This window comes from Pseudomonas sp. OIL-1 (genome assembly GCF_010669185.1).
In the GTDB taxonomy this organism is placed as follows: Bacteria; Pseudomonadota; Gammaproteobacteria; order Pseudomonadales; family Pseudomonadaceae; genus Halopseudomonas; species Halopseudomonas profundi.
The window spans coordinates 2,294,233-2,350,931 of sequence record NZ_CP048629.1 but is presented as its reverse complement, the minus strand read 5'-3'; the positions used below and the strand labels follow the sequence as shown (position 1 = coordinate 2,350,931).

The 56,699-nt window shown below is 56.9% G+C and carries 56 protein-coding genes and 2 pseudogenes (2 of these 58 only partly in view); 18 read left to right on the top strand and 40 right to left on the bottom strand.

Features of this window, described 5'->3' with window-relative positions; translation table 11 throughout:
* The 6 genes from G3M63_RS10995 to G3M63_RS10970 all read left to right on the top strand — a co-directional run.
* On the top strand, window positions 1–252 hold the end of the coding sequence (locus tag G3M63_RS10995) for a restriction endonuclease (protein WP_163983062.1). It extends 927 nt beyond the left edge of the window; only the last 252 of its 1,179 coding nucleotides appear in the window; the start codon falls outside the window, past its left edge; it ends in the stop codon at window positions 250–252.
* 12 nt (window positions 253–264) lie between these two features.
* Window positions 265–1,734, top strand: a complete 1,470-nt coding sequence (locus G3M63_RS10990) for a class I SAM-dependent DNA methyltransferase (RefSeq protein WP_163983059.1) — start codon at window positions 265–267, stop codon at window positions 1,732–1,734.
* Window positions 1,731–3,437 carry a restriction endonuclease subunit S gene (locus G3M63_RS10985; RefSeq protein WP_163983057.1) on the top strand — a complete coding sequence of 569 codons (1,707 nt, stop codon included), beginning with the start codon at window positions 1,731–1,733 and terminating at the stop codon, window positions 3,435–3,437. Before G3M63_RS10990 ends, G3M63_RS10985 begins: the two co-directional genes overlap by 4 nt.
* Entirely contained in the window at window positions 3,437–4,432 is a 996-nt protein-coding gene (locus G3M63_RS10980; RefSeq protein ID WP_163983056.1) for an Abi family protein, read from the top strand. Before G3M63_RS10985 ends, G3M63_RS10980 begins: the two co-directional genes overlap by 1 nt.
* Window positions 4,433–4,664: 232 nt before the next feature.
* A complete protein-coding gene (locus G3M63_RS10975; protein WP_163983054.1) occupies window positions 4,665–6,263 on the top strand; it encodes a hypothetical protein in 1,599 nt (532 codons plus the stop codon).
* Between the two features lie 167 nt (window positions 6,264–6,430).
* On the top strand, window positions 6,431–8,050 hold the full coding sequence (locus tag G3M63_RS10970) for an MBL fold metallo-hydrolase (protein ID WP_163983052.1): 1,620 nt from the start codon (window positions 6,431–6,433) through the stop codon (window positions 8,048–8,050).
* 255 nt (window positions 8,051–8,305) lie between these two features.
* Here the strand turns inward: G3M63_RS10970 and G3M63_RS10965 are convergent, their stop codons facing one another.
* From G3M63_RS10965 to G3M63_RS10950, 4 genes are all read right to left on the bottom strand, one after another.
* Entirely contained in the window at window positions 8,306–8,476 is a 171-nt protein-coding gene (locus G3M63_RS10965; protein ID WP_163983050.1) for an AlpA family transcriptional regulator, read from the bottom strand.
* Between the two features lie 592 nt (window positions 8,477–9,068).
* Entirely contained in the window at window positions 9,069–9,590 is a 522-nt protein-coding gene (locus tag G3M63_RS10960) for a hypothetical protein (RefSeq protein ID WP_163983048.1), read from the bottom strand.
* Window positions 9,591–9,599: 9 nt separating this feature from the next.
* Window positions 9,600–9,893, bottom strand: coding sequence for a BPSL0761 family protein (locus G3M63_RS10955; RefSeq protein ID WP_163983046.1), 294 nt, complete (start codon window positions 9,891–9,893; stop codon window positions 9,600–9,602).
* 15 nt (window positions 9,894–9,908) lie between these two features.
* On the bottom strand, window positions 9,909–10,394 hold the full coding sequence (locus G3M63_RS10950) for a hypothetical protein (RefSeq protein WP_163983044.1): 486 nt from the start codon (window positions 10,392–10,394) through the stop codon (window positions 9,909–9,911).
* A gap of 133 nt (window positions 10,395–10,527) precedes the next feature.
* Here G3M63_RS10950 and G3M63_RS10945 point away from each other — a divergent pair, with 133 nt between their 5' ends.
* Together G3M63_RS10945 and G3M63_RS10940 are read left to right on the top strand one after the other, a co-directional pair.
* A complete protein-coding gene (locus G3M63_RS10945) occupies window positions 10,528–10,815 on the top strand; it encodes a helix-turn-helix domain-containing protein (RefSeq protein ID WP_163983042.1) in 288 nt (95 codons plus the stop codon).
* Between the two features lie 211 nt (window positions 10,816–11,026).
* On the top strand, window positions 11,027–12,331 hold the full coding sequence (locus G3M63_RS10940; RefSeq protein ID WP_163983040.1) for a site-specific integrase: 1,305 nt from the start codon (window positions 11,027–11,029) through the stop codon (window positions 12,329–12,331).
* Window positions 12,332–12,353: 22 nt separating this feature from the next.
* Here the strand turns inward: G3M63_RS10940 and G3M63_RS10935 are convergent, their stop codons facing one another.
* Entirely contained in the window at window positions 12,354–12,674 is a 321-nt protein-coding gene (locus G3M63_RS10935) for a hypothetical protein (protein ID WP_163983038.1), read from the bottom strand.
* Between the two features lie 208 nt (window positions 12,675–12,882).
* A complete protein-coding gene (locus tag G3M63_RS10930) occupies window positions 12,883–13,188 on the bottom strand; it encodes an integrase domain-containing protein (RefSeq protein ID WP_256670019.1) in 306 nt (101 codons plus the stop codon).
* A 156-nt stretch (window positions 13,189–13,344) separates the two neighbouring features.
* Here G3M63_RS10930 and G3M63_RS10925 point away from each other — a divergent pair.
* A pseudogene (locus G3M63_RS10925) lies at window positions 13,345–13,808 on the top strand (IS3 family transposase); the annotation flags it as partial.
* Window positions 13,809–13,845: 37 nt separating this feature from the next.
* On the opposite strand, the pseudogene G3M63_RS10920 reads toward G3M63_RS10925, so the two are convergent.
* Window positions 13,846–14,231 (bottom strand): annotated as a pseudogene (locus G3M63_RS10920) (transposase); the annotation flags it as partial.
* A 264-nt stretch (window positions 14,232–14,495) separates the two neighbouring features.
* On the opposite strand from G3M63_RS10920, the gene G3M63_RS10915 reads away from it, so the two are divergent.
* A complete protein-coding gene (locus tag G3M63_RS10915) occupies window positions 14,496–15,326 on the top strand; it encodes an SDR family NAD(P)-dependent oxidoreductase (RefSeq protein ID WP_163983034.1) in 831 nt (276 codons plus the stop codon).
* 22 nt (window positions 15,327–15,348) lie between these two features.
* Here the strand turns inward: G3M63_RS10915 and folE are convergent, their stop codons facing one another.
* The 16 genes from folE to G3M63_RS10835 all read right to left on the bottom strand — a co-directional run bounded on the left by folE (window position 15,349) and on the right by G3M63_RS10835 (window position 31,107).
* Window positions 15,349–15,909 carry a GTP cyclohydrolase I FolE gene (gene folE, locus G3M63_RS10910; RefSeq protein WP_150300462.1) on the bottom strand — a complete coding sequence of 187 codons (561 nt, stop codon included), beginning with the start codon at window positions 15,907–15,909 and terminating at the stop codon, window positions 15,349–15,351.
* 9 nt (window positions 15,910–15,918) lie between these two features.
* Window positions 15,919–16,641 carry a dihydromonapterin reductase gene (gene folM / locus G3M63_RS10905; RefSeq protein ID WP_150300463.1) on the bottom strand — a complete coding sequence of 241 codons (723 nt, stop codon included), beginning with the start codon at window positions 16,639–16,641 and terminating at the stop codon, window positions 15,919–15,921.
* 13 nt (window positions 16,642–16,654) lie between these two features.
* A complete protein-coding gene (locus G3M63_RS10900) occupies window positions 16,655–17,521 on the bottom strand; it encodes a cache domain-containing protein (RefSeq protein ID WP_223825010.1) in 867 nt (288 codons plus the stop codon).
* A 54-nt stretch (window positions 17,522–17,575) separates the two neighbouring features.
* Window positions 17,576–18,700, bottom strand: coding sequence for an acyl-CoA dehydrogenase family protein (locus G3M63_RS10895; RefSeq protein WP_150300464.1), 1,125 nt, complete (start codon window positions 18,698–18,700; stop codon window positions 17,576–17,578).
* A gap of 27 nt (window positions 18,701–18,727) precedes the next feature.
* Complete coding sequence (locus G3M63_RS10890) at window positions 18,728–19,528, bottom strand: crotonase/enoyl-CoA hydratase family protein (protein WP_150300465.1); 801 nt, start codon at window positions 19,526–19,528, stop codon at window positions 18,728–18,730.
* Window positions 19,525–20,598, bottom strand: a complete 1,074-nt coding sequence (locus G3M63_RS10885) for an acyl-CoA dehydrogenase family protein (RefSeq protein WP_150300466.1) — start codon at window positions 20,596–20,598, stop codon at window positions 19,525–19,527. The genes G3M63_RS10890 and G3M63_RS10885 overlap by 4 nt, the downstream gene beginning before the upstream one ends.
* On the bottom strand, window positions 20,598–21,749 hold the full coding sequence (locus G3M63_RS10880) for an acyl-CoA dehydrogenase family protein (protein WP_150300467.1): 1,152 nt from the start codon (window positions 21,747–21,749) through the stop codon (window positions 20,598–20,600). The genes G3M63_RS10885 and G3M63_RS10880 overlap by 1 nt, the downstream gene beginning before the upstream one ends.
* 110 nt (window positions 21,750–21,859) lie before the next feature.
* Complete coding sequence (locus G3M63_RS10875; RefSeq protein WP_150300468.1) at window positions 21,860–23,170, bottom strand: amidohydrolase family protein; 1,311 nt, start codon at window positions 23,168–23,170, stop codon at window positions 21,860–21,862.
* Window positions 23,171–23,389: 219 nt separating this feature from the next.
* Window positions 23,390–24,664, bottom strand: a complete 1,275-nt coding sequence (locus tag G3M63_RS10870) for a cytochrome P450 (protein WP_150300469.1) — start codon at window positions 24,662–24,664, stop codon at window positions 23,390–23,392.
* A 98-nt stretch (window positions 24,665–24,762) separates the two neighbouring features.
* Window positions 24,763–25,308, bottom strand: a complete 546-nt coding sequence (locus G3M63_RS10865; protein WP_150300470.1) for a glutathione peroxidase — start codon at window positions 25,306–25,308, stop codon at window positions 24,763–24,765.
* A gap of 2 nt (window positions 25,309–25,310) precedes the next feature.
* Window positions 25,311–25,820 (bottom strand): carboxymuconolactone decarboxylase family protein, encoded by a 510-nt coding sequence (locus G3M63_RS10860; RefSeq protein ID WP_150300471.1) that lies wholly within the window; start codon window positions 25,818–25,820, stop codon window positions 25,311–25,313.
* Between the two features lie 40 nt (window positions 25,821–25,860).
* Window positions 25,861–27,036, bottom strand: a complete 1,176-nt coding sequence (locus tag G3M63_RS10855; protein WP_150300472.1) for a thiolase family protein — start codon at window positions 27,034–27,036, stop codon at window positions 25,861–25,863.
* Complete coding sequence (locus G3M63_RS10850) at window positions 27,033–27,938, bottom strand: 3-hydroxyacyl-CoA dehydrogenase (RefSeq protein ID WP_150300473.1); 906 nt, start codon at window positions 27,936–27,938, stop codon at window positions 27,033–27,035. The genes G3M63_RS10855 and G3M63_RS10850 overlap by 4 nt, the downstream gene beginning before the upstream one ends.
* A gap of 13 nt (window positions 27,939–27,951) precedes the next feature.
* A complete protein-coding gene (locus tag G3M63_RS10845) occupies window positions 27,952–28,803 on the bottom strand; it encodes a fumarylacetoacetate hydrolase family protein (RefSeq protein ID WP_150300474.1) in 852 nt (283 codons plus the stop codon).
* Window positions 28,803–29,909 (bottom strand): amidohydrolase family protein, encoded by a 1,107-nt coding sequence (locus G3M63_RS10840; protein WP_150300475.1) that lies wholly within the window; start codon window positions 29,907–29,909, stop codon window positions 28,803–28,805. The genes G3M63_RS10845 and G3M63_RS10840 overlap by 1 nt, the downstream gene beginning before the upstream one ends.
* Before the next feature lie 454 nt (window positions 29,910–30,363).
* On the bottom strand, window positions 30,364–31,107 hold the full coding sequence (locus tag G3M63_RS10835; RefSeq protein WP_150300476.1) for a TetR/AcrR family transcriptional regulator: 744 nt from the start codon (window positions 31,105–31,107) through the stop codon (window positions 30,364–30,366).
* Between the two features lie 178 nt (window positions 31,108–31,285).
* On the opposite strand from G3M63_RS10835, the gene G3M63_RS10830 reads away from it, so the two are divergent.
* Window positions 31,286–32,917: an ATP-dependent acyl-CoA ligase gene (locus tag G3M63_RS10830; protein ID WP_150300477.1), complete on the top strand. Its 1,632-nt coding sequence runs from the start codon at window positions 31,286–31,288 to the stop codon at window positions 32,915–32,917.
* A gap of 168 nt (window positions 32,918–33,085) precedes the next feature.
* Here the strand turns inward: G3M63_RS10830 and G3M63_RS10825 are convergent, their stop codons facing one another.
* Entirely contained in the window at window positions 33,086–33,886 is an 801-nt protein-coding gene (locus tag G3M63_RS10825; RefSeq protein WP_150300478.1) for an SDR family NAD(P)-dependent oxidoreductase, read from the bottom strand.
* 96 nt (window positions 33,887–33,982) lie between these two features.
* Here G3M63_RS10825 and G3M63_RS10820 point away from each other — a divergent pair, with 96 nt between their 5' ends.
* Entirely contained in the window at window positions 33,983–34,735 is a 753-nt protein-coding gene (locus tag G3M63_RS10820; protein ID WP_150300479.1) for a DUF2889 domain-containing protein, read from the top strand.
* A gap of 118 nt (window positions 34,736–34,853) precedes the next feature.
* Here G3M63_RS10820 and G3M63_RS10815 read toward each other — a convergent pair whose 3' ends face one another.
* From G3M63_RS10815 to G3M63_RS10800, 4 genes are all read right to left on the bottom strand, one after another.
* Window positions 34,854–35,414 (bottom strand): 3-phenylpropionate/cinnamic acid dioxygenase subunit beta, encoded by a 561-nt coding sequence (locus G3M63_RS10815; RefSeq protein ID WP_150300480.1) that lies wholly within the window; start codon window positions 35,412–35,414, stop codon window positions 34,854–34,856.
* Window positions 35,415–35,448: 34 nt separating this feature from the next.
* Window positions 35,449–36,855, bottom strand: a complete 1,407-nt coding sequence (locus G3M63_RS10810; RefSeq protein ID WP_150300481.1) for an aromatic ring-hydroxylating dioxygenase subunit alpha — start codon at window positions 36,853–36,855, stop codon at window positions 35,449–35,451.
* Between the two features lie 172 nt (window positions 36,856–37,027).
* On the bottom strand, window positions 37,028–38,026 hold the full coding sequence (locus G3M63_RS10805) for a fumarylacetoacetate hydrolase family protein (protein WP_150300482.1): 999 nt from the start codon (window positions 38,024–38,026) through the stop codon (window positions 37,028–37,030).
* A gap of 28 nt (window positions 38,027–38,054) precedes the next feature.
* On the bottom strand, window positions 38,055–38,756 hold the full coding sequence (locus G3M63_RS10800; protein WP_150300483.1) for an SDR family NAD(P)-dependent oxidoreductase: 702 nt from the start codon (window positions 38,754–38,756) through the stop codon (window positions 38,055–38,057).
* 137 nt (window positions 38,757–38,893) lie between these two features.
* Here G3M63_RS10800 and G3M63_RS10795 point away from each other — a divergent pair, with 137 nt between their 5' ends.
* Both G3M63_RS10795 and G3M63_RS10790 read left to right on the top strand, forming a co-directional pair.
* Complete coding sequence (locus tag G3M63_RS10795) at window positions 38,894–39,289, top strand: Zn-ribbon domain-containing OB-fold protein (RefSeq protein ID WP_150300484.1); 396 nt, start codon at window positions 38,894–38,896, stop codon at window positions 39,287–39,289.
* 2 nt (window positions 39,290–39,291) lie between these two features.
* Window positions 39,292–40,482, top strand: a complete 1,191-nt coding sequence (locus G3M63_RS10790) for a thiolase family protein (protein WP_150300485.1) — start codon at window positions 39,292–39,294, stop codon at window positions 40,480–40,482.
* 3 nt (window positions 40,483–40,485) lie between these two features.
* Here G3M63_RS10790 and G3M63_RS10785 read toward each other — a convergent pair whose 3' ends face one another.
* The 11 genes from G3M63_RS10785 to G3M63_RS10735 form a co-directional block, all read right to left on the bottom strand.
* Window positions 40,486–41,277 (bottom strand): IclR family transcriptional regulator, encoded by a 792-nt coding sequence (locus tag G3M63_RS10785; protein ID WP_150300486.1) that lies wholly within the window; start codon window positions 41,275–41,277, stop codon window positions 40,486–40,488.
* 107 nt (window positions 41,278–41,384) lie between these two features.
* Window positions 41,385–42,977: an MFS transporter gene (locus G3M63_RS10780; protein ID WP_150300487.1), complete on the bottom strand. Its 1,593-nt coding sequence runs from the start codon at window positions 42,975–42,977 to the stop codon at window positions 41,385–41,387.
* Between the two features lie 33 nt (window positions 42,978–43,010).
* A complete protein-coding gene (locus tag G3M63_RS10775) occupies window positions 43,011–43,895 on the bottom strand; it encodes a fumarylacetoacetate hydrolase family protein (protein WP_150300488.1) in 885 nt (294 codons plus the stop codon).
* Between the two features lie 2 nt (window positions 43,896–43,897).
* Window positions 43,898–44,839: a VOC family protein gene (locus G3M63_RS10770; RefSeq protein WP_150300489.1), complete on the bottom strand. Its 942-nt coding sequence runs from the start codon at window positions 44,837–44,839 to the stop codon at window positions 43,898–43,900.
* A gap of 37 nt (window positions 44,840–44,876) precedes the next feature.
* Window positions 44,877–45,635: an SDR family NAD(P)-dependent oxidoreductase gene (locus G3M63_RS10765; protein WP_150300490.1), complete on the bottom strand. Its 759-nt coding sequence runs from the start codon at window positions 45,633–45,635 to the stop codon at window positions 44,877–44,879.
* Between the two features lie 51 nt (window positions 45,636–45,686).
* Window positions 45,687–45,908: a ferredoxin gene (locus tag G3M63_RS10760; RefSeq protein WP_150300491.1), complete on the bottom strand. Its 222-nt coding sequence runs from the start codon at window positions 45,906–45,908 to the stop codon at window positions 45,687–45,689.
* Window positions 45,909–46,144: 236 nt separating this feature from the next.
* On the bottom strand, window positions 46,145–47,602 hold the full coding sequence (locus G3M63_RS10755; RefSeq protein WP_218573597.1) for an alpha/beta hydrolase domain-containing protein: 1,458 nt from the start codon (window positions 47,600–47,602) through the stop codon (window positions 46,145–46,147).
* Window positions 47,603–47,734: 132 nt separating this feature from the next.
* Window positions 47,735–49,225, bottom strand: coding sequence for an aldehyde dehydrogenase family protein (locus G3M63_RS10750; protein WP_150300492.1), 1,491 nt, complete (start codon window positions 49,223–49,225; stop codon window positions 47,735–47,737).
* Window positions 49,222–50,850, bottom strand: coding sequence for a GMC family oxidoreductase (locus tag G3M63_RS10745; RefSeq protein WP_223825011.1), 1,629 nt, complete (start codon window positions 50,848–50,850; stop codon window positions 49,222–49,224). The genes G3M63_RS10750 and G3M63_RS10745 overlap by 4 nt, the downstream gene beginning before the upstream one ends.
* A complete protein-coding gene (locus tag G3M63_RS10740) occupies window positions 50,847–51,086 on the bottom strand; it encodes a ferredoxin (RefSeq protein WP_150300493.1) in 240 nt (79 codons plus the stop codon). Before G3M63_RS10740 ends, G3M63_RS10745 begins: the two co-directional genes overlap by 4 nt.
* Complete coding sequence (locus G3M63_RS10735) at window positions 51,083–52,327, bottom strand: cytochrome P450 (protein WP_150300494.1); 1,245 nt, start codon at window positions 52,325–52,327, stop codon at window positions 51,083–51,085. Before G3M63_RS10735 ends, G3M63_RS10740 begins: the two co-directional genes overlap by 4 nt.
* A 210-nt stretch (window positions 52,328–52,537) precedes the next feature.
* Here G3M63_RS10735 and G3M63_RS10730 point away from each other — a divergent pair, with 210 nt between their 5' ends.
* The 4 genes from G3M63_RS10730 (at window position 52,538) to G3M63_RS10715 (ending at window position 56,530) form a co-directional block, all read left to right on the top strand.
* A complete protein-coding gene (locus G3M63_RS10730) occupies window positions 52,538–53,155 on the top strand; it encodes a TetR/AcrR family transcriptional regulator (protein ID WP_223825012.1) in 618 nt (205 codons plus the stop codon).
* 236 nt (window positions 53,156–53,391) lie between these two features.
* Window positions 53,392–55,014: a methyl-accepting chemotaxis protein gene (locus G3M63_RS10725; protein WP_150300495.1), complete on the top strand. Its 1,623-nt coding sequence runs from the start codon at window positions 53,392–53,394 to the stop codon at window positions 55,012–55,014.
* Between the two features lie 26 nt (window positions 55,015–55,040).
* Entirely contained in the window at window positions 55,041–56,111 is a 1,071-nt protein-coding gene (locus G3M63_RS10720) for a porin (protein WP_150300496.1), read from the top strand.
* 11 nt (window positions 56,112–56,122) lie between these two features.
* Window positions 56,123–56,530: a phosphate ABC transporter substrate-binding protein gene (locus G3M63_RS10715; protein ID WP_150300497.1), complete on the top strand. Its 408-nt coding sequence runs from the start codon at window positions 56,123–56,125 to the stop codon at window positions 56,528–56,530.
* A 168-nt stretch (window positions 56,531–56,698) separates the two neighbouring features.
* On the opposite strand, the gene G3M63_RS10710 is transcribed toward G3M63_RS10715, so the two are convergent.
* Window position 56,699 carries a 1-nt sliver of a methyl-accepting chemotaxis protein gene (locus G3M63_RS10710; protein ID WP_150300498.1) on the bottom strand. It continues 1,649 nt past the right edge of the window, so only 1 of the gene's 1,650 nt is visible here; the start codon falls outside the window, past its right edge; the stop codon is cut by the window's right edge — 1 of its three bases falls inside, at window position 56,699.

Here is a 56,699-nt window from a genome sequence, read left to right as displayed (position 1 = left end):
GACCAGCTACGCGGCGCGCTTCCTCTGCATGGCGCACTGCGCGGAACCATCATCACCATCGGCGGGTTTGCCAAAGGGTGCAAAGATGTCGCGCTGTTTCCCGGCGCAGCCCCCATCACCCTGATCGACGGCGACAAGCTGATCGAACTGCTGGTCAAGCACAGCGTCGCCGTTAAGCAAAAAAAGCTGACGCTAATTGAAATTGACGACAGCTATTTTCTGGATGAACCGGAAACCAGCATCACCGAGTAAGGAAAGCAGTACATGTCAATCAGCTCCACCATCAAATCCATCCAGGACATCATGCGCAAAGATGTTGGCGTCGATGGCGACGCGCAGCGTATCGGCCAGCTTGTGTGGTTACTGTTTTTAAAAATCTTCGACGACCGTGAGCTGGAGTGGGAGCTAATGGATGACAGCTACCGCTCACCAATCCCCGAGCGCTGCCGCTGGCGCAATTGGGCTGCCGACCCGGAGGGCATGACCGGTGATGAGCTGAAGGACTTCCTTGATCGCCAGCTGTTCCCTACCCTGCAGAGCCTCCACGAGTTCAGCACCACACCGGCTGCATACGTGGTACGCGGCGTCTTTGCAGACGCCTACAACTACATGAAGTCAGGCCAACTGATCCGTCAGGTAGTCAATAAGATTCAGGAAGGCGTGGACTTCAATAAGGCGCAGGAACGCCACGAGTTTGGCAACCTTTACGAGCAACTGCTGCGCGACCTGCAGAACGCTGGCAATGCCGGAGAGTTCTATACGCCTCGCCCGGTCACTGAATTCATGGTGCGCATGGTCGATCCCAAGCTGGATGAAAAGGTCATGGACCCGGCCTGCGGCACCGGCGGCTTTCTGACCTGCACCATCGAACACAAGCGCAGCCGCTATGTAAAAACGGCGGACGATGAGCGCACCCTGCAGGCGAGCATCTTTGGCGTAGAGAAAAAGCCGCTGCCGCACCTGCTGGCTACCACCAACATGATCCTTCACGGTATCGAGGTGCCCAGCCAGATCCGCCATGACAATACCCTGGCCAAGCCCCTGATCAGCTGGGGACCAAAAGATCGGGTGCATTGCATCGTCGCCAACCCGCCCTTTGGCGGCATGGAAGAAGACGGCATCGAAACCAACTTTCCTGCCACCTTCCGCACCCGCGAGACTGCCGACCTCTTTCTGGTGCTGATCATGCAGCTGCTGAAAGACGGAGGCCGCGCCGCGGTAGTACTGCCCGATGGGTTTCTGTTTGGTGAAGGCATCAAGAGCCGCATCAAGGAAAAGCTGCTTACCGAGTGCAACCTGCACACCATCGTTCGCCTGCCCAACGGCGTATTCAACCCCTACACCGGCATCAAGACCAACCTGCTGTTCTTCACCAAGGGCACACCAACCAAGGATGTGTGGTTCTATGAGCACCAATACCCAAAAGGGGTTAAGAACTACAACAAGACGCGCCCCATGCGAATCGAGGAATTCGATGTGGAGGCAGCCTGGTGGGGCAGCGAAGCCGACGGCTTTGCCGCACGGGTGGAAAACGAGTTTACCTGGAAGATCAGTGTCGAAGAGCTGCAGGCGCGCAACTGGAACCTGGACTGTAAAAACCCTCATATCGGTGAGCAGATCAGCCATGACCCGGACGAACTCCTGCGTAACTACGCCACGCTGCAAGGTGAAATCAGCGATCTGCGCGACCAGCTTAAGGCGGTGCTGGCCGAAGCCCTGGAGCGTCAGGTATGACGGCGTTGCTCACCGAAAGCTTGCCACTGCTGGCCGGCGCACCCAATGGCATCAAGAAACTGCGAGAGTTGATTCTGGAGCTCGCGGTGCGTGGCAAGCTGGTGCCGCAGGACCCGGATGATGAGCCGGCCAGTCACTTGCTAAAGCGGATTTTCGAGGAAAAGGCGCGGTTGGTGGCTGAGGGGAAGATCAAGAAGCAGAAGGCGCTGGCGGAGATTGGAAAAAAGGAAAAACCGTTTGTCATACCCCCTGATTGGGAGTGGGTGCGACTTGGTTCCTTGCTGAAGAAAATTGGGGCCGGTAGCACTCCATTAGGCGGGAAAAAGGCTTATGTTGCTGATGGGATCAAATTCCTTCGATCTCAGAACGTTTGGAATGAAGGGCTTCGCCTCAATGACGTTGCTTTCATACCTGAAGAAACACATCAAAGAATGTCAGGAACACATGTTGAAGCAGGTGATCTGCTTTTCAATATTACAGGCGCGTCCATTGGACGCTGTGCCGCAGTCCCTTCAGATTTTGATACAGGTAACGTTAGTCAGCACGTAACTATTATTCGGCCGCTTTCTGGCGACACTCAGCCGTTCCTTCATGTAGTGCTGGTCTCGCAACTGATTCAGCAGACCGTCATGGATGTGCAAGTAGGGGTTTCGCGTGAAGGACTCAGCATTGGGAAGCTATCTCAATTCTTAATACCTTTCCCACCCGAAGCCGAACAACTCCGCATCATCACCAAAGTCGATGAACTGATGGCCCTGTGCGACCGCCTGGAAGCCCAGCAGTCAGACGCCGAAAGCGCCCACGCCCAACTGGTTCAGGCGCTGCTCGGCAGCCTGACCCAGACCAGCGACGCCACCGGCTTCGCCGCCAACTGGCAGCGCCTGGCCGAACACTTCCACACCCTGTTCACCACCGAACCCAGCATCGACGCCCTCAAACAAACCCTGCTGCAACTGGCCGTGATGGGCAAGCTGGTGCCGCAAGATCCCAATGATGAACCAACTAGCGAGCTGCTTCAGCGGATTGAGGAAGAAAAGGCCCGGTTGGTGGTTGAGGGCAAAATTAAGAAGCAGAAATCATTGCAAGCGATCGACGAAGAGGAAAAGCCGTATGCGTTGCCCTCGAACTGGAAATGGGTGCGCTTCGATTCAATCTCAAATACCCGTCTTGGAAAGATGCTTGACAAAGCCAAGAACAAAGGCGACCTGCGGCCGTATCTTCGCAACACCAATGTTCAGTGGTTTAACTTTGAGATCGACGATCTCAAAAGCATGCGATTCGAAGAGCATGAGCTCGATGAATATCGGGTCATCCCAGGCGACCTAGTGATTTGCGAAGGAGGAGAACCTGGACGATGTGCTGTCTGGCAGGGCGATATTGAGCATATGTTCATCCAGAAAGCCCTACATCGGGCTCGTCCCTGGCTGGATATTTCGCCTTTTTTTCTTCAGTTCTGTCTAAAAACGGCAGCTCACACAGGTTTTCTGAATCAATTTTTCACCGGTGCCACAATTAAGCATTTCTCAGGCGAAAAACTAGCTAAGTATCCGGTTCCACTTCCGCCTCTTGCCGAACAGCACCGCATCGTCGAAAAAGTCGATGAACTGACAGCCCTCTGCGACCAGCTCAAAACCCGCCTTACACAGGCCCGCCAACTCAACGAACAACTGGCCAGCACCCTGGTAGAGCAGGCGGTGGCCTGATGGCATACAACAGGCCATGGAAGTCCTTTGCTGAGCAACTGGAATTACTCAAATCGCGCGGAATGGTGGTCACCGACGAAGCGGCCGCGCTCAGGTACCTGGAGCGTATAGGCTATTACCGGCTGACGGCTTACTGGTATCCCTTCCGCGTTTTCCGATTGGAGCAGGACCCGGTGAGCAAAGCCATACGAACCGTGCGCACCGATCAGTTCGAAGACGACACCCGGTTCGTCGATGCCGTCGAGCTTTACCTGTTCGACAAGAAATTGCGCCTGCTGGTGATGGACGCCTTGGAGCGTATCGAGATTGCCCTGCGCGTCGACATCGCCTACTTGCTGGGCCAGCGCAACACCTTCGCGCACCTGGATGCAAAGGAGCTACACCCTTCGTTTGCCGGAAGAGTCAACAGGCGCACAGGGATGACTACCTTCGACGCTTGGAAGGATAAATACAACGGTCTCTTGCAGCGCTCCAAGGAAGACTTTGTAAAACATTACCGTGCCCAGCACGGCCCCGACTTGCCACTGTGGGTGGCGGTCGAGGTCTGGGACTTTGGCGCGGTTTCCCAGCTGCTGGCTATGATGAAAGTAGCTGATCAACAACGCATCGCCGCCAAGTATGGCGTGAAGGATTGGAAGGTTTTCCAGAGCTGGGTTCGCTCGCTCAGTTACCTGCGCAATCTCGCCGCCCACCATAGCCGTGTATGGAATCGTAACGTGACGGACCAACCCAGCCTGCCTAGCCAAGGAAAAATCGCTTGGTGCGATGACTTTATCGGCAAAGCGGATCTGATTGCCAAGCCCTTCCTGCTGTTGGCCATCGCCCGGCACATGGTAAAAGTCATTTGTCCACGGACCGAATGGCACGTACGCCTGATGCAGCATTTGCAGAAATTTCCACCACAGCGTTCGCGTCGCAAGCTGTCCATCGCGGACATGGGGGCACCGGCCGGGTGGGAAAGCTGGTGGGTCGAGGAGTTCCAAGCCGGAAAATAAAAAACCCCCGCGTAAGCTCACTAGGAACCAAGAGGCGGGGGCCGTGTTAAGGAAAATAATAGGCGTCTAGCGCAGAGCAAGCAAGCATTAATGTCTTCTGTTCCCGATTACCAACCCCAATCGCCCGAATTCGGGTCCGGGTCCGGCTATTGGCCCCTATCGCGATTTTGATACTTAGTGAGAATTCGTCATTTCCCTAGGATGGCCACGACATCACTGAGAGGAAGCAAACATGCTGCCAACTAGCAATCAGATGCCGACACTAGGGTTCCTGCACAAAGTCGTGTGCGACTGCCTGGGACTATGGACCAGCGACAACCAAGACGTCACCTTTAAGGTAGGCGCCACTGAGAAAGAGCGACGCACTGCGTTGCGGCAGGCTTTCGAGTCGATAAAAAGAGACGATGGCATGTACGGCTCTTTCGACGACCTGATCGCGGTGACTGTCCAGCTTGCCCCCAAGGATACGCAGAAGGTCAAAAAAGGCAGAACAATCCAGGCATACGTCGATCACCTGTCAAAAACCGACTTTGAATCCATCGATGAATACATCGAGTTGCGTCAATACATTCAGGCGCTGATCACTGAGCGTTTCTCTCGGTGGGGCTTATCCGAACTAGCCGTAAATTTTTACCTTTCGGCGCTTGCCCACTACAGGGAGTTCGTCAGAGAACACGCCTGCAGCGAGCAAAGTCAGGAGTACAGCTATCAGTATTTTATTAGCCGAAACCTTCGCTTTCTGACGGCCACACTTGCCAGCGCATTGTTACCAGACGATACCTGGCCAGCTGCCGGGCCGGATGAGCAGTGGCCTTTAAGATGGTTCGCTGACACTGCATGCAGGATCACCGGTATTTCACTGCACAAACTGCACCAGTACCATGAGTTTCAGCGGCAGGAGCCACTAGGCGAGCAAGCCTGGAATCATGACTTCACCTCCCAGTTGGTCAATACTCGCTCGAAACAGGTGATCGACCGGCTACGTAAGCACGGCCGGATGAAGTGGAAAACCTTTTATCCGACCCTTCAACCGCTGGCCTACCACCTGCCGAAGACCATTAGTGAACAGGCATATGCGACTCACGCTTTTGTGGCCATGATCACCCACAATCTCAATGTCCACGTGGCTGATTGCGGGCCATTCGAGTTCCCCACACCAAGCCACCTCACGCCCGGCAAGGTTAAGTCCAGCCACTCGATACCCAGCAGCGACCTGCTTGACCTGTTGTTCAACAACTATCCCATCGGCCATGAAGCTTTCGCTCAGGAGGCGCCCCAGCGCTATCGATCTCTGCTCGATGAAATTAGGACCTTACCTGCCTCACTGAACCTCGCTGCAGACATCCCGAATAGCCTGGAGCTTGCTTACAAAACTGAATATGCGCGGTTCATCGAAGATACCTGGCACGTAACGTTAATGAACAGCCCAAGCTGGCTCAACGAATGGGTCCGCGCGCGAGATGCCATGTTTGCCAGTGACGGCCCGATGGCGCTCACGCACTTCAAGACAGCACTCGATCAGGCAAAGTACGTGGCGGGACCATTATTTATACCGTTCTACGTTCAAGTTTGCGCGTTCTGCAAAGCGCAGTTCCAGCTGCTTTCAAAGCGAAAAGAGGAGGAGCTATTCGAGCGGTTCTACGCCGGTCTGGGCAGCGATGTTATGAAATATGCAAAATTGGTGGGCTTTATCCCGCATTTCCTGCGAAATCCTGAGACTTTGATGCCTCACAGTACGCTACCTGTGAGGACTAGGCTAATTCTCAGTGAGACCGACGCTCTGGCTAGCGTCCTGGCACAGGTCTTTGATGCGAGCGGCGCGCCGTCTTAGATTCACATCACCACGGGGTAACGCTGCACCCTGCGAAAACCCGGGGTCTGGTGAACATACCCTGACGCTCAGCGCAGTTGCTCCACACTCAAACAAACGCAATTCAGACAGCTCGGCTCATTGCCTAGGGGCAAGGACCGCTGTTGCCCGAAAAAAAGGAAACGATCATGTTGAAAATTAAATTTGTAGGCGCCATCGAAGGTGTCAGTGGCTCTTGCACGTGGCTGCATCACACCGACTCTGACACTCAGTTCTTGGTGGACTGTGGCATGCATCAGGGGACGGAGCGCGAGGAATGGGCCAATAGCCAGGCGTTTCCCTTCCAGGCTGCGCGCCTCAAATATGTGCTGCTGACTCACGCCCATATAGATCATTGCGGATTGCTGCCCCGGTTGGTTCGCGAAGGTTTTACGGGGATGGTTTACGCCACCCGTGCCACCCGTGAACTCACCGAACTGATGCTGCTGGACGCAGCACGGGTAAGCGGCATGTTTACTGAACAAGAGGTGAAGCAGATTCGCTGGAGCGTTCTGGATGATGACCTCGGTTTCAAGTGGGGCCGCAGCATCCGCCTAGCCGAAGGCGTATGGATGGCCTACCTGCGCAGTAGCCATATCCTGGGTGCCTGCTTGAGCAGTATTGGCTGGAAGGTAAATGAAGATAACCGTTCCATCTGCTTCAGCGGTGATGTTGGCTGCCAGACAGACGAGAACGCCTATCTGCCGCTGATGAAGAGTGGCCAACAACCCTTTGCCGACACGGACTACATTGTAGTCGAGTCGACTTATGGCGGCCGCGTCCGAGCGCAAGAGCATCAAGACTATCAGTTACGCCTGGCGCATCTGGCCGAAGTGATCAGCCATACCCTGTTCGTTAAAGGCGGCAAGGTTTTGATGCCCGCCTTTTCGCTACACCGTGCTCAGGAGTTGCTAATGGACGTCCTGCACTGGATGAAAGTTAATCTGCCCGTGAGCAGGAACGCACCTGGGCATAGCGGCGATGCTCGGACAATCACTGCCAATGTCCACGCACCACTGGGTCGAGCGGTGACTCAGGTATATGCGAAACATCTTTGCAGCAAGTCGCCTAATGGCAAGTTTAAATACCTGAATGCGGAGCTGTCTGAGTCGCTTGTGATGCATGCGGACGAGATTCAAGCCATGCTGCAGCGCTTGGTAGATCATGGCAGTTTTAAGGCCGGTGACGGTTATTACATGAGCATGACCAAACCCAAGCAGCCATCGAATTTCGAGGCCGATATCGTGATCGCCAGCTCCGGCATGTGCGACAACGGTCCGGTGGTCAGTTATCTGGAACGCTGGGGTAACGACCCGCGCAACACCGTGATACTCACGGGCTATCAAGCTGCCGGCAGTATAGGAGCAGAGCTGATGCAGCGTGCGACGGCATCCACTACATATGTTGAGAGCCTTTCTCCTGGCCAGGCAGAGGTGATTGATATGTCGCCATACTACTCAGCCCACGCCGATCAACAGATGCTGCTGGATTTTCTGTTCCGTACCGATGGTTTTGTCGGTAACAAGCCCGCGACGCTGCTGATCAATCATGGCAATCCTGAAAGCAAGTACGCACTGCGTGAAGCCGTTGAGATGCGCGCAGGCAGCCGCAAAGAGAACGACCGTGCAATCAAAGAAGTGAGAATTGCCGATGCCCGCTGGCTCAATTTGGATACTGGCGAAGTTATTGAGCAAAGTCACAACGAGCAAGCAATGCTCGAAGAGCTTGAGGCTTTAAGGCGGCAGGTGGAGCTCCTCACTTGCCACTGAGTACCATCTCCGCTGCTACACATACTTGAGTGCGGCAGGCCCTGCCTGGCGCACTTTCAGACACAAGAGGTGTTTATCAATCGAAATGATTTTACCTGCTCTCGAAAAACACGGGAGAGATGAACACCGGCGAGGATCGGGTGGGCCCGGATATTTATACCTAGCCGCAATCGATCCACGGATCTGGGAAGCGATCATCTAACCATGTCGCAAGTAGAGGCGTTCGTCCCGTAGACCTTTTAGATGCCGATGACGTCACCTCGTATCCTCCAAGGCCTCGTCGTAGGCCTCTAACATCTTCTCGGTCCAACGCGTGACACCTTCAATCTTTTTCGGCTTCGGGAACTTATCCTTCCTTTGCCAACGCCAGATCGTCGATGCATTGACCTTGTACCGCTCTGCTACCTCTTTCACCGTGAAGAACATGATCTTCTCCTGCTGTTGATTTGTCAGCGGAGCTTGACGGATCACTGCGCACCCTAGGGTTGCCTAATTCAGCAAATCCAGCGTTTGAAGCTGCGGCGGGAGGGGGCGGCTGGGATCTCGGCCTAAGAAGCTGACGATCAGCGTTTGGAGGGCGAGATCCTTTGGGATTGGCGAACGGATGGTCTTCGAATGACGATAATCGACAGCGCCTACAGGTGTCGGGACGGGAGGCATGCGATCGACAAGCGGATAGGGCATGTCGACACCTAACTAACTAATTGCCGACATGCCCTATGTCGTCAATAGTGAACGTGTTTCCGAAAAAATGGCGCATATCGTCAATCATATGATTGACGATATGCCTCTACTTTTGAGCGGAAGCGTTTTGGATCAGACGTGTCCATAGCAATTGCCGAGATGCTCCCGATGTCGTCAATTATCTGATTGACGACACGCCCCCTCTCTCGTGCTCCAGCGCCGCATGAAAAAGGTCGCTATGCTCTTCCACGTCATACTGGAATGTGGCCGTTAGGCACCTGTGGGAGTTTGGCAACGTTTACGCCAAATACAGGCTGCCTCTATGGTCAGCTAATCAGCAAGGCTTCGGCTTGCTCGCGCTCACCCATCGATCACGGACCTCTTGAGCAGCAGCAAGCGCTTCATCCATTCCGTCGTACTTGTACGCTGGGAAGTATTGCTGGTTGAGCTTTCCAAGCACGACTTTCCGGACGAGATAGCCTCCAGGTACATACTTGATGTAGCGCATGTCGATCTCGGCGGGTTCTGTGGCGGTGGGAGCGCCCATGAGGCCCGTCGCGACGCATTCGTTAACGATGTTCTCCTCTGCTTCCATCGGCGAAGCCTCGTCGTCCTCTCCCGTCGCTCGGGCCGCGTCGTCGAGCTTGCGCTTCTCGATCCATGAGCGTGCGATACGATCCATCACCTCGGATGGAATAGCGACGGTCACGCTCTGCTTTTGATTTTCCCAGCACCTGTCAAAGGAGATCCCTGTTGGTTCTTCGATCTTGAGAAACACCTCTGTGTCGTCCTGGGAGAAGAGTTCTTCATATAGATGAAATGCGGGGCCGGCCGCGATGGAGATTTTCGTGCTCATCAAATATTCCTACAGTATTTCGGGACGGGGATTTACAGGTATTGGCTGATCCATGCGATCCGGGTCTTCGAATACGGGCCCGCTCATCAAAAGCAGCGCCGAGCTTTGGTCATCAAGCGCTACTGAACTCAACTTCGCATATACCTTCGCCACGGACGATAAATGGCGCCGTTCGGGGTAATGGCGCAAAAGAGCCTTCGCAATGCGCCGGATCTCGTCCGGCAAAGTTGTGTTTTGCGTCAGGCGCAACAGGAAGTCTCGTGTTTCCAGCACGGCTCTGGTTCGCTCATCCGGCATCGTCATTAGCCAGTTCCCCAATCACTCAGCATCGTCGTCTACAACAGTTACCGGCTTCGGCTTGGTATTTAGATAGGTGGTTCTGCGAGTTAATGAGGCTGCTTCCTCGTCAGTCCCCTGGAAGGTATGGCCCGGGTCCATGTATCGCTTACCTCCTGAGCAGGTAAACAACCGTGAAACCCTACCGTCCTCGGTTTTGCCTTCCTCGACTCGCTCAATGAACCCGAGCTCCATGTCATAACTAGCGGACGCCTGCCTGGGTAGCAGGATGCTTATCGCATGGCTCGCCACGCCGGGTTCAACCAGTCTGAGCGCGTCGTCGAACTGGCTCACGAGAAACCGCTGCCAATTCGCTTCACCTTCCTCTACATCGTAAAGAATCTCGACTATGTAGATTGGGATGTTCAGGCCCAGCTCGACCATTGCGTAAAACCGCTCGCCCAGCGGAAGCACGCCCTTTTCAAAAAAACTATTGATCAGCCAGCTGGCGTGGGTGGTGAAGATCATCGTGCTGTCCTCTTTTCGAATTTTTGAAGCTGGACGAGGCCATATCTGCCCATGCGCCCAACTTTTGCACACTATAGCTTGTAGCCCTATAGTGTGCAACGAGGCTTCATGCTTCCTTTTACGGAGCAATCGTATGGAAGATCATGAAGCGTTCGGAACCGTCCTCAAGCGATTCAGGAAACAGCGCAAATTGGCCCAAGAAGACTTTGATACGATCAGTAGCAGGACTTACCTCAGCGCCCTGGAACGGGGCCTAAAAAACCCGACCATAGACAAGGTTGGACAACTAGCTTCGGTGCTGGACGTGCACCCGCTTTCGCTGCTTGCGGCTACATACCTTGAAAAAGACAGTACGCTCAGCCTCGAAGATCTGCTGCGCCAGGTGCGCGAGGAAATTGAAGCGTTGGATGGACAGCGATAGCTGCAATGTGCAGCGCCGGTCAACCAGTCCGCTAAACGAAGCTAATTCGAAATTAGACCGCCCCCCGCCCCTGCCACCTCACCGTACGCTTCCCATCCTGGGGTTCGCTTGCTGCTCTGACGTTTGTTGAGAGAATCCCCTGGTACACGGTTGCTAGGCCTGACGAAACGGAACTTGGCGACTCATGCTTAACCTGCCGGTTTCCTGATTGATGCCTCGTATCACCAAAGAACTATCTGCCGCCGAAGTGAGACGACTAACTTCTTCGGGTCTCTACGCCGTCGGAGGCGTGCCTGGATTATTTCTCCAGGTCGGCTCCGGACAATCACGCTCCTGGATTCTGCGCACCATGATCGGAACTCGACGCCGAGACATTGGGCTGGGTGGGTATCCCGCTGTGACGCTAGCTGATGCGCGACTCACCGCGCGCGAAATGCGAGAGTCGATCCGTTCCGGCATCGATCCCGTCGAGGCGCGCAAGCAGGCCAAGGCCGCGCTTGTGGCCAGTCAGGCCCAAAGGCGAACCTTTTCCGAGCTGGCACGTGAGGTGTACGCGGTCAAACAGCTGGAGTTCAAGAACGCAAAGCACTCGGCTCAGTGGATAAACACGCTCGAAACCTATGCTTTCCCTCACTTCGGTGATCGCCCCATTGCGGAAATTACGGCTGATGATGTCCTTGGCGCCCTTCGCGATCTTTGGTTGACTAAGAACGAAACCGCAACGCGCGTCCGTCAACGAATGGACAATGTGTTCACGTACGCTATCCAGAACCGTTACTGCAGCGGCCCGAGCCCGGCGTCCTGGGCGGAGTCGTTGAAGGGCCGGCTTCCGGACCCGTCCAAGTTGGCCAAGAAAGCCGGGGGAAAGAAACACCACCCACGTGTGTCGATCGAGGCGGTGCCAGGCTTCATGAATGACCTGATGGCACGAGAATCTGTCAGCGCACGCGCCCTCGCCTTCGCCATTCTGACCGCGGCACGATCAGGCGAAATCCGACGCGCCGCCTGGGACGAGATCGACCTTGAAAGTCGTGTCTGGACCGTGCCAGCTGAGCGGATGAAGTCGGGGCGGCTGCATCGAGTGCCGCTATCGAGCGAGGCTGTTCGTCTGCTCGAAACCTGCTCTCGCACACGCGGTTCGACGCTGATATTCCCCGGCAAGAGCGGCAACCCGTTGTCAGATAACACGCTCTCAAAACTGATCAAGGACATGCATGAGCAGGCGGTGAACAAGGGCGGTAAGGGATATATCGATAAGCAGCAGGAACGCATCGCCACGCCGCATGGCACGGCTCGTAGTACGTTCAAGGACTGGGCCCGGAAAAACACCAGCTACCGTTTACCTAGCGGGGATCTGAGTAGCTTCCCAGATGAATGGACCGAATTGGCACTAGCACACGTCAACGATGATGCCACCCGCGCGGCCTACGCTCGGGATGAGTTGCTCGAAGAACGGCGCATCCTGATGCAGGCTTGGGCTGATTATTTGATTTCTGGCCAGGGGCAGCGGCGCTGAAGTCAGGCTCGCCTCTGACTGATTACGACTGGGAGCGTTGCTCACGCTCCGCCTTCATGAACGGCTTCGGCGGCGTTCCGGGCTTTCCACACAGCTCCCACAAAATGACCAGTGCGTAGTGATGGTTCTCCAACGTTTTGTCCGCCAGCCGCATCATCCGTTCGGTGCGCCAATAGCGAATCACCTGCCTGGCGCCGATTTGCTGAGGCGAATTGAGATCCTCCGATGCGCAAAATTGTGCAAACTTGATCATTCTCGCGTGCTGCTGCCTACGGTTGTTTTTGCCGCCCTTCTTGCGATAGCCCCTGGTAATTTGATGAGTTGCTTCGACTAGCGGGTGCATCGAAGGCCTCCCACATACGCGGCTACAACGCTGATTCGGTTATGGCCTAACTCACGGGAAATGATGCTTCGTGCCTCACGGTCGGTCTGCCGATCCACGATCCGGCCTGAAATTACCGGCGCCGGATGACCCGTCAGCTCCTCGTATCGTCGACAGGCATAGGCAGCACGCAGGTCATGGTATTTGTTAATACGATGCGCCTTTAGCGTTAGCCGCGCTGTCTTGAGCTTCCCTTTTTGAACTCTTTCCAGTCGAGATCCGACGGTATAACTGCTCGTCCCTGACCTTGGATGGCCGCCGCTGCTTGCAGGGCGGCGAACTGGTCTGCACGGATAACGGGAACAGTCCCAAATCTGCCGCCTTTGGTGCCATCGGTCGCTCCGATCACCCCCTCGACATGCGCCTGCTTCAATGCTTTAACGGCATCAAGCAGCGAACCTTCGTTGAGTCGCAGCCCAAGGCTTTTGGCAAGGAGCGTTACTGCAGCTGCTTCGCTTTGCCCTTTGCTTCGCATGTTCTCGACCGCTGCTTGCACATCTGAATGATCCATTCCGGACGGAGCATCTTTGCGTACAGCGACTCGCCTAGTAATTCCGCAGTCGGCCACAGGCTTGACCGTGCGCCAGGATCTGTTGGCCAAACGCATTACCGTGTTGACTGCGCTGACCGGCTCTATGTAGCCTTCGTTATTGATGTCTTCGCTCGACGAATCGTTGGCTGGCTTGTGAGCAGCAACATGAAAACAGACTTCGTCCTGGATGCCCTGGAACAAGCCCTGTACGCCCGACAGCCAGGCCAAATGGACGGTCTGGTTCACCACATAGCGACAGGGGTAGCCAATACGTCTCCATCCGTTATACAGAACGTCTCGCTGAAGCCGGAATAGAGCCCTCTGTTGGCAGAAAAGGCGACAGCTACGACAACGCCTTGGCTGAAACCATCAACGGCTTGTATAAAGCCGAGCTGATTTACCGGCAATCCTGGCGGAGCCGCGAAGTCGTGGAAATCGCCACCGTGAAATGGGTTCACTGGTTCAACCACCAGCGCCTACTGGATTCGATCGGGTATATACCGCCGGCAGAAGCTGAGGCAAACTTCTACCAGCAACACACCAGTCAGGTCATGGCGGCCTGACTTAAATGGAACGGCCTCAATAAAACCCGGTGTGATTCATCGACCAGCCGACGACTTGGCGAGAGAACAGGTCGATAACCGCGGACAAATACAGCCAGCCTTCATAGGTGCGGATGTAAGTTATATCTGTCACCCAGGCAACATTGGGCGTCGACACTTCAAATTGGCGATGGTGGCCTTTTTTAATATATCCCGCTCTTCCGATACGCGCTTGAGCTCAGCTTTCAGCCGCCGATTCTCGGCTTGGAGCTCATCGTCATGCTGACGTTGGTTCGTCGGATTATCGTATCGCTTGATCCACTGATACAGACTGTGTGCTGACACGCCCAGCCGAGCCGCGACTTCGGCGACAGAATGACCTCGGTCAGCCACCTGCTTGACGGCCTCGATTTTGAATTCTTCGGTGTAGCGAGAGTTGCTCATTGGACCTCCTGGGTGCCTTGATTATAAGGCCTGGAGGTATCTACGAAACTAGGGGAAATTCACCCTGATGCTTGCTTCGAGCCACACCTAAATGGTTTCTGGGACATTCAAAACGCGATGTCGGATATTTCTAGGGCGATGTAATCTCGCAAGCGTTCGCCTCACACTTCACGGCCTGCGGCACCACTAAATTGACACTTTTTTCGTTTGTGTATAATTTATTGAATCAAGACACTTAAAAATTGCCAACTTCGAGGATAATAAATGCGTACATGGCTAATCACAGGCGCAAATAGAGGCATTGGCTGGCACATAGCCAATGCCGCCATTTCGGCCGGTGACAATGTAGTGGTAACCGGAAGGACATTAGCGAAGATCAGCGAAGCGTTTCGCGGCTACGACGCAAATAAAGTCCTAACGCTTGCACTTGATGTCACATCAATGGATCAGAGCCACAAGACAGTGGAATCTACTGTAGCCACTTTCGGTAAGATCGATATTTTGGTAAACAACGCAGGCTATGGCCAGTTGGGCCCGTTTGAAAACAATAGCATTGCCGATGTTGAGCATCAGTTCGCCACCAACGTGTTTGGCTTGTTCAACATGTGCAGAATGGTGTTACCTGTGATGCGTAAAGAACGCTCTGGGCATATTTTCAATATTGCATCGATCGCTGGCCTTGTCGGAATGCCGGGTGCTAGCGTGTATAGCGCCTCCAAATTTGCCGTCGCTGGTTTTTCAGAATCCTTGGCGCAGGAAGTTGCAGGCTTTGGCATTAAGGTTACTTCGGTCGCACCCGGTGCCTTCCGCACGGACTTTCTGGACGATAGTTCAGCTCACTTTGGCAGCGAGCCCCTTCCCGAATATAAGACATTCTCTGATAAAGTTCGCTCATCATCTGCTAACAACAACCATAAGCAACCCGGATCACCAGAGAAGCTTGGCCAGGCTTTAGTCGAGTTAGCATTGAATCCGGAAGCTCCACTCCATTTTATAGTGGGTTCCGATGCCGTCGGGCTGGCTGAAACCCGGTTAGCCTCGAGAAAACAGGAAATGCAGCGCTGGGGAAACTTAGCTATTTCTACTGACGCCTGACATCTCAGCAAAGATGGGCCGGTTAGCCCCGGCCAATCAGTTGCAGGAACTCCTGACGAGTGTTACCTGATTCACGGAAAGCACCCAGCATAACCGAGGTGAACATAGTGGAATTTTGTTTTTCAACCCCGCGCATCATCATGCACATGTGCTTGGCTTCTATCACTACGGCCACCCCTTCAGCCTGAGTCACCTGCTGCAGTGCCTCCGCGATCTGACGAGTCAGGTTTTCCTGTATCTGCAGACGTCGAGCAAACATGTCGACAATGCGCGCCACCTTGGAAAGACCAATAACCTTACCGGTGGGAATATAGGCAACATGGGCCTTGCCGACAAACGGCAACATATGATGCTCGCAAAGAGAGTAGAGCTCGATATCCTTGACGATCACCATCTCGTCACCCTTGGCATCGAACAGCGCATTATTGACGATCTCTTCCAGCGATTGCTCATAGCCCTTGCACAGAAACTGCATGGCCTTGGCTGCTCTTAGCGGAGTCCCTGCCAACCCGCCCCGCTGCGGATCCTCCCCAATGCCGCGCAAAATCGCCTCATACTGGAGAGCAAGATTCTCTGTACTCATTGTGTTTCCTTAAGCAAATTTGAGCATGCCGCCGCCGTTCAGATCTTGGCACGTACCGGTTATATAGGGATTGCCCATCACATAGCGCACAGCTTGATAAACCACCTCGGGGCCTGGCTCGACGCCAAGAGCCAAACGGGACAGGATATGTTTCTTGAACTCTTCACTATCATTGTCGTTAAACATGATCAGCGCAGGGGCGATACTGTTGACCTTGATGTCCGGCGCGAAACGAGCAGCGAAGGATCGCGTCATGTTTTCCAGGCCGGCTTTGGTGGCCAGATAGGCGACGTGATCAGCATTGCCCCCGAGCGCATCATGATCGGTAATATGGATGATGTCAGCCGGGCCTGAATCGAACCAGTCTGCAGCCGCCATATTGATCATGTAGGGAGCCTGCATATGCACCATGCACATCTGCTGAAACTGCTCGGGCGTCAACCCCTCGTCTTCCAGCCACAATGAGGCGTTGTGAATGATGGCTCTTAAACGTAACCTCTTCGCCGCGACTGCCGCTATGAACTCTGCAATGCCTTCCACGGTTGAAAAATCAGCCACGATGACGTCAATACCCTGCAACGGAGTGGTTTGCCACTCCGCTCTCAGCCGGCGGCAGCTGATTACCACCTGGAAGCCATCCTCAACCAGGCGGCGAGCGCAATGCAAACCTACGCGCTGACCGCCGCCAGTGATCAGAACGGCTGGCCGGGACTTTATGGGCGCATCAGGCATATCAGCACCCTCGCTACTGTTCTTCGTCCAGGTAGTACCCCACGGCAACGATATAGTTGTCCGTCGCCTCGAACAGGGTCACTTTCGGTTCATTCTTGCGGGTTACTGGATTGGGCCACAGATAGGAAATACGACCGCTCCCGCTCTGCGCAGCGGCCTCCAGAATTTGGCTACCAATTGGATGTCGGTCGGCGGAGTGCAGCTTGCGAAAATCGCTGCCGACCAGGCGCAGATTGTAACCATGGGCAATGAAGCGCTGAGTTTCGCGATCAACAACAAAGGCGTAAAGATCATCCCGAAGGTACTCAGCATCCAGCTTGTTGATTCGCTCGAAGGTCTGCTGTGGATTTTCCTTCACCGCCTCCACGACATGATTGAGCAGCGCTTTCGCTTCTCCTTCGCTTGAACGGGGCATGTAATAGCCCACCGAAAAAACCTTGCCATCAACGCGTTGAAAAAAGACTCGCTTGCGCTCTTCGCGGCCATCCTGCCAGTTCTGCCAACGATAGTCGGCATGATGTATTGTGTCGCTTGGCGGCAGGGCCAGCGCTTCCTTGAAGCCCTTGTTCAGGTCGTCGTTCAGCGCCTGGCTGACATCTCGCCCAATCAGATTGGCCGAGGGCCCACCACTGGCGAGCATGATGCCGTCGGTATCGATGACATAGACATAGAGTTCGTCATCAATGAACTGTCCTTGCCGACTGAACGCGGCGATGGCCTTTTCGCCATTCTCCTGATAGTGGTCGACGGCTTTGCGCAAAAGCGACTTTGCGCGATCCGCCTCTTCGGCGTAGCGATCTTCCGGAATGCCCTGACCAAACACATTGGCAACCAGGAACATCGTGGCAACCAGAACAACATTTCGACAGATCAGTAACATAGCCTATCTCCTGCTTTTTGTTTTGGGCGGCAAGATCTGAAGATCCAGGCCTCGTCAAAGATTCCTGCTGATAATCTCCTTCATGATTTCCGAGGTTCCACCGTAGATCCGCGCAACGCGGGCATCAACCCAGGCACGCCCTATCTTGTACTCGCTCATGAAACCGTAGCCACCATGAAGCTGGAGCAACTCGTCAAGCATCTTTCCTTGCATTTCCGAGCCGAGCAATTTTGCCATTGCCGCCACATCGGCAGTCAACTCGCCAGCCATGACCTTTTCCAGACAATCGTCGACGAAGACACGTAACATGGTCGCCTGGGCCTTCACTTCGGCCAGCTTGAACCGGGTATTCTGGAAGTCAAACACAGTGTTGCTGAACACCTTGCGCTCGCGTGTGTAGGCGATTGTTTCTTCAAGCAAGGTTTCAATCGACTGTGCTGCGCGCAGCCCAATAATCAATCGTTCCCAGGCAAGCTGATGGGTAAGGTACTTGAATCCCCGGTTTTCTTCGCCGAGCCGGTTGCTCACCGGTACACGCACGTCGTCGAAAAACAGCTCGGCAGTGTCCTGGCCTTTCAGACCGATCTTGTCGAGCAACCGGCCCTTGGAGAATCCGGCCCGGTCGGTTTCCACACACACCAACGTAAGATCCTTGCCCGCAGGGTCCAGTTTGGTAGCCGTCACCACCAGATCCGCGTTGCCGCCGTTGGTGATAAAGGTTTTCTGGCCAGACACTACGTATTCATCACCTTCCTGGCGCAGTACGGTGCGCATGGAGCGCAAGTCGCTGCCGATTCCCGGCTCGCTCATGGCAATCACGCCAATCATCTCGCCGCTGACCATTTTGGGCAGCCATTTGTGTTTTTGCTCTTCGGAACCATAGGCGACCACATAGGGCGCAACGATTTCCGAATGGGTAGTAAAACCCACAGCCGTGGCATTGGCGCGTGCGAGTTCTTCGATCATCACGGCTGAATGTCCAAAATCCCCGCCCGCACCGCCGTATTCCTCAGGCACGGTTGAACACAGCAAGCCCATTTCGCCGGCTTTCAGCCATACTTCCTTGGGAACAATCCCGGCTTTTTCCCATTCATGCAGATTCGGAACGATTTCCCGCTCGACAAAGCGACGGGCCTGTTCCCTGAACATGTTGTGGTCTTCACGAAATACGCTACGCATCGTGATGGTCTCCTTTGAGCAGGCTCATTATTTGTCGTTGAAATTCGGTTCGCGCTTCTCTACAAACGCACTGACCGCTTCGCGGTGATCTTCAGTGTGGTGAGCCAGAGACTGATAGGCGGCCGAGAGCTCGAGCAACGAGTCCAACCGCATGTGCTGACCTTCACGCAGCAGGCGCTTGCAGAGACGCAGAGCATGCCCCGGGTTCCGGGCAATGCGCTCGGCCATCGCCAACGCTTCCGACTCTAGCGCCTCCGGCGTGCAGACCTGCTCAACCAGGCCCCACTCCAGCGCCTTGGCCGCATCAATGGTGTCCCCGGTGAAAGCCATCAGGCTGGCCTTGGGAATGCCGATGATGCGCGGCAACAACCAGGCGCCGCCGTCACCCGGCACAATGCCAAGTTTCACAAAGCTTTCAGCGAACAGGGCTTTATCGCTGGCGATGCGGATATCACACATGCACGCCAGATCAAGCCCCGCGCCAATAGCGGGTCCGTTCACCGCAGCGATAATCGGGATATCCAGTTCGTAGAGCGCCAGCGGGATCTGCTGGATACCGTTGCGGTAGGTATCGCGCAGGTCATATGGCGAGCCGGCAAAAATGCCCTCGCGATTCTGCATGTCCTTGATATTGCCGCCCGCACAAAAAGCTTTGCCGTTACCGGTCAGGACCATGACCCTGACGCTCTGGTCGCGTCGCAGATCGCGGCAGAGGTCGACAAACTCCTGCATCTGGGACGGTTCGGACAGGGCGTTGCGTGTTTCAGGACTATTCATCCTGACCACGGCTACTCCGCCGTTGCGTTGTACCTGTAGAAACTCGCTCATAGATGTGATCCTTGTGGCGGGACGATCAACTCTTGTTGCTGCGCATGAGTAATGGCGGGCCAGAAGTTCTGGGCGCCAGCGGCGCAGATGTGCGCGCCGAGCAGCTTGCTCCAGAACGTCGACGATCCGTATTCACCCCGCCATGCCCACAAGCGACGGGTCAGCAGGTGCAGCGTGTATTCCTGGGTAAAGCCGATAGCGCCATGCACTGAGTGACCTATCCCCGCTCCGAGACTCGCCGCCTCGGCCGTGCTTACCTTGGCGGCAGCGATACTGAAGGCAGCCAGGTGGTCGGTGGATTCGACGAAGGCGGCTTCGGCAGCAATGTTCGCTGCGGCCGTCTGCTCCGCCAGTACAGCCAGCTGCTGCTGGATCGCCTGGAATGCCGCAATGGGCCGCCCGAATTGCTTGCGATCCGCCGCGTACCCGGAGGTGAGTTCCATCAATGCGGTCAACGCACCAGCCATCTGCGCGGAGCGCAACATGGCGCCACCGGTAAGCAAGACCGACTCGCTGAGCCCGGCGGGCAAAGGCGCCGATGCCACGACGTTCGCCGCGGCGAACTGGAGCGTATCGCGAGGCTCTCCGGCAATATTGGTTCCCTGTATGATGTTTTCCGCTGCAGCCGGCTCCACTAGCAGGACAGTGCTTTCAGCTCCCTCCCCCACCATTGCAATCACCAGTTCGGCGTGCCGTCCCCACGGCACCTGACGCAGCTCGCCGGAAATCCTGCCACCGTTCCACTGCAAGCAAGAGTCGGTAGCGACTGTAAGCACACCGCTCCGGGCGCCAATACCGGCCTTCTCCAACAACCAGTTGCCCAGCAACATTTCAACCAGCGGAACGGGCGCTGCAAACCGGCCTGCGGCGCGGGCGATAACAAACAGCTCGGACCAGCTGGCCTCTGCGCCGCCGGCAGCTTCTGGCGCCCCTGCCAGCAGGATGCCGTTGTCCTCCAACGCACTCCAGAGGTCGGCGGACCAGGCTCCGGACTCAGCCGCGCGGATGTATTCAGGCGTGGCGATGTCACCCAGTAAGCGTTCTATTGTCGATTCAAAAAGTTCTCGCATTATCTGAGCCCCAATCCACGTGCAATGATCCCGCGAAGGATCTCGCGAGTGCCCCCGCGCAATGAGAAAGACGGCGCCATCTGGGTCAGGTAGGCAAGCACCTGGGCGTGATCGGACCCGCCGCCCACCTGGGGTTGTTCTTCAACCAGCACCTGCAGCATTTCCGGGAGATCCTGCTCGAAAACATTACCCAGATCCTTGACGCACGAGGCAGCCCAAGCCGGGTTCTCACCGTCGCTCAACTGCCTGGTTACCGCCAGCGACATATTGCGCAGCGTCAGCAATCGAGCGGAGATGCGCCCTATTTCTCGAGCCTGCAGCGCGTCGGGCTTGGAGCCGATAGCTTTGATGGCCGTGTGCAGCAGCGCAATGCTGCTGAGAAAACGCTCCGGGCCGCTGCGCTCGAATGCCAGCTCGGCAGTCACCTGTCCCCAGCCGTTGCCCTCTTCACCCACCAGGGCGTCCGCGTCCAGGCGTACGTTATCCAGAAACACTTCATTGAAATGCTCACCGCCCGCCAGATCGGCAATAGGCCGAATCGTGACGCCGGGCAGACTCAGATCGATGATGAACTGCGACATGCCGCCGTGGCGGCCGCTTTCTTCCTTGTTACCGGTGCGCAGCAACGCAATCATGTAATGCGAATGCTGGGCATTGGTGGTCCAGACCTTCTGACCATTGACCAGCCAGCCATTGTCGACGCGCTGGGCGCTGGACTTGATGGATGCCAGATCGGATCCGGAGTTCGGCTCGCTCATCCCGATACAGAAATAGCTTTCGCCGCGGCATATCAGCGGCAGGTATTTTTCCTTCTGAGCTTCGGTGCCAAAGCGCAGGATCAGCGGTGCGCTCTGTCGATCAGCGATCCAGTGGGCCGATACCGGCGCACCCGCAGCGAGCAGCTCTTCAATGATCACATAGCGTGCAAAGGGTGATGCCTCTGCCCCGCCGTACCGTTTTGGCAGCGCCATACCCAGCCAGCCTTTCTGCCCGAGCAGGCGACTGAACTCGGCGTCGAATCCCATCCACGAATAGGCTCGTTTGACCGGCGGATAATCCTGCAGAGCCTGATCGATAAACGCCCTGACGTCAGCACGCAGCGCTTCGGCTTCTGGCGGTATGGTGCTGTAGTTAAATTGGGAAATACTCATCAACAAGACACCCTCAACTGCTCGAAGCAATGCAGAAAGCAGGTTTGTTGGTTGGCCCCCGCCTCACCACCGGCTGCGGCCGATGGCAAGGCAAGGCGTTAGTCCAAGCGTCAGATGGCCGTTTTGGCGTCTGCACTTTCAAACATCGCATTGATGTCGCCGGAGGTGACGGGCTTGCCATCTTTACGCGTGACTTCGGCGCCGCCGAGACCCAGAGCAGGCTCGGTGCTGACATGCGTCGCCTGAGCGCGGAGTGCGCCGACTGTGCAGTTTTCACGACCACCGAGGACGGCGAACGGATCATAAGAGAACTCACGCATGGCGTTGAGGTGGGTAACCTTATTGATCTGTGTGTCGGTCAGGTTTTTCAGATGCGCCCAGGTCGTTTCGGGAGAATGCGGCCAGGTGCAATCGGAATGCGGATAGTCGCTTTCCCAGGTAACCATGTCTTCGTTCATGAACTTGAGATTCTGCAATCCGAAGTTGTCCTCGATAAAGCAGGTAACGAAGTGCTTGAAGAAGATGTCACTCGGCATTTTTCCGCCGAAGTCCGCATTGGTCCAGGCGTTGTGATGACGGTGAGTAAAGTCAGCCCGCTCAAGAAGATAAGGTACCCAGCCAATGCTGCCTTCTGAAAGAGCCATGCGCAGGGTCGGAAACTTTTTCCACATGGGAGCCCAGATCCAGTCGGCCGCCGCGTTGGCGATCGAAATCGGCATGGTAGTGATCCAGGCGTCGATAGGCGACAGGTCCGAAGCGTGTTCTGCTTTGCCGCCCGAACCGATATGGCAACAGATCACCACATTGTTATCGGCACAAGCCTTCCACATCGGGTCCCAGTATTCGTCGTGAATAGACGGATAACCCAGGCGGGCAGGGTTGTCCGAAAACGACAGCGCGTGCACACCCTGGGCAGACAGACGCTTGATCTCTGCGACGGCGGCTTTCATATCCCAGTAAGGCACCAGCATCAGGGGAATGAATCGACCCGGCATCGCATTGCACCAATCGTACAGGTGCCAGTCGTTGTAGGCCTGGATCGCCGCCAGGGCGATTTCCCGGTTGCCATGGGTCTGGAAACGCTGGCCGGCAAAACCAGGGAAGGTCGGGAAGCACAGCGAGCCCAGTACGCCGTTGGCGTTCATGTCATCGACACGCGCTTTCACATCCCAGGTACCACGACGCATCTGGTCGTAACCCAGCGGCTCCATCCCGTATTCTTCCTTCGGACGCCCCACTACAGAGTTGAGGCCCATGTAGCCGGTAGCTTCTTCTTCAAATACCCATACATCACGATCCCCACGCTTTTCGACGTGCGGCTCACGACCTTTGAATTTTTCAGGCATGTGGTGTTTGAAGGCGTCCGGCGGCTCGATCGCATGGTCGTCCACACTGACGAGGATGAGGTCTTCGAGATTCATGGTGTATTCCCCTTCGCTGTTCGCGGATTGTGTTTGTTCTACGATGTTAGTTCAGATCAGAGTTGATTTAAACACATTTTTGATTTGTGTCTATATCTTTTTGGATTATCACGGGGGGGTCTTGCCTGAAGCTGCCTCCCTCGATTCGCTGGAGACGAGGAAACAAGCAGGTCTCTGGCCGGTTTTCAGCGAGCCCTGCTTGATACTGGTGCGGCTAACTCAGTCCCAAAGGACGTGCAATTTATGCGGACCGCGGAGCTGCGCCCCGGTAATTTCCGGGGCCGGTTTGGAAGGATCGAGACGGATATTCGGGAACATGTCCAGCACCGCGTTGAGGGCGCAGTTGATTTCAGTCTTGGCGACGAACTGGCCAATGCACATGTGCGGCCCGAAACCAAAGCCGAAGGACGGACGCTGCCGACGGTCGATATCAAAGGTATCGGCGTTATCAAAGAACTCCTCGTCCCGGTTGGCTGAGCTGACGATGCACGACACCATCGCCCCCTTGGGAATCTTGACACCGCGAATTTCGGTTTCCTCCGCTGTCTGGCGCACCTTGAACGTCGCAACAGGTTCGAAACGAATCGATTCGTCGATCGCCTTGTTCACCAGGCTGCGGTCGTTGCGCACGCGTTCGAGCAGTTCCGGGTTTTCCAGCAGCAGCGTCATCAAGGTGCCGAACGTACGGGTAGTGGTCTCCCCCGCCGCAGGCAGCAGCGAACGCACGAAGGTAGTGATCTCATGGTCATCAAGCGAGCGGCCTTCATATTCGGCGCGGATCAGGCGGCTGATCAGGTCATCGCCTTCCCCACCTTCGGCGCGGCGCTCGGCAACCACTACCTTGATCGCATCATAGAGCGCAACTACCGCCTCCATGGCGGCTTTCTTGGCCGCCTGGGCCTTGGCCGGATCGACTTGCGGACCGGCAAGAATGGCCAGTGCCCAGGCAGCGTACTGCTTTATTTTTTCCGGCTGGTCGTTGGGAAAGCCGATCAGCGAATAGATGACCCGGATCGGGAAATACAGCGCAAAATCCATCAGATCCGCACCCTTCTGCGGCGCCATCGGAGTCAGAAATTCCTCACGAATGACCTTGTCGATGCGATCTTCCTTCCAGCGGTTGACAGTGTCCGGCATGAATACAGGTTGCAACAGGTTGCGCATGTTCTTGTGCTGATCGCCGTCCATTGCGGTCAGGATCAATCCATCAAAGAAAGCGCCCAGTCCTTCTGCGATGAACCCGCTGGTAAACTGGTTGGCGTCGCGCATGACGCGCATAACGTCGTCATATTTGAACAACGTGAAGCACGGGCGATCAGGGTCTACACCCGCTATCGACGGAACGCCCAAGCGCTCCATGAAGTTCCCTTCCAGCACCGGGCTATTCTTGCGCATCTCGGCATAGGCCGCGTGCAGGTCAATATCGGTACCCTGATAATTGCTCGCCACATCGGCGAACACCTGTTCAAGGTTGCTTTTGTTCTGTTCAGACATGACGCTATCCTCTTGTTGTTCCTGGCATCGCTTTCCAGCTTATGCCTGAACGCGCAGAATTTGAACTATTTTAGGTTTATTGCTCAATAACCGTTTTTTCAACGGGCCAACCATTCGTCGATAACGGTCAGCCCTTGGGGCTCGCTCATATCCACGTCCGGCGCAAAGCGCGCCACGACCTGACCGTCGCGGTTCATCAGGAATTTCTCGAAATTCCACAGCACCTCCGGCGCGGCGTTCGGCTCGATGCCATATCCCGCCAGCTTCGAACGCATGGGACCCTCACCTATCGCTTCCGGCGCGGCGGCGGTCAGCGCCTTGTAGAGCGGATGTTGCTGTTCGCCATGTACGCTGATCTTCGAGAACAAGGGAAAGGTGACGTCATATTCGGTGCTGCAAAAGTTGGCGATTTCCTCATCGGTGCCGGGCTCCTGCGCTTTAAAATCGTTGGCGGGAAAACCCAATACCACCAGTCCCGCGTCCTGCTTTTCCCGGTATAGTTTTTCAAGCGCTGAGTACTGGGGTGTGAGCCCGCAACGGGACGCCACATTGACGATAAGCACCACCTTGCCTTCGAACTCGCCGAGCGTGGTGCTGGTGCCGTCCATTTTTTTCAGGGGGATCTGCTGCAGTTCAGTGTTCATAATCAGTCCTCATAGGCCTGTTGGACATAGGTCATGCGGCCGCCGGCCAGCATCAGCGCGCAATACATGTTCAGTTCGGTGATTTCAGCCAGGCTGAAAAAGCCCGCCAAGGCTTCATAGTGCTGGTCATCCAACGCCATATAGTCACCGGCGAAAAGTTCGGCGTAGCGCAGGGCGGCCTGTTCGGGCGGCGAAAAACGGTCACTGTCTGTCGCCAGGCAGGCGATATCGTCTTCGCTCACCTCATCCGACTTTCTCGCCAGCTGACAGGCTTTGCAGGTAGTAATACTGGCGATCTTCAGGCGAACCAGCTCTTTGAGTCGCTCACCCAGCAAACTCTGGGTATGAAACTGCTCGAGCAATGAAAGCCATGCTTGCGCCATCGCCGGGCGGTGCGCCCAGACCTGGACAGGCACGCTCGAACTGAGCATTCCCGAAGCCAGACCTCGGTCCAGGGCAGTCGCCAGGCTCTCGGGCAAGGCCGAAAACGGAACCGGTGTAATCCTCGACATACAAGACCACCCTGCACCGATCTTGATCGGCGCTGTCAGCTTAAGGAAGACGCTCGATCAGCGTCGCGGTGCCCATGCCACCCGCGCAGCAGATGGCTTGCAGGGCATAGCGACCGTTCCTACGTTCGAGCTCGTTGAGCATAGACGTCATGATTCGCGCACCACTGGCACCCAGCGGATGCCCCAGCGCCACGGCGCCGCCGTTCACGTTCAAGCGCTCCGCCGGAGCGCCGGTCTCCTTGAGCCAGGCAATCGGCACCGAAGCAAACGCCTCGTTGATTTCAAACAGATCGATGTCCGCAAGCTGCAAGCCCGACTTGGCGAGAATCTTGTAGGTAGCTGAGATAGGACCTGTCAGCATCAGGGTCGGATCAGCGCCCACCGTTGTGATCGACTTGATCCGCGCCCGTGCCTTCAACCCCAGCCGTGAGGCTGTTTCAGCCGACATCAACATCAGCGCAGCGGCGCCATCGGAAATCTGCGACGAGTTCCCAGCCGTTACCCGCCCGTTTTCCGGACGAAAGCTGGTTTTCAGCGTAGCCAGCTTTTCCAGGGACGTATCGCGACGAATGGTTTCGTCGGCGGCGAACAGGCCAGTGAATCCTTCGTAACCCGTTTCGCAGTAATCGCCCACCGGCACCGGCACGATCTCCCGATCGAAATGCCCTGCATCGACGGCAGCCGCAGCATGGCGATGGCTTTCCAGGGCAAAGGTGTCCAGTTCTTCGCGGCTGATCTGCCACTTTTCAGCGACGCGCTCTGCCGCTTCGCCCTGCGAAGTCAGCTCGTACTGCTCGGTAGCTTTCCAGCCAAAGGCTTCGCCGTGAAGGTCCCGATTGCTGCCCATGGGCACCCGACTCATGTTTTCCGCGCCGCCTGCCACCACGATATCCGCTGCACCGGCAGCAATAGCGCCCATGGCCGCGTGCACCGCTGCCTCGCCAGAACCACATTTGCGATCCAGCGTCAGGCCAGGCACTGAAGCCGGCCAGCCCGCACCCAGCAGAGCGGTACGTGCTATATTGGCCGACTGCTCACCGATCTGCGTCACGCAACCGAAGATCACGTCATCAATCTGCTCGGCGGACAGACCCGTACGCTGAAGCAATTCATTGATGACCAGCGATCCAAGGTGATCTGCCCGTACCCCGGCCAGGCTGCCGCGAAAGCGGCCAACCGGGGTTCGTACTGCTTCCACAATGACGATGTCATTCATAATGCGCTTGCCTTGAGCCCGGAAGCCGGAACCCGATTGCCGTCTTCATATTTGTATACGCCGTGGCCGGTCTTGCGACCGAGGCGCCCTGCTCCAACCATCTTGATGATCAGCGGACAGGGACGGAACTTTTCGCCGAGGGTTTCGTGCAGATAGCGCAGCACGGAAAGACGGGTGTCCCAGCCGGTAAGATCGCCGAGTTCCAGCGGACCCATCGGATGGTTGAAACCCATGCGTAGCGCCGTATCGATATCCTCAGCGGTAGCTGTGCCTTCCTGAAGCATATACATCGCCTCGTTGCCCAGCAGCGCGGACATCCGGCTGGTGGTCAGGCCGGGCGATTCGTTGACTGTGATCGAGGTTTTGCCGATGGCATCGCAAAGATCCTTGGTTCTGGCGACTGTTTCATCGCTGGTAGCCAGGCCGCGAACCAGTTCGACCAGTTTCATCTTGTGCACAGGGTTGAAGAAATGCATGCCAATGAAACGCTCAGGTGCCGGAATCGAGGCAGCGATCTCGGTCACACTCAGCGCCGAGGTGTTGCTGGTAATGATCGCGTTATCAGCCATTACCGCCGCCGCCTGGGTAACTACCGCCTTCTTCACCGCCAACTGCTCGGAAACGGTTTCGACCAGCACCTGGGCGCCGGTAGCGGCTTCGGTCAGATTCTCGTTGGTCGACAGTCTGGCGAACGCGGCCTGCGCGGCCTCTTCGGTGACCTTGCCCAGGCGTACGCCATCGCCCAGTATTTTCTCGATGCCACTATAGGCTCGCTTGAGTGACTCGGCGTTGGTATCAACCAGAACGGTCTCGAAGCCCGAGCTCGCGAAAGCGTGAGCGATGCCAGTGCCCATCAGGCCGGCACCGACAACCACAACCTTGTTACTTTTATCAGCACTCATTCGAAGAGCCTCTTTAAACGTTTTTTTCACTGACCACGTTGCGCAGGGTGCCAATGCCTTCAACCGAGGCTTCAACAACGTCCCCCGCATTCAGGAAGCGGCCTGTCCCCAATCCGACACCTGCGGGCGACCCGGTAAACAGGATATCTCCGCAGGCAAAGCTCGACCGCGCCTGGACAAAAGCGATCAACTGCCCCACATCCCAGGTCATATCCGCAGTAGTACCGTCCTGACGAACCTCACCATTGACTGCCAGCGTCAGACGCAGCTTGGGTGAACCCTGGGGAAATTCGTCCTTGGTGACGATCCAGGGCCCGACGCCCGTGGTGCGGTCCTGGCTCTTGGCGGCAAACAGATCCATACCGATACCCTTGGGACCGCTGCGCTGAAGATCGCGCGCGCTGACATCATTGCCCACGGTATAACCGAGCACGCATGCGAGCGGATTCTGGAGATCGATCTCACTGCTGCCAATCACCGCGACCAACTCAACTTCGTGGTCCAGTTCCCCGGTAAGCGGAGGAAAACGGATCGGGTCGTGGGCGCCGATCAAGGCGCCGTAAGCCTTGAGAAAAGCCACCGGCTGGGCAGGCGCCTCAAGGCCGAAGTCATCCTTCAGGTGTTTCAGGTAATTGGCACCCGCCACCACGACCCGGTTGACCGGATCGATTGGCGGCAAGAACACAACATCGGCCATTGCCACCGGCGCGGAAGCCAGCGACAGCGCGCTGATTCCGGCACCGGCGGCGACCCGTGGAGCCCACTCCTGAAAGTCACCGTGGATTGGGTTGACTTCATTGTGCTCCAGATCCACAACCGCCCAGAAAGGCTTACCGCCCTTGAGAGAACAGCGCGCCAGTTTCATCAGGCACCTACCTTACCGGCAGTCTTGGCAGGGTCACCCACCTTGCCTACCTTGGCAGGATCCAGGTGCAGCAACTCGCAGGCATTCTTCCAGCGAATCCGGTCCATATCTTCCTGGGACAGCTTCAGGTCGGAGGTCAGATCGTGGCGCACCGCGTCACTGCCGCCGAAGTTCGAGCCATACAGGACGCGATCAGCACCTATCACCTCAACCATCGCCTGACGCATGGGTACTTCATGCAGCTCAACGTCAAAATAGAAGTTGCGCAGATATTCCAGGAAAGGCTTCTTGTTGTAGGACACATCAAGGTTCGGGTTGGTCTGAGCCATACGACCAAGCTGGTAAGGCACGTAACCGCCGCCATGGGTGATGTAGACCTTCAGGTTCGGGAAGCGATCAAACACACCACCGTTGATCATGTACCAGAAACACTTGGTTTCATCGTAGTTCATGCCGACGATTGCGGTGGTTTCGTAGCGGTCAGTGTTGGCCTCTTTGCCCCAGGTCACTGACTGGTTGTAACCATGCACGAACATGGGCACATCCAGGTCGCACAGCGCTTCCCAGACTGGATCCATTTCCGGCGAATCGAATTCCAGACCGCCAAAGTTCGAGCCACCTGCTACCAGCCCCTTTGCTCCCAGTTCGGTTACCGCGCGGCGAATTTCTTTGGCTGCCTCGACAGGTACGTTCAACGGCGCATGGGCCCAGAACATCAGACGATCCGGTGCGCCGGAACAATATTTGGCCAGCGAATCGTTTACCGTGCGGGCAAAGGGAACGCCGAACTCAGCTTCGGCCCAATACATGTAGCAGTGGCTTGGCACGGAAATGACCTGGGCATTCTGACCAGCCGCATCCATCCCGGCGAGGCGATGCTTGGGGTCGGCCCATTTCGCCATGTATTCAGCAACCTGAAGCGTTTCGCCACGGGCGTGGGCTTCACGCAAAGCGACCTTGCGCTCTGGCGCCCCCAGAGACAGGATCCATTCACCAACGCGCAGTTTTATGTCGCCATCGGGCTGTGATTCAAAGGCCGGACCCCAATGAGGATGCTGGTCATAGTATTCCGGATGTGGCGCATGTGCATGAAGATCGATAAGCATGATGTAGACCTCGGTTTTGTTCTATTTGGTAGAAAAGCCAGGCACTTGTGGCCGAAGCGAGCGGCGCCCTATGCAGAAGCATAATACAAAATGATCATATATCGCAAAACTGTTCAATTTCTTTATGTCTTTCGCGCTGCCTTTGGCCCGCATTTCGCCACCTCGGTATCCCGGATAACAGCTCGCATAAACATTCATCTTGTTGAAAAATAAAGGATATATAGAGCGTAAAACGCTCTGATGCTTACCGGGTAAGGTTCCAGCGATAACCTATAATTAAGACAAACTTGGGAATAACGACTAAATAATAGCCACAGAAAAGGAATAAGACGCGGCGCTGGCCGCGACTATCAGCCGAGAAGGAGGGGGATCAGAAGAACGGCCAGACAGCTTATTGGAGGATGGCTGACAAGAGAAACACAGGCAAGGGAGGCAGGCGCCTCCCCAGATGATGTCAGCGCCGTGTCCGCGACGTAGAACCCATGGTAAGGGAAGCGACCAGGCGCCTCACACGTGCGGGAAGCAGACGTCTACCGGAATTTTCCGGCACCAGGATTTCACTTAGAACATAACGAATGATCATTTCGCAGATCAGCTCCCGGTCCAGCTTGACTCCGAGCTTTTCATCCCAGTCGTCAAAGACGATGTCCAGGGTATCCTGGAAACGCAATATCGAATCGTGGAATATTCGCCTAAAAAACCCAAGGGCATACTCAGGCGCCACTAGCAGCAACCGCTGAGCCCGACTTTGCTCAAGGTAATTATCTATAAAGGTGATCAACGCATTGAGCCGTGCTTCGGGGTCTTCAACCGTACCAATGGTGTTCATCAGTACCTGATGAAAGTGATCGCGCTTGTGCCGCGAAAAGGTATCCAGCAAATCTTCCTGGGAGGAAAAATAGCGGTAGAAGGTACCCCGCGACACACCTGCCGATTTACAAACATCAAGAATGGATATCCTGTCCGCCCCTGACTGTAGAACCACCTCTTCAGTGGATTGCAGAATGCTATTGATGGTTTCTTCTGATCGCTTGTTCGGTTTGACCGCTCGGGCTTTGCCTGAACCGGAAGCCAGCCGAGGCGTAGTCTTTTTTGCCTTTGAGCGCTCCTGGATTTTACTGCGACCCGCCTTAAGTGCCGCGCCTTCCCGAACTACGTCAGCAGATACCACTGTGTCGTCAAGCTCTTCATCAAGCATACTCAACCCCGGTCAGTTTCCTTGTAAATGCCATCCTAGCAGGTTAAATAGTCACATTCAGCATTTTCTGTTCAACTCTTGCTAGAGACAAGAGAAAAAATAAGATATAGAATGCCATTCTCTATCAAAAATAAAGCTGTCCGGCTCCCGTCTGGAGCCGCATTGGAAGGAGATGCGTATGAGCGGTACTGGCAATCCCGAAACCTGGTTCGTGGGAGAACAAGACACGGCTATCGCAGCTTTGGACCGCGCAGTTGCAAGCCATCCAGACCGAGTAATGCTCGATTTCAGTGGAGAATTATACACTTTCCAAGAAGTTGACTTACTTTCCACCAAGCTGGCCCACTCCCTAGCTTCCCTGGGTGTAACCCGCGGCGCTACAGTCGTTACCATGTTGGACAACAACATTGATGCCGTCGTGTGCTGGCTCGCGATCAACAAGCTCCGCGCCGTGAGCGTACCCATCAATACCGCGCTACGCGGCGAGTTCCTCCGACACCAGATTGCAGATGCCGACACCCAGTTACTCATATGTGAAGCCGGCTACATGGAGCGCGTTGCAGCCATCAGCGGCCAGCTCTCGGTATTGAAGCGCATCCTGCATCGCGGATCGCTGGAAACGCCAGTCGATTGCACTGTGCCTGTTGCGCCGCTGGATGAACATCGCGGTACGGACACCACCGCGATTGAGGACAAGCCTGCCCCTTCCGATCTCGCCTGTCTGATCTACACCTCAGGCACCACCGGCCCTTCCAAGGGCTGCATGGTCAGCTACAACTTCATGTGTAACCTGGCGCGCCTGCAATTGCGCTCAGGACCTGCCAATGAAAATGATGTGACCATCACTCCCCTGCCCCTGTTCCATATGAATGCCCTCTGCGTGACCATTATCGCCAGCATTCTGGTGGGCGCCCGTGCGGCGATACTGCCGCGCTTCTCGGTTTCCAATTTCTGGCCTGAAGTGGAACGCAGTGGCGCAACCATCGCGTCCATCCTCGGCGGCATGGGCGGTCTGCTCGCCCAGGCCCCCGACAACGAATCCATGAAGCGCTGCTTCGGGCAGATCCATACCGCCCGGGGCAACCCTTACACCGAGGAAACCAAGGAGATCTGGCGCACTCGGTTCGGCACGCCTCTGGTGGGCGGCAATGGTTACGGGCTAACCGAAGCCTGCGTGATCACTTCATTGGCTGCAGGCGAATACGCCAAACCTGGTTCGTCGGGAAAACGTATTCCCGATTTCGATGTGCGCATCATGGATGACAATGATCAGGAACTGCCCACCAACGTAGCCGGCGAAATCGTAGTGCGTCCTTTGCGACCCGACATCATGTTTCAGGGATACTGGCGCCGGCCGGAAGCCACCCTCAAACTGATGAACAACATGTGGTTTCACACCGGTGATATCGGTAAATTCGACGAGGACGGTTTCTTCTTCTTTGTGGATCGCAAGAAAGACTATCTGCGCCGTCGTGGCGAGAACATTTCAAGCTTCGAGATGGAATCGGCCTTTGCCGTCCACCCGGCGATATCCGAAGTAGCGGTTCATGCGGTGCTCTCGGACAAGGGCGAAGATGACGTCAAAGTCACCGCTATCCTGCACGAGGGTGCGTCACTGACTGAAGAAGAACTGTTCTACTGGGCGACCGATGCCGTCCCCTACTACGCGCTGCCTCGCTATATCGAGTTCCGCGATACGCTTCCCAAAAACCCCCAGGGACGCGTGCTCAAATATGAGCTAAGGGATGAAGGCAAGACGGCCAACACCTGGGATCTGGAAGACACCGATATCAACGTCAAGAAGCGCTGAGCAGGCCTCCGCCGATCAACCACCGCGTGCTTGCGTGTGTTGATCGCGCCTGAGGATACGGTGTTGGCTGACAGTCAGTCCCATGCCCCAGACCCTTACAGCAAAAAGCCCACCAGCAAATACTGGCGGGCCTGTCAGCCTCGGCTGATTTTCTGTGTTGGAGCGCCTTTAGTATTCCTTGACCGGAATATCGGCAGGCCTGGAGTTGTAGCCAGGCAAATGCAGTCCGCCGTCCACGTGGATCGTTTCGCCGGTGACAAAGCGAGACATTTCCGAGCCAAGGAAGGCTACAACCGGACCGATATCCGCTTCAGGCTCGCCGCAGCGACCCAGCGGGCGCATCGAGGCGGAGCGTTCGGCGAAACCGGGATTTTCTGCTGCAAGCTTGTGAAAGGTTGCGCCCATCGCGGTGGGGGCAATGGCATTTACCCTGATATTGAAGCGGCCCCACTCGGCCGCAGCACTGCGAGTAAGCCCAAGAATAGCGGACTTGGCGGTGTTGTAATCGGCATGCAGCCAGGCACCGATCTCGGTATCGATCGAATAGAAATTGATCACTGAGCCGCCACCGCGTTTACGCATGTGTGGCAGCGCAGCACGCATCGCCCACCAGGCTGCCCAGACAGTGGTATCGAGGGTCTGCTGCAGCATCTCATCCGTCTTGTCTTCCATCAGGACGTTAGGCGTCGGGGCGAAGGCATTGTTGACCAGAATATCGAGCCCACCGAACTCATCCACTGCGGCCTGAACAGCGGCAGCGATATTTTCCTTGCTCGACACATCCGTCTTGAAGAAGATGGCCTGACCGCCCTGCGCACGTATGTCGGCAGCAACGGCTTCGCCCATTGTTTCATTCAGCTCCGCTACCACCACAGCAGCGGCCTGTTTGGCAAAATAACGGGCCACGCCTTCACCAATACCGCCACCGGCGCCCGTTATCAGCGCGACCTTATTTTCAAGTAGCCTCATATCCGCAGCCTTCTTAATAGACACTTTTTTTGTTAATGTTCATATTGTAGGCGCTTTTCCGGCTTAAATCCATCCTGCTTGCTTAAGGCTATCCATATGCTTTTCCGACGACGAGTAGAGATTCATACTCAGAAAGACGGTGAAATTCGCGCAGCGCTGGAGGATGACTTTCATCATTTCAGGGTCAGCATCCGCCATCAGCAAGGAGTCGTTACGGCTATTCACGGCTACGCCGTGCGATTTCCCTATACGGCCTGCCCCGGCGCAGCCAAGCCCCTGGAAGACCTGATCGGCATGCAGTTGTCAGAGATTGCCCACAGTGTAACCAGAGCCACGGATGGCAGGCATCAATGCACGCACATGCTTGACCTTGCAGGCCTGGCCATTGCCGCCGCGGCCAGGCAGGATGAACACCGTGTCTACGATGTAGAAATACCGACACGAGTTGACGGACGCACATCCCCAGTTCTTTTCCGCGATGGACAGCCGTGTCTGCGATGGCAGATCAAGGGCACCCTCATAGAACAGCCGGCACTCTATAGCGGGGTTGATTTGAACCAGGGCATGGCGGGCTGGGCAATCAAGACTCTGGATCCAGAGGAAGCGGAGGCCGCCCTGCTGTTACGGCGGTGCGCGACGATTTCCCGTGGACGCGAATATGACCTGGACGTGATGGAACATGCGAGGGAAACCAGCCTGTGCTATGCCCAGCAGCCGGTTCGAGCCGCGCAAGCGCTGCGCATGAAGGGCTCGACGCTGGATTTTACTGGTCGTCCCGGGGCGCTGTGCGCTAGCGATCAGGACTGGTTTGCAGGCAAGGAGCCGAATCTTTCAGTTCAGCAGCTTTAAGCCGGGCAATCAGAAACATTAGCGTCCAGACTCAACCGCCAGACAGAACAAAGCCCGCCTCTTTCAAGGCGGGCTTCATCCTCCGCATGGCCGGGTGTGACCGCACCCAACCAAACTCTTACAGGAACACGGCCAGGTTGGCGGTTCCCAAAACGGACTGATCCAGCAGGGCTTCCCGCTTGGCCAGTTTGAAGGTGCCATCCGCCTCCCGGCGAATCACGTCCCTGCGCTCACAACTGATCACATCGACATGCGACTCGCTGAAGCGGCTGCGAGTCATCAGCAGATAGCTGACCACCTCGAACTCATCGCTCTTGGCCGCTTCCCGAACCAATACGTTGGTTATCAGCCGACGAGTACGCGACGGCGGATCTTCGGCCCAGGCGCTCTTGCCCGACAGGCGCAGAATCCGACCCATTACCGAGCGGTAATCGTCATGGAAATGCATGACGCTACGCACGAAGCTTTTCGCGTGGTCAACGCCCAGCCGGGTGTGGCGCAACGGTGCGGTGTAGACCAGATCCGTCGCCAGCAGCTCGCCCCACTCGCTCAGGCGAAGCTGATCGAGCAGCGCCGCTTCTTCATATAGAAAGGTGAGGATGGCGTTGTACTCAGCCGATCCGACCGGGACAGCCTGACCCTGCGGGGCTTCGGCGCTTTTTTCTTGAACCTGCTGCATGAGAAACTCCTGTTCTTATAATCTGGAGAATGGTTTATTCAGCGCTCATCAGCTCGTTCCAGTAGAGCCACCAGTGCCACTGAGTATCGTCCTTGGTGAACCCTTCATTGACGATGCCAGGTCCGGGCCAGCCTGCAGGCTTGCCAGTTTCATACATAGCTTGATACTTCAGGGTCATGTGCTTGCCCATGGCGCCCTTGGCTGACAGCGTCATGTGCGGCCAGGTATCCGAATCGTCCTGCTCGACCATGCCTGAGGTACCGAACAGCTGAATGGTCTGCTTGAGCATCTTCTCGCGCAGCTCTTCCGGAGCGTCCTTTTCGGCGAAGATCCAGTTGCAGAATTCAAGTTTGTTTGGTCCGCGCGGAATGTAGGTGTGCAACGTCATCGAGCCGACAACCGAACCATCCGGCTGCGGGATATAGACGAAACCAAACAGAATGTTGGGGAACATGCCGCCCACTTGCGGAGGCATAGTAGTAAGAACCTTGAGCTGATCCTCTGACAGGTTGCGTGCCAACTGCTCGACCATGTCCTTGGTCATGCCGGCTGGCGGCAGCGCATTGAGCTTTTCCTGAACGCTCAGGTCGTCAGGCTCCAGACCGGTCAGGCGGCGGATCTTGCGCGCTAGGTCAATACAGCGCAACGCGTGGCCGTGGGGAGAACTCACCTCGACGCCGTACATCTCGGGGGTCAGATCCGGCTCATCGCTCTCCTCCGCAGCGGCGTCGCCCTTCTTGGCGTAGTTACCTACCTCACCAAGCCAGCGGTGCAATGTAAGCGTATGGAAACCGTCGGCAGCTGACTGCTCACCGGCAGTCTTCCAGTTGGCGTTGACCATGAAACGCTGCGGTGGCCCAAGCACTTCCATGCCCTTGTCGCTGCGCAGGAAGAGAATATCGTAGTACCACTTGGCATCGCCGAGAAACTCGTCGAACGAAGGACCGTCGATATTCCAGGTCGCGAAGATCAACCCGCCATAGAGGACCGAGCGGGCTTTTTTCAGGCCAAGCTCGGATTCTGGAAGAATGTTGCCATGCATGCACTCGCGCTTCACCGGGGAGCCGATGAAGTCGCCGTTCGGACGGAAAGCCCAGCCGTGGTAGATGCATTTGTGGATCTGGGCATTACCACAGTCGGTCAGCGCCACGCGCATGCCGCGGTGGGGGCAGACGTTCAGCGTGACATGAATTTCATTCTGCTTGTCGCGCGCGACGATGACGGAGTCGCCGCCTATATCACGAACCATGAAATCGTTCGCATTGGGAATTTCTGACTCGTGACCCAGCAACACCCAGGTCTTGCCAAAAATCTTTTCCATTTCCATCTGATAGATTTCCGGGTCCGACAGCACGCGCATCTGCACTTCACGGGTCTCAGGGTAAATCAGGTCGGAAATCTTGGTGCCATCAGAAAGCACCTGGCTGGTTTTAGTAAGCATGTTCGCCTCCAGTTTATTAGGGGTCTTATCAGGCCGCGCTAAACATCAATTTATTGAATCCTTGGTAAGTTCCGGCTCATTGGCAAGCAAATCACATTACAATAAATTTGTGAACAGATTTTATTGATCTGTATCAATTTGATCTTGATCCTGGCCAGAGCACTGCTGTTCTTTAGAACGGATTACCCTTCTCACCTACCTGAGTCCGCAACAGGCCGATTCCGTCTATTTCGAGCTCAACCACATCACCAGGCTTCAAATAACGCAACTGCTCCAGACCGCAGCCGTTCCCCACTGTGCCTGATCCCAGAAACTCCCCGCTGTGCAGCGTCTCGGACTGGGAAACATGCGCTATCACATCTTCGAACTGCCAGCGCATGTCGCGGGTGTTGCCGCGACCCCACTCCTCCCCGTTTACCCGGGCGACCATATTCAGATCATAGGGATCTTCGAGTTCATCAGCAGTGACCAGACAGGGACCCATGATGTTAGCGGTATCGAAATCCTTGCCCTTGGCCGGGCCGAGCATGCCGCTCATCTCTTTGGCCTGGGCATCACGCGCGCTGATGTCGTTGAAAATCGTGTAGCCGAAGATATGTTGTCTGGCGTTCTCACGCGTGATGTCTTTGCCGCGCTTGCCGATATAGCAGCCAAATTCAAGCTCGAAATCCAGCGCCTTGCTATAGGCAGGCCACTCGAACTGATCGTCCACACCTACCACCGCAAAGCGGTTGCACTTGTAGTAGATCGGCTGGCGGTTGAACGTGTCGATGACACGGTCATCGGCGCTGGTGTTCATGGCCTTGAGGGTTGCCTCGGGATCTGGCGTGCGCATGGCACGAAGGCGACGAGCAGCGGCAAAACTCTGGCGCAGATGCAGCTCAAAACAGGAAAAATCGCGCATCTGCGGCGGCGGCTGGATAGGCGCCCGAAGTCGCACTGAAGCCCGCGCCTGCACGGCGGCAGAAGGCGCCTTGGCAACCAGGTTCCGGGCGAGCTGCATACCGTCTTCACCAGCCTCGGCAAGCGCCAGAACGCTGGCCAGCGGGGCGGCTCGTCCACCGTTAAGTTCGGTGTAAGCCTGTTGCAAGTCGAGCACGGACTGATCCTGTTCGATCAACGCACCGGCCAGCTCCAAACCTTCGCTATTTACAAAAGTGACCAACCTCATGGCAGCAATCTCCAGCTCATTAAGCCTTTCATACTCGCCCACTCACCGGCAGGCAGGCACCAGTAATGACCTGCCCTTCAGCCGACAGTAAAAAGGCGATAACAGCAGATAGCGCTTCAGGTGTCACCCAGGCAGCAAAATCCTGATCAGGCATGTCAGCCCGATTAGTCGGGGTATCGATGATGCTTGGCATCACCGCGTTGACCGTTACATCGCGCTGTTTCAGTTCTTCGGCGAGCGACTCGGTAAAGCGCGCTACACCCGCCTTGGAGGCAGCATAGGCAGACACACCCAGCCCGGCTTTGTTGGCAGCCAACGCGCTGACATTGACCACTCGACCATTGCCCGCGCTCAGGATATGCGGCAGCGCTGCCTTGGTACTGACGATGGCGGTACGCACGTTCATCTGATACAGGCGGTCCCAGGTGTCCAGGGAGCCTGATTCAAAGGTTTCCCAGGCGAAGCCGCCGGCGACATTGACGACCGCATCTATATGGCCAAAGGTATCGACCACCCGGCTCATCGCTTGTTCTGCAGAGGCCGTTTCGGTCAGATTGACCTTGCCCAAGGGAAGAAAATCGGCGGTAGCAGCCAGCGAGGCAGGCACCTCGTTCAGATCCAGGGCCGCTACTCGGGCGCCCCGCTCAAGCAATAATCTGGTCAGCGCGCTACCGAGCACACCAAAGCCGCCTGTCACGATCACAGTGCGGCCTTGCAGGGAAAGAGTCATCGGAGGTCCTCCGCAAGTTAGTCTTATTAGAATGAGCCTAGTGGGAGGCCCAGCAGAACTAAATTAGAACACTTTTTTAATATATGTACAAATGCTAACCTTGGGGCTACCCAGGTTGTTGAGACAGGATTTATCCGATGCCGAGAAAGCTGCCAGCCCTCACCGGTGACAATAGCGCCTTTTGGCAAGGCGGTGAAAACAACGAACTGCTGATCCACCGCTGTAGCGCCTGCACTCGTTACTTTCACCCACCCAGTCCCGTTTGCCCCGCCTGCAACAGCTTTGAAGTGGGCCCGCAGGCGGTATCAGGCAAGGGCCAGGTGGCCAGCTTCACGATCAACCACCAGCCCTGGACACCCGAACTGCAGGAACCCTTCGTCATTGCCATTGTGGAGCTGGCGGAGCAGACCGATCTTCGCTTTGTCAGCAATATCGAAGGCATTCCGGTGACAGACGTCCATATAGGGATGCCCGTCAGAGTGCACTTTCAGCAGGAAGACGATGTGTGGCTTCCACTATTTGTTAAGGATTGAGCATGTTTGACCGTCTGTATGAAAAAGATGTCGCCATCACCGGTATTGGCCAATCCGAGGTTGGCCGCCCTTCGCAGCTGTCAGCCATGCGCCTGACCGCTGATGCCTGCCTTGAAGCCATTGCGGATGCGGGGCTGACCCGGGACGACATCGATGGCGTAGCCTGCTGGCCAGGCGATAACAACAACGGGGACAGTTTTTCCCCCGTCGGGCCCAATGCGCTAAAGAACGCGCTTGGCTTGAACGTGAACTGGTTTGGCGGGGGCTATGAGGGTCCCGGTCCCCTGGCCGGAATCATCAACGGCGTAATGGCCATAGCCAGCGGCATGTGCCGCAATGTGCTGGTGTTTCGTACCATCACCGAATCCTCCACCCGGCAGCACAACAAGCAAGCCTCAGCTCTGACCAACAAAACCCAGGGACGCGACAGCAGCTTTGCCTGGCAATGGTATACCCCCTTCAATGTGCTCTCGGCCGTAAACCTGATGGCCATGTATGCTCAGCGGCATTTCCATGACTATGGCACGACCTCGGAACAGCTGGCGCAAATCGCACTCACCTGCCGGCGCAATGCCCAGCTTAACCCCAAGGCTGTTTATCGAACGCCGATGAGCATGGACGACTATATGCAGTCGCGAATGATTTCTACGCCGCTACGCATGTTCGACTGCGATGTGCATTGTGACGCGTCCACAGCGATCGTCCTGTCGCGGCGTGATGTCGCCAAGGACGGACGCAACCCCCCCATCCGGATCGAAGCCATGGGTGCAGCGCTAAACCAACCCTGGTCATGGGATCAGATTTCGCTTACTCAGGGCGCAGCGTTCGATGTCGGCCGCATGATGTGGGCGCGCACCGATCTGAAGCCCAAGGACGTGGGTTCCGCCCAGCTCTACGACGGCTTTTCCATACTGACCATGATCTGGCTGGAAGCTCTTGGCCTCTGCCCGACAGGGGAAAGCGGGCGTTTTGTCGAAGGTGGGCAGCGTATCGCGCTGGATGGCGAACTGCCTCTGAATACCAATGGCGGTCAACTGTCGGGCGGGCGAACCCACGGTCTGGGCTACGTGCATGAGGCCTGTTTGCAGCTGTGGGGGCGCGCCGACAAACGTCAGGTTGCCGACCACAACGTAGCGGTTACCGCCGCCGGGGGCGGCCCACTTGGCGGCAGTCTGTTGCTGGTGCGCGACTGACAGTCAGAACAGCACGCTTCTCAACTCATCGCCCAGATTGCGAAGCGACTGACCCAGCTCTGCTATCCCTGCCTCATCACGTTGGCCGCGGAACATGACGGCGGAAACCGTGAAGTCGATGGTATCGGATGGAGAATAAACCGGTGCAGCCACGGCCAGAATACCTATCGAGAAATTGCCGTCGTCGATAGACCAGCCCAGCCTGGCAGCTTCCGTTACCTGATCACGATATTCATCGTAGGATAGCGCGCCGCCCCAGCGAATCTTGTCAAAAATGGCCTTGGACTGCGGCTGATCGAGGTCGAGCTGGGAAGCAAACAAGCGCCCGCTGGCGCCCATCAGGATCGGCAACCGCTGGCCCTCGCTCATATCGATCCGCACGTCGGTAGGACAGGCTGCGGAGCTGACGATGACGATCCGGTCGTTGCCCATGCGCCGCCACAAGGTAACCGTCACCTTCGAGCGAGCAGCGAAGCTTTCCAGCAGCGGCTTGGTCAACTGGACCTTCTGCCCCTGGGTCACGAATTGCTCAACCAGACGGGCCAGGCCCAACCCGGCGGAATAACGCTTTGACATGGGACTGAAATCGACCATATCTTCTGCGACCAGGGTTCTGAGAATGTTGAAACAGGTGCTGGGATTTATATCCAGCTTCCTGGCGATATCCACGGAGCGCTCTGGCGCAGCAGCCTGGCTGAGAAAACGGAGAATGCGAACAGCATTGACTACCGGCTTGACGGTCACCAAGGAAGACTTGGCAGCGTTTTTGTCATTGATATTGACTTCAGCGTCCATTTTTACAGTTCCCCTTCGGCGCAGGGATCATGGGATCCCAAATTGTCGCCCTTGATAATGGCCTGCAAATCATTCTATATCAAGAATTGGATTTTTAAATCAATTTTTTACTGCCATTCGGGATCGGCATTTGGTTGGTGTATGTAGCGCCTGGTGGATGCATCCGACTCGATCAGATGCCGCCGCAGCTCTCTTTCCATAGCCTGGTCGGCCTGGGTAACTCTATCTCTTTGCCGTAGATATCCCAACCAGGACTCTACTATAAAGCGCTCCACAAAGCGGTTCGGATCAGCCAGATCACGGTAAAGCCGCCAGTTGCGCGCCCCGTTGCGACGTCGGGATTTGCCCACCGCATAAGCGCACTTGATGAATTCGCGCTGGACCCCGGCGGGCGCCCGATAACTGATCTCGACCGAAACCGGACCATCGGAGTGATTGATTTCAGCCGCTACCACCAGCTTGTCGGTCTGCGAAACGGTTCGGTAATCGGCCTCGCTACCCAGCACGAAAACCCCGTCGCGCGTGAACCATAACCCCAGAACGATACTCGCCGCAGACAATAGCAGACTGCTGGTCGTGCCCAGGTAATCCGCAACCAAGCCCCACACCGCCCCGCCAACAGCCATAGCCCCCATGTACATCAGCAAGTATACCGAAGCGACGCGCGCTCTGACCCAGTCCGCAGCGCAGGTCTGCACAATGGTAGCGACCGTGGCGTTTACCGCCATCCAGGCAATCCCCGCGATGACCAGAAGCAGCCAGACCAGCCACACGATCTCGGTCAGCGACACCGCGGCCGTGACCACAGCGAAGGCAATGGCACCCGCCACAACCACTTTGCGCAGCGCAAAGAGACGGTACACACGGGTCAGATTCACCGCTGCGATAACGGCTCCCGCGCCCAGCGCGCCCATCAACAGGCCATACCCGTCAGCGTCCATCTGGAGCTGATCCTTGGCGATCAGCGGCAATAACGCCCAGAGTGCACTGGCGCAGCTGGTAAAGATGAATACCTGCTTCAGGGAACTGATCAACGACACCGAATGGCGAATGTAGCGCAGACCACTGCGCATACCTCCCAGAAAGGTTTCGGGAGGCAGTACGTCAATGATCCGCGAAGACCGCCAGCTAATCAAAAACAGGATCACGCCCATGAAACAACAGGCGATCAACAGGAACATTGAAGCCTGGCCCGCCACTGCAATCAGTAAGCCAGCTATGGCAGGGCCCAACGCCCGAGCGACATTTGTCGAGATGGCATTGAGCGCGACCGCCGCCGGCACAATGTCACGCGGAATCAGCGTCAAGGTCACCGCCATCCACGCCGACATGCTAAGCGCGCTTCCCGTGCCCAGCAAGAACGTCAGCGACAATAGCCACCAGGCGTTCAGACCGCCGGTGGAGGCCAGCACAAACAGGATAGTGGTGGCGGTTAGCATCACCGACTGAGTGAACAGCAGCCAGTACTTGCGATTCACCAAATCGGCGATCACCCCACCGGGCAGGCCGAACAGAAACACTGGCAGCGTCATGGCGGTCTGCACCAGCGACACCATCCAGGCAGACTCGGTCAGTCCGGCCATGATCCAGGCAGCACCTACCGTCTGCATCCAGATGGCAAGGTTGATGACAGCGCCCGCGCTCCAGAACATACGAAACTGACGGTGCTTCAGCGGATACCAGGTTGCCCCTTGATTCATAGCTGCCTCTTGTCAGGGGACTGGGGCGGAAAGCTAAACAGCGGGATGACCCAGCCGCCCCGATTGTCGTGCGGTGACAAGGATGCGCTGTGGGCCCACTTCATTTCGCAGCATCCCGACGCCTTCGATGTGTGCCTCCAGTATGTCGCCAGGCTGGAGAAAACGTCCGGTCTCCAGCCCGACCCCGTGGGTCGATCCGGTGAACACCAGGTCCCCCGGCCGCAGGGTGATGCGCGCATCGAGGTAATTCAGCAGCTCATCGACCGTGAAGATCATCTCCCGGGAGTTGTCCTGCTGGCGAACCTCGCCGTTGATGGTCATGCGCATATCCAGCTGCGGCTGACCACCGCCGCCCAACTGATCAAGCGTGGCAATCCAGGGCCCGACAGGTGTCGTGCCATCCATGCCTTTCTGGGTGAACAGATCCAGCCGCCCCAGCGCACGGCCCGCATCCCGCGCGCTGATATCGTTGCCGACGGTATAACCCATCACGCAGGACGACGCTGCAACGGCGTCGCCAAGCGGCTTGCCGATTACCGCCACCAGCTCGATTTCATAATCCAGCTCCGCCGTCATCGCTGGGTAAAAAATCACGCCGTCAGGATCAACGATTGCAGAGTCCGGTTTGATATAGGCGAGGGGATGAGGAGGCGCGGCACTGCCCAAGCGAGTCAGGTGCGACAAATAATTGAGCCCGACCCCGAATATACGGGCGCCGGGCTCAACGGGCGCTACGAGGCGAAACGTATCCGGCTCGAGCGTTGTGGCCGACAGATCGAGCGCCGAGAGACTGCCGGCGCTGATCTCTCCGGCCCAATGGGAGAACGGGGCATTGATGCGCTGGCCGGTGCCGTTATCAGGATGCAACAGAACCCAGAATCGCGCTCCCGCCGCATCTTCTACCCGAGCCAGGCGCATTTCTAGCCCTTCTTGGCGGTGAATTCCGGATCGCCAACCTCTTCCGGGGTTTTGACGCTAGGCCCCAGAATCGGGCCCACCAGCTCGTGGCCCCACACACTCATCTTCTCCGGATTCAGCTCGAACCCATCGTCATGCCATGGCTCACTTTCAGCGATGCACTCAAAGGCGAAGCCTGACGGATTGAAGTGATAGAACGAAACATGTGGGTCCTGGGAATGCTGACCCAGCGTCATCATCATCTGCAGCTCGCGCTTCTTCACGATATCGTAGGTCTCGCCCACATCGCGCAGGCTGCCGACGAACATGCCGACGTGTTGAATCCCCATACGGCCCGGAGCGTGTCCATAGGCGATGTCGTGGCTGGTGGAGGTGTTGAGCTTGGAACGGAAAAAGCCGGTCTTGCCCTTGCCCGCGCCCGAACCGTACCAGTGAAATCCCATGATATTAATGAGGAAATGTTCCAGTTCCGGCGGAAACTCGGGAGTCATCAGCACCACATGGCCAAGGCCTCTCTTGTCAGCCAGGTAGCCGCCATGACGGCGCCCAGGCACAAAGGAATCGGGAAGCCATTTCTGCCCGTAGAACAGCTCATGCCGAAAGCCGACCGGGTCAAAGAAGCGGATCAGCTCTTTGACACCGCGCTTCTCGCACAACTCCGCATCGCCGACGGTAAACTCCACGCCAGCATCGGTAAACGTCTGGCAGGCTGCCTTGAATTCCATCCGCCCTTTGGCTTCCCAACCAAGGTAAGCCAGCCGGTCAACCTTGCCAGGGTGGAAAGCAAAACGGTGGCGACGATCATCGATACGGAAATACAGCGAGTCCGGATCGTTTTCCGGATTCTTACCTATCGCAAAACCCATTACCGACGGGCCATAGTCGCGCCAGGCCTCGAGGTCAGTGGCTTCAAAGCCCATGTAACCCAGTCCAATAATATCCATCTGCTTCTCCTCGTTCTATCAGATGTCGGTGGATGGCTTATATAGCCAGCAATCCACCATCAATGACGATATCCGATCCGGTGATGAAGGAAGCCTCATCGGATGCCAGGTAAACGGCCAGCGAGACAACCTCTTCTGGTTGTCCGGGTCTGTCCATCAACACGCCATCGAGCAGCGCCGCACGCGCTGCCGGGTTTTCCATGAACGCGGCGGTACCCGGCGTGGCGACAAAACCAGGACTGATGCTGACCGCACGAATTCCCGCAGGCGCGCCTTCGACGGCGAGTTGGCGGGTAAAGGAAACCACGGCCCCCTTGGCTGCCGAATGCGCCGAGATACCGGCTACTTTGGAACCACCCCAAGCAGCGGTGGACGACACATTCAGAATCATTCCCTTGCGTTCAGCCAGATGATTCCAGGCGTATTTGGTGGTGTAGAAGATCAGGTCCACTTCATTGCGAATAGTGAAGTGCCAGTCTTCGATGGTCATATCCTGTACCGGCGCAAAGCGTGCGGCAGATGCGTTGTTATACAGAACATCAATCCGGCCATGTTCGGCTACGGCAGACTCGACCCAGGCCTTGGCCTGCTCATGGTCGCCGAGGTCGACCGGTGCGTACCCGTAAAGGGTGAACCCTTCCTGGGACAGCAGTTCAGCCGTCACCTTGTTTTCAGCTTCGTTGGTATCACAGCCAACCACGATCGCACCTTCGCGGGCAAACCGCAGCGCTGCAACCCTGCCTTGCCCACCGCCCGTTCCGGTGATGAGCGCAACCTTGCCTTCCAGACGTCCCATAGCGATCTACCTCGTCAAAAATATTTTATTATCTGCTAGCGAGTGCGATGCTCAGGGTTTGATTTCTTCCAGCCAGATGGCCTCGGCAGGGCAGGCTTCGGCACCTTCACGCGCGGCCTCTTCCAGTTCGGGCGTCACTTTGTCATCCTCAAAGTAGACCAGCCCATCAGCATCGAGCTTGTAAACTTCTGGACAGATCGAAGCGCACAAGCCATAACCACAGCAGCGACCGCGATCAGCAACAGCACGGAAAACAACCTTATCTGAACTCATACTCTTATCCTCTTTGTCAGGCTCAGCTATAGGACGATAATGAACAAAAAATTCATTTTTGTAAATTTTTAGTTAATGAATCGCCATTATTGCCCCTTTGGTCAGGGGGCCGCATCACAACACCTGAGCCCACTCAAGGAATAACTCTTTTAAAATCAGTTGGTAAACTACCGAAGCGCCTCCGTCACGGCAATATTACGTATACATACATAAAGTCATTTTATGTTCAACTTATCTCAAGGCAGAATCTGCACCCGGGCTGCTGCATCGATAAGTGCTTGCCCATCCACAGGACGAATATGACCCCTTTCCACTGCCGCCTCGGTAGCCACAGTCCACGCCGTTACGAATGCTTGCTGCGTCGGGTACAAGGTGTCGAGCTCACCCGCGCTGAGCGGCTCGGTAGTTCCAAATAGCAGGCAAAAGCCTTCACCTCCGGTGTTACCCGTGCCGCTCAATTTCGCTAGCGGCACGTCGACAAAGGGTGTGCGGATGCCACCCTGGGCATTGCCCTGTGCATCTCGCACATAGACAGGGCTGTAGGGCGTAAAATCGGTAGCCTGCAGGGTTTCTGCCGAGGCCGGTGGCGTACCGGTTGTAACCCATTCATTGAGCGCATGCACCGCAGCGCTCAGCACGAAACTCATCGGACCGGCATTGATTGGTTTGTCGCAGTTGATGAAACCGAACACCGTGCTCGGCGGATCCAGCAATGCTTCAAGGGCGAGTACCGCGCCCTCTCCATCCCCCGTGTCAATCAATCCGATGCCGCCGCCATACACGTCAAAGTGTGCCGTTCCGGCAACTTCCCAGAGCCGGTACGTGGAAGTATCGGCCTGCCGCGTCGCCTCGTTGACATCGGTTTCGGTCTGGAACATCAGGACCGGTACGCCGAGGTCCGAGCGAATTTCCGTCGAGCCGGAGACGTCATCGGCCGTGGCCAAAGGCGCGGCATTGGCCAGGCGGCTTTGCAGCAGGTAGCCATCATAGACAGTCACCAGCGGGTGGACGGCGTTAGCATAGGTAACCAGTCGATAGGCGGATTGCGACTCACCTGCCGCCAACACCCGCTTGGGTTGCAGCCCATTCAGCAGAATATCGGCATGATCCCGCACAGCCTGCCCAGCTTGCGAGAAGATGTCGTAGGAATAATTGTCTCCGGGGTGCAGCAGGCTGGTGTATCGCTCGGGATCCATCGTTTTGGTACTGGCCACCCCTGCTGCCTGCGCGGACAGGCTGATCAGTGCATAGCCTTCACGGATCAACTCGTTGTGCGTATAGGTCCAGACCGGGCTTGAATCGCTGCCGCTGGTAACGTTCATCCACTCGACGATAACCGTGCCATTGAACGCTTCGGCATCCAGTGGCTGGTGAACAACCGCCCGCGTGGCATAAGCCGCGCTGTCGTCCCTTTCAACGTCCCACTGCCCATCCGTACCGAGTGACTGGTCACCCTTTGGCAGGTAAGAAACAGCAGTCCCAGAAAGGATGAATTCCTTTTCGCTGTAGCCAACGCTTTCCATCGCAAACTGCAGGTCTGCGGCCAAGGCCGCCTGCCCCGCACCATCGGTAGCCGCTTCAATATGCGGCACTTCCGCGTGAAGATCGTCCTCCTTGCTGTCACTGTCGTCATCATTGCAGCCACCCAAAGCCAGGGCCGCTGCAAGCAGGCCTGCGCCGAATGCTTTATGCATGGTGTCTCCTACGAACTTTGTTGTAGTTGTTGTACACAGCCCGCCCTGACTCCGTCGGTCGACGCTCGACGCTCGACTCTCGACTCTCGACTCTCGACTCTCGACTCTCGACTCTCGACTCTCGTCGAGTGTTCAGCGCCCGATGGGATAGATAATGGATTTTTCTTCAGTGAATTCATTGAGCCAGTCAGGTCCGAACTCACGACCTATACCCGAGCGCTTGAAGCCGCCAATAGGTGCGTAGGGCATGGTTCCGCCACCCCCGTTGAGGTAGACGCTGCCGGCACGGATGCGCTTGGCCATCTTGTACGCAACGGCGGCATCGGCGGTCATTACGCCGCCGTTGAGCCCAAAGCGTGAATCATTGGCAATGGCAACAGCCTCTTCGTCGGTGTCGAAACCGATCACTACGCCAACCGGACCGAATATCTCTTCCTGGGCGATGGTCATGTCATTGCTGACGTCATCAAATAGCGTGATGTCGACAAAAAAGCCTTTCTCCTGGCCGGCCGGACGGCCGCCTCCGCATACCAGCTTCGCGCCTTGCTCAAGCCCGCTGGCGATCAAGCCTTCGACTTTGGCCCGCTGCGACTCGCGAATGAGCGGCCCCATCATCACGCTCGGGTCCGACGGGTCACCCACCTTGAACTGGCCGGCAATGGCTCGGGCACATTGCACAAACTGCTCGCGGACCGAGTTGTGCACCACGAAACGCGTCAGTAGCGCACAGCCTTGCCCGGCATTGATCATCAGTCCGGCGATGGCGCCCATGGCGGCCGCCTGAATGTCGGCATCGGCGCGCACGATCAGCGCGGATTTGCCGCCCAGCTCCAGGTGCACCCGCTTCAGGGTGGCCGCTGCCTGGGTCATGATGCTGATGCCGACCGTCTCCGAGCCGGTAAACGACACCATATCCACCCGCGGATCGCTGCTCAGCAGGCTGCCCACCCCGACACCGCCGGTGACGATATTCAAGACGCCTTTGGGCAAGCCGATTTCCTCAGCAATCTCGCCGAACAACAGGGCCGAGTACGGCGTAAAGGGCGATGGCTTGAGCACCAGGGTGTTGCCTGCCAGCAGAGCCGGAAAGACCTTGGCCAGATTCAGCAGGAAGGGGAAATTGTAGCCAGTGATACCCGACACCACGCCCACGGGTTCGCGCTCGATGCTGCCGCTGCCCAGGATCATCGGGCCGCCGGGGTTCATCGGATTGGGTACCGCTTCGACCGGGATCTGCCGGGCCTCGGTCACCAGGGAACGATCGATAGCCTTCAGAACATGCCCCAGCGGCATATCCACCTGCATGGCCTGGGTGACCATTTGCGAACAGCCGACCTCGGCTACGATAAGCGCAGCGATCTGTTCCCGCCGACTTACCAGTGCAGCGTGCATGCGGCGCATGTAATCAGCCCGCTCGGCCATGCTCAGCCACGGCCACGGGCCTTGATCGAAGGCCTCGCGGGCGGCAGCAATTGCCGCCTCGGCAGCGGCCACGCCACCCACCGGCGCATGGCCAATCACCTCTTCGGTGGCTGGATTGATGATCGCTTCAGCGCCTTCGCTACCCGCTTCCCAACGGCCGTTTATGTAGAGTTTGTTCAGGTGGGTAAAAGGAATAGTCATGCTGCGTTCGCTCCTTGCTGATTCGCACCAGCGATGATTTCCGCCGCGCGCATGGCAATGGCCATGGCCGGCGCGTTGGTGTTGCCCGATACCAGCGTGGGCATGATCGATGTATCAATCACGCGCAAACCTTCAACCCCGCGCACTTTGAGCTCAGGGTCCAGCACAGCGTGCTCGTCAGTGCCCATGCGGCAGGTGCCTGCCACGTGAAACGCGGTCTGGCCAAAGCGGCGAAAGGCGGCAAGCATTTCGTCGTCACTCTGCACCTGGGGACCGGGGGTCAGTTCTTCAACCAGGAAAGGCTTGAGCGACGGTTGCGCCGCCAGCTTGCGGATCCACTTCAGCAACGCAATTGCCGCCGTCTGGTCCGCTTCGGCGCTGAGGTAATTGGCGACAATTCTTGGCGGCACCGCCGGGTCGGCCGACTCAATGCGTATCTCGCCCTGGCTCTGCGGGTGCATGAAATACCCGCCGAGGGTTATCCCCGGCTGTTTATCAATCGCCACGGTCTTGCCGTCGCCATCCATTGAGAACAGGCTCACCCCGATCTGCGCATCAGGACGCTCCAGTTCAGGCCGGGTTTTTACGAAGCCCCCTGCTTCGTGTGCAGCGTGGGTCATGGGGCCTTTCTTGCCGACAAAGTAACTCAGCACCGAGCGGGCAAGCCCCAATCCGGCGAAGCAATGGTTGAAGCTGCCCCGGGTGACCCGGAACTGCGCGGCTATATAAACGTGCTCACGCAGATTGCGCCCCACATCCGGGGCGTTCTGGATGACCGGGATCCCCAGCGATTGCAGCAAGTGGGCAGGGCCTATGCCGGACAGCTGCAGTAATTTCGGCGACTCGATTGCGCCGGCACAAAGCAGCACTTCACGCTGGCAACGGATGCGTCGCTCGCCTTCCTTGCCACGCACCTGGACCGCGATGGCGCGGCGCCCCTCAAACTCGATGCGTTGTACATGGGTGCCCGTCATCACAGTCAGATTGGGACGCGTACGCACCGGATCGAGAAACGCCTTCGCTGCGCTGAAGCGCTGCCCCTTCCAGGTGGTTTGCGGCTGATAACCGAACCCGCCTTGCGTCACCGAATCCACATGGTTGGTATCCGCGACGGTCGCCGTACCGATATGTGCGGCAGCGTCGATGATGGCATCGCACAACTCATCGCCCGAGGGGTGCACAGTTACCTTCAGTGGTCCGCCCACACCCCGCCACTCGGAGCTGCCAAGCTGGTGATCTTCCATGGCGACAAACTGCCGGCCCATATCCTGCCAACCCCAACCGGTACATCCCTGCGCCTCCCAGGCGTCGTAATCGGCGGGTGCGCCACGCACGTAAACCATCCCATTCACCGAACTGGAGCCGCCAATGGCCTTGCCCTTCAGCCATAGTTCCGTGGCCATGCCCTCTCCCCGCGAGGCCTGATAATCCCAAACGTGCGGGTTGCCGGGCATGAGCAGCTTGCCTATGCCTCGCGGCATGGCAATCAAAGGGCTGGTGTGCTCCGGACCGCTCTCGATCAGCAACACCGAGACACTGGGGTCGGTCGAGAGCCGGTTCGCCATTACGCAGCCGGCAGACCCCGCCCCAACGATGATGTAGTCGTAGCTTTGTTTCATGTTCATTGTTTTTGTCCTTTATTCAGCCCATTGCCTGGGGGGTTTGCAGGTTCATCCACGATGTGGATCACCCGCTCGGGGCAAGCCCTGGCGCCGCGCCGGGCAAGGGCCTGCTGCCCGACCTCGACGTCGAAGCCAGCGGTACTGATGTAGCCGTTGTCATCGAGCTCATAAAGCCCCGGCGCGACCTCATTGCAGCGCGCGTGTCCGGCACAGGCCTTGTTGTCGATGATAATTTTCATCTGGTTTCCTCCACATCCCATTCCAGATGCAGCTCTTCCATCCCGAATATGCCGAAGGCGTTGAAACGCGGCGTGGTACCGGTTGCGATGCGGAACGGTGGCACCTTGGTCAGCCAGAGTTCTAGCGCAATACGCAGTTCGCGACGGGCCAGGTGCGACCCTACACAGCGGTGCACGCCATAAGAGAAGGCCATGTGTGGTGCATGCCCAGCGCTACGCAGGAAGTCGACCTTTTCCGGCTGGTCGAACACTTCAGGATCGAGGTTGGCCAACTCGGTACTGATCAGCACAATGTCGCCCTTTTTCATCGTCGCCTCGCCGATCTGCACATCCCGGGTCACGGTACGGCGCATATTGACGATGGAATAGGAACGCAGCATCTCTTCCACCGCATCCGGGATCAGCGACGGGTCGGCGCGCAGTTGCGCCTGCTGCTCTGGATTGCGCGCCAGATGGCGAAAGAACAGTCCGATCGTTGAGGTAACGGTATCCAGCCCACCGATAAATATCAGAAAGTTGATGCCGAGCATTTCGTCATCGGTCAGCGGCCGGCCGTCAATCTGACTAGCCAGCAGGTAGCTGGTGAAATCATCGCCGGGATTGGCCCGGCATTCGGCGATGCGTGCCCGAATCCAACCAGTAATTTCGCGTGCATTGTCCGTCACCACCTGGGGATCCGAGCTCTTGATCAGCGTCTGGGTCCAGTGTTGAAACAGCGGTCGGTCCGCCAGCGGCCAGCCCATCAGCTTGAGAAAAATCAACGTCGGGAACGGCTTGGCGAAGTCTTCATTAAAGTCGCAGCGCCCTGTCTGAGCGATGTCGTCTATAAGCTGGGTAGCCAACTGGCGGATATCCTCTTCCAACGCATTGACTTTTTTTGGCGTGAACAGAGGATTCAACAGGGCGCGGTACTTGGCATGAACCGGCGGGTCGACTTCAAGCGGCGCCAGGCGCCAGCTTTCGCCCAGCAGCATGGGATACGGCGTCAAGCCAGCGCTGCTAAAGGTCTCGGGATCCTGGAGGATGCGCCGCAGATCCTTTGAACGACGCGGAATCCAGGTGCCCGGCAGAAATCCCAGGCTCGGCACCCAGAAGATGGGTGGCATGCTCTCATGCAACTTGGCGGCCCAGGCATAGGCGTTTTCGCCCTGCGCGGTAAGCGCAGCCCAAAGGTCGAAATCCTGGACCAGATGAGCAGGCACATTGGACGGTATCGCATTGGTCACGCTATCGGTATTCATTATTATTGTCCGGTTTTTATTGCTGACGCAGATGAGTGTAGAGCCGCACCAATTTGCGCCACAACAGACGGAATCCCACATCCGTTCGATTTCTAATACAGAATCCGCAATAGGGTTTAACTTGCCCGGCCCACGCTGCCTGTGTCAGTCTCGGACCTGAGCCTCATCTCGCGAGACCCTCTCGCTTAAGAGACCAGCAGGAACGCGCCTTTGCCAGCCCCCCCGGAACACAGCAACGATGAAGATCCAATCGGTGATCGCCACAAGGCGAGAGCCCGGCGCACCCGGGAGCGGCTACTCGATACCATGTACCGACTGGCACTGGAAAAGGACTTCAGAGATATAACCGTGCAGGAGTTGTTCGAGCGCGCCGGAGTTGCGCGATCAACCTTCTACGCTCACTTCCGTGACAAGGAAGACCTTCTGGTTGCCGGTTACGAGAGCATCGGCACGCCGCCTACCCGGGTGGTCGATGTATCAGGACATAAGCGCGTTGTACTGGATGCATCGACCTGGCTGTTCATAGCCACCGAGCGGCATGCCTCCCTCACCACCTCGTTTTTCAACAGCCCTTCCCAGTCCGTCATCCTCGCTCACCTGGAAAGCATCCTCCTCATTCAGGTTCGCGAACATTACCGCAAGCAAGGCTTTTACCAAGCGGACGAGCTACGCGGCGAAGTGGCAGTGCGCTGCTTTGTGGGCGCGCTCATCGGGCTCTGGTTATGGTGGGTGCGTCACGACTATCCCTACCCGGCCAGCGAGATGACCGAGGCATTCGACGCGCTCATGAACAACGGCACCTGGCCCTCACCCATCGACGCCTCCTGACCACGCCTTCTAACTACGCTGCCGATCACACCTGGTCTGCCGACGCACCGTGACTGAAGGCAGGATTTTTCCCTGCCCAGTTCAGATCATTCCCTCCCTGCGACTACAAATCGTTACACAGCGCTAAAGTCCTGCCCTTTTCGGCCGAAAACCCCGACAGCTTAGTGAACATTTTTCCAGTTACTGTTCAATTTCACTTCAGCTTCGTTAGTTCGCATCTCACCTGGGGGCCGGAAATGCTCAAGAATCTGTCACTGAATCTCAAACTGGCCATGCCGCCAGCCGTCGCCATGCTCGGCCTCGTTCTATATGTCGCTTACACGTCGCTGCAATTGTCCGCCACCGATAATCGACTGGAATCGCTGGAGTCCCAAAGCTACCCCACGCTGGAAAAGGCCGATGCGGTGATCTTCCAGTTTTCGCGCCTGCCCGGCTTGCTCAACAACGCTGTTGCAGCCGGTGAGCAAACGATTCTCGGCGAAGCGCGCGAGGTTCTCCAGGAGATCGCTACCCAACAGGCGGCGCTCGCGAATTTGCTGCAAAACCAGCCACAGCGCCTCCAGGATCTGCAGGCCTGGCGCCAGGCCGTGCTGACCTATTCTGGCAACGCTCTCAGCGCGTCGGACCAATTAATCAGCGGCAGCGCCTCCTTTGATGACCTGCGCTCCAGCCTTGACCGGATGGCCTCCGATCTCGCGCAAACCCAGAAGCTCGCCGCCGCGTTCCGCAGCAATGCCTATCAGGACTTCGAACGAACGCTAGCGGAAACTCGCGAGAACAATGCCGAGACCACCCGTCTGGGTATCATCCTCAGCTTGGGCTTGCTGGTGCTGGTGTCGCTGGCTGCCTGGACGGTGATCCGCAGCGTGATGACAAATGTCCGCGGCGTCATCGAGTCGCTGCAGGCCATCGCCAGCGGGGACGGTGATCTGACGCGCCGCGTCAATGTCGAAGCGCACGACGAAATTGGCGCCATGATCCATCTCTTCAACGGCTTCCTCGACACCTTGCAGGGCACCATGCGCCAGGTGATCGAGGCGGCCAGCCCGCTGGGGCACGTCTCCAATGAGCTATACCGGCTGACCCAGGGCTCCGAGGAAAGCGCCAAGTCCCAGCAGCATCACACCAACTCCATCAGCCGCGACATTCTCACCATGACCGACCGCATTCAGGAGGTAGCGCGGCGCTCGAAACAGGCATCCGAAGAAGCCGGTTCCGCGTCCAGTCAGGCCGTTACGGCGCGCAAACATATCGGCGATCTGTCGACCAGCGTCAGCGACCTGGGCAGCAGCGTTATGAGCGCGGTGCAGGCCATGCAGCAGTTGGAAAAGGAAACCCAGGAAGTGGGCTCGGTGCTGACGGTCATTCGCAGCATCGCCGAACAGACCAACCTCCTCGCACTCAACGCCGCGATAGAAGCCGCCCGTGCCGGTGAGCAGGGTCGCGGTTTCGCTGTGGTCGCCGATGAAGTGCGCAACCTGGCGCAGAAGACAGCCGTGTCGACGGCAGAAATCCAACAGATCATTCAGCGCCTGCAAAGCAGCGCCAACACCGTGCTGAACGTCATGCACAACAACGGCGAGAAGTCCCGGGAAAGCATCGAGCGTTCGGTCGAAGCCACACAACTGCTCGAGACCATCGCCCGCACCGTCATCCAGATTGACGAACTCAACGCCGGGATTGCCCAGTTCACCCAGGAGCAGATCGGGCTGTCGAGTTCCATCCAGCAAGAAACCCAAGTGTTGCAGCAGGACGCACAAGCAACCGCGCACGGCGCCGGGGCCACCGCCCGCCTTGGCGAGCAGTTGGTCGGAGCAGGGGACAATCTGCGTTCGGCCACCGCACAATTTCGCACATAACACTACTACTCGGAGCTTGAAGAACCATGAACAAACGCAACCTACTCGGCCTGGCCGTCTGCCTGGCCGTCTGCCTGGCAAGCACCTCCGCCATGGCATTGGAGCCGGCAGAATATCGTTTTAATGGATTCGGTACCGCAGCCATTACACACCTCGGTGGAGCCGACGATGCCAAGGGCTACGGCATTCAGGGCCAGACCACAGACGCCTGGCGCGGCGACCAGCTATCGAAACTGGGCGGCCAGCTCTCCTACGGTTTAGCCGACCGGCTCAGCGCAACCATCCAGACGGTGGCCAAGGCTGACCAGGACCAGTGGAACCTGGAAGTTGAATGGGCCTATCTGGCCTACCAGGCGAACGACCAGTTGACTCTGCGTGCAGGCCGCCTGCGTCCTGGCGCGTTCATGTTCTCCGAGACGCTTGATGTGGGTTACGCCTACCCCTGGCTACGCCTGCCTGATGAAGTCTATAGCCAGATGCCGGTCAGCAACTACGAGGGCGTCGATGCTCTGTACAGCTTGCCCGTTTCCTTTGGCACGCTGAACTTCCAGGCCAGTTACGGCCAGGCGACGGACCGGGAGGTATTCATTCACAACCTGGACGGCCCGCTGGACGTGGATTACAAGGACGTGGTTACCGGCAGCGTAAGCCTGGCAACCATGAACCTTGGCACGCTGCGTTACAGCTATACCGAGTCCGACCTGGATCTCGAGATGTTCGGCAAGTTCAAAGGCAAGTTCGAATCCCTGGGTCACCAGTATGACAACGGCAGCTGGCTGACCAACGCTGAAGCGATCAAACGTCAGAGTCCGCTCGGCACCATTGAGTCCTTCTACGTCATGGCTGGACACCGCTTTGGTGACTACCTGCCGCATGTAACCTATTCTCAGCGGGATGAGAAGGGTGAGCCAGGCCGTCAGTCTTCCTGGGCCTATGGCTTGAATTACAGCCTCACCCCCAGCGTGACGCTGAAGGGCGAGTACAAGCGTGTGGAATCGACTCGAGGCTTCAGCGGTGGTTTCGTGCCGGACTTCAGCGTCGTCGAGCGTACCTTCGACGGTGACATCCTGAGCATCGGCGCTGACTTCATATTCTAAGGAGAAGTAGAATGAATCTTTTCATGCACAGAACGTTCGCCATCGCCATGCTGAGTCTGACCGCAACGCTGGTGCAGGCCGAGGTGGCCGTCATCGTTAACCCAAGCGCCGCCAACACGCCTTCCCAGGCTGAAGTGGCCAACATTTTTCTGGGCAAGGACAAGTCGCTGTCAGGTGTCGACCAGAAAGACTGGAACCCGACCAAGGACAAGTTCTACACATCGGTAGCCAACAAGAACGAGTCGCAGCTCAAATCGTATTGGTCTGGCTTGATCTTTACCGGCAAAGGCCAGCCGCTTCCCAGCGTCGGTGACGACACCGCCGTGCTGGCAAAGGTAGCGGCGGAAGCCGACGCCATCGGCTATGTGAACAGTTCAGTAGTGACCGATCAGGTCAAGGTGCTTTTCACCCTGCCGTAACGCCGACCCAGGCGAGGGAGTCGAGAACGCGCAACGCCCGCTCTCGACTCCGTCGCCATGGGCGAAAGCATGGGAGGGCAGCGCCAGCAGAACCAAAGCGACGAACAGCGATAACAAGGCACGACAAACGTGATGCATGCCCCCCCTGAAGCTGGCAATACCGTTTTTT

Bases quoted from the DNA above. Each gene is read 5' to 3' on its own strand.
- G3M63_RS10765 (WP_150300490.1), bottom strand. From the start codon at position 45,635: ATGGGACGTCTGGAAGGCAAGGTTGCGCTCATCACCGGAACGGGCGGT.
- G3M63_RS10755 (WP_218573597.1), bottom strand. From the start codon at position 47,602: ATGCATAAAGCATTCGGCGCAGGCCTGCTTGCAGCGGCCCTGGCTTTG.
- G3M63_RS10770 (WP_150300489.1), bottom strand. From the start codon at position 44,839: ATGGATATTATTGGACTGGGTTACATGGGCTTTGAAGCCACTGACCTC.
- G3M63_RS10830 (WP_150300477.1), top strand. From the start codon at position 31,286: ATGAGCGGTACTGGCAATCCCGAAACCTGGTTCGTGGGAGAACAAGAC.
- G3M63_RS10835 (WP_150300476.1), bottom strand. From the start codon at position 31,107: ATGCTTGATGAAGAGCTTGACGACACAGTGGTATCTGCTGACGTAGTT.
- G3M63_RS10965 (WP_163983050.1), bottom strand. From the start codon at position 8,476: ATGTTCTTCACGGTGAAAGAGGTAGCAGAGCGGTACAAGGTCAATGCA.
- G3M63_RS10860 (WP_150300471.1), bottom strand. From the start codon at position 25,820: ATGTCGAGGATTACACCGGTTCCGTTTTCGGCCTTGCCCGAGAGCCTG.
- G3M63_RS10975 (WP_163983054.1), top strand. From the start codon at position 4,665: ATGCTGCCAACTAGCAATCAGATGCCGACACTAGGGTTCCTGCACAAA.
- G3M63_RS10865 (WP_150300470.1), bottom strand. From the start codon at position 25,308: ATGAACACTGAACTGCAGCAGATCCCCCTGAAAAAAATGGACGGCACC.
- G3M63_RS10780 (WP_150300487.1), bottom strand. From the start codon at position 42,977: ATGAATCAAGGGGCAACCTGGTATCCGCTGAAGCACCGTCAGTTTCGT.
- G3M63_RS10815 (WP_150300480.1), bottom strand. From the start codon at position 35,414: ATGCAGCAGGTTCAAGAAAAAAGCGCCGAAGCCCCGCAGGGTCAGGCT.
- G3M63_RS10825 (WP_150300478.1), bottom strand. From the start codon at position 33,886: ATGAGGCTACTTGAAAATAAGGTCGCGCTGATAACGGGCGCCGGTGGC.
- G3M63_RS10890 (WP_150300465.1), bottom strand. From the start codon at position 19,528: ATGAGCGAGTTTCTACAGGTACAACGCAACGGCGGAGTAGCCGTGGTC.
- G3M63_RS10990 (WP_163983059.1), top strand. From the start codon at position 265: ATGTCAATCAGCTCCACCATCAAATCCATCCAGGACATCATGCGCAAA.
- G3M63_RS10720 (WP_150300496.1), top strand. From the start codon at position 55,041: ATGAACAAACGCAACCTACTCGGCCTGGCCGTCTGCCTGGCCGTCTGC.
- G3M63_RS10750 (WP_150300492.1), bottom strand. From the start codon at position 49,225: ATGACTATTCCTTTTACCCACCTGAACAAACTCTACATAAACGGCCGT.
- G3M63_RS10855 (WP_150300472.1), bottom strand. From the start codon at position 27,036: ATGAATGACATCGTCATTGTGGAAGCAGTACGAACCCCGGTTGGCCGC.
- G3M63_RS10900 (WP_223825010.1), bottom strand. From the start codon at position 17,521: ATGTTACTGATCTGTCGAAATGTTGTTCTGGTTGCCACGATGTTCCTG.
- G3M63_RS10725 (WP_150300495.1), top strand. From the start codon at position 53,392: ATGCTCAAGAATCTGTCACTGAATCTCAAACTGGCCATGCCGCCAGCC.
- G3M63_RS10745 (WP_223825011.1), bottom strand. From the start codon at position 50,850: ATGAACATGAAACAAAGCTACGACTACATCATCGTTGGGGCGGGGTCT.
- G3M63_RS10915 (WP_163983034.1), top strand. From the start codon at position 14,496: ATGCGTACATGGCTAATCACAGGCGCAAATAGAGGCATTGGCTGGCAC.
- G3M63_RS10800 (WP_150300483.1), bottom strand. From the start codon at position 38,756: ATGACTCTTTCCCTGCAAGGCCGCACTGTGATCGTGACAGGCGGCTTT.
- G3M63_RS10845 (WP_150300474.1), bottom strand. From the start codon at position 28,803: ATGAAACTGGCGCGCTGTTCTCTCAAGGGCGGTAAGCCTTTCTGGGCG.
- G3M63_RS10795 (WP_150300484.1), top strand. From the start codon at position 38,894: ATGCCGAGAAAGCTGCCAGCCCTCACCGGTGACAATAGCGCCTTTTGG.
- G3M63_RS10785 (WP_150300486.1), bottom strand. From the start codon at position 41,277: ATGGACGCTGAAGTCAATATCAATGACAAAAACGCTGCCAAGTCTTCC.
- G3M63_RS10935 (WP_163983038.1), bottom strand. From the start codon at position 12,674: ATGCACCCGCTAGTCGAAGCAACTCATCAAATTACCAGGGGCTATCGC.
- G3M63_RS10940 (WP_163983040.1), top strand. From the start codon at position 11,027: ATGCCTCGTATCACCAAAGAACTATCTGCCGCCGAAGTGAGACGACTA.
- G3M63_RS10760 (WP_150300491.1), bottom strand. From the start codon at position 45,908: ATGAGTTCAGATAAGGTTGTTTTCCGTGCTGTTGCTGATCGCGGTCGC.
- G3M63_RS10875 (WP_150300468.1), bottom strand. From the start codon at position 23,170: ATGAATCTCGAAGACCTCATCCTCGTCAGTGTGGACGACCATGCGATC.
- G3M63_RS10955 (WP_163983046.1), bottom strand. From the start codon at position 9,893: ATGACGATGCCGGATGAGCGAACCAGAGCCGTGCTGGAAACACGAGAC.
- folM (WP_150300463.1), bottom strand. From the start codon at position 16,641: ATGCCTGATGCGCCCATAAAGTCCCGGCCAGCCGTTCTGATCACTGGC.
- G3M63_RS10740 (WP_150300493.1), bottom strand. From the start codon at position 51,086: ATGAAAATTATCATCGACAACAAGGCCTGTGCCGGACACGCGCGCTGC.
- G3M63_RS10930 (WP_256670019.1), bottom strand. From the start codon at position 13,188: ATGCGAAGCAAAGGGCAAAGCGAAGCAGCTGCAGTAACGCTCCTTGCC.
- G3M63_RS10735 (WP_150300494.1), bottom strand. From the start codon at position 52,327: ATGAATACCGATAGCGTGACCAATGCGATACCGTCCAATGTGCCTGCT.
- G3M63_RS10810 (WP_150300481.1), bottom strand. From the start codon at position 36,855: ATGCTTACTAAAACCAGCCAGGTGCTTTCTGATGGCACCAAGATTTCC.
- G3M63_RS10805 (WP_150300482.1), bottom strand. From the start codon at position 38,026: ATGAGGTTGGTCACTTTTGTAAATAGCGAAGGTTTGGAGCTGGCCGGT.
- folE (WP_150300462.1), bottom strand. From the start codon at position 15,909: ATGAGTACAGAGAATCTTGCTCTCCAGTATGAGGCGATTTTGCGCGGC.
- G3M63_RS10950 (WP_163983044.1), bottom strand. From the start codon at position 10,394: ATGATCTTCACCACCCACGCCAGCTGGCTGATCAATAGTTTTTTTGAA.
- G3M63_RS10840 (WP_150300475.1), bottom strand. From the start codon at position 29,909: ATGCTTATCGATCTTCATGCACATGCGCCACATCCGGAATACTATGAC.
- G3M63_RS10885 (WP_150300466.1), bottom strand. From the start codon at position 20,598: ATGCGAGAACTTTTTGAATCGACAATAGAACGCTTACTGGGTGACATC.
- G3M63_RS10870 (WP_150300469.1), bottom strand. From the start codon at position 24,664: ATGTCTGAACAGAACAAAAGCAACCTTGAACAGGTGTTCGCCGATGTG.
- G3M63_RS10985 (WP_163983057.1), top strand. From the start codon at position 1,731: ATGACGGCGTTGCTCACCGAAAGCTTGCCACTGCTGGCCGGCGCACCC.
- G3M63_RS10715 (WP_150300497.1), top strand. From the start codon at position 56,123: ATGAATCTTTTCATGCACAGAACGTTCGCCATCGCCATGCTGAGTCTG.
- G3M63_RS10850 (WP_150300473.1), bottom strand. From the start codon at position 27,938: ATGAGTGCTGATAAAAGTAACAAGGTTGTGGTTGTCGGTGCCGGCCTG.
- G3M63_RS10945 (WP_163983042.1), top strand. From the start codon at position 10,528: ATGGAAGATCATGAAGCGTTCGGAACCGTCCTCAAGCGATTCAGGAAA.
- G3M63_RS10970 (WP_163983052.1), top strand. From the start codon at position 6,431: ATGTTGAAAATTAAATTTGTAGGCGCCATCGAAGGTGTCAGTGGCTCT.
- G3M63_RS10880 (WP_150300467.1), bottom strand. From the start codon at position 21,749: ATGAGTATTTCCCAATTTAACTACAGCACCATACCGCCAGAAGCCGAA.
- G3M63_RS10820 (WP_150300479.1), top strand. From the start codon at position 33,983: ATGCTTTTCCGACGACGAGTAGAGATTCATACTCAGAAAGACGGTGAA.
- G3M63_RS10895 (WP_150300464.1), bottom strand. From the start codon at position 18,700: ATGCGTAGCGTATTTCGTGAAGACCACAACATGTTCAGGGAACAGGCC.
- G3M63_RS10775 (WP_150300488.1), bottom strand. From the start codon at position 43,895: ATGCGCCTGGCTCGGGTAGAAGATGCGGCGGGAGCGCGATTCTGGGTT.
- G3M63_RS10960 (WP_163983048.1), bottom strand. From the start codon at position 9,590: ATGAGCACGAAAATCTCCATCGCGGCCGGCCCCGCATTTCATCTATAT.
- G3M63_RS10790 (WP_150300485.1), top strand. From the start codon at position 39,292: ATGTTTGACCGTCTGTATGAAAAAGATGTCGCCATCACCGGTATTGGC.
- G3M63_RS10980 (WP_163983056.1), top strand. From the start codon at position 3,437: ATGGCATACAACAGGCCATGGAAGTCCTTTGCTGAGCAACTGGAATTA.